Origin of the sequence: Pseudohongiella sp., from assembly GCF_040877505.1 — a bacterium.
Lineage (GTDB): Bacteria > Pseudomonadota > Gammaproteobacteria > Pseudomonadales > Pseudohongiellaceae > Pseudohongiella.
Genome location: NZ_JBBDNQ010000038.1, coordinates 115,343 through 173,013 on the forward strand (window position 1 = coordinate 115,343; position 57,671 = coordinate 173,013).

Sequence of the window (57,671 nt, forward strand, 5' to 3'; positions counted from 1 at the left end):
GCCGAGAAAATGACTGCCGCGATGGCACGAAAAAAAATGGGGGATCCGCTGGACAGGGAAACCGATGTTGGCCCGCAGGCACGTGAGGATTTGTGTAAAGATCTGGCAGCGCAAGTTACCGAGAGTATTCGTCTAGGTGCTGTTCTGATGTGCGGAGGTGAGCGCGACAAGGCGTTTTATTCACCCACGGTCCTGAGCGAGGTACGCCCGGGTATGCCGGCGTTCGACGAAGAACTGTTTGGCCCGGTTGCCGCGCTGATTCGCGCCCGCAGTGATGAAGATGCCATCACGCTGGCCAATCAGAGCATGTTTGGTCTGGGCGCGGCGGTGTTTACCCGCGATCACGAGCGCGGCAAACAGATTGCCTCCGAGCAATTGCAGGCCGGTGCCTGTGCGGTCAATGATTTTGTAAAGTCCGATCCCCGTATGCCTTTTGGGGGTATCAAGGCGTCTGGTTACGGGCGCGAGCTGGGCCGCTTTGGGATCCATGAGTTTACCAATATCAAAGCGGTCGTGGTCACCCGTGCTGCGGACGACAAAGGATGAGCCTGGCCGACTATCAGCAGCGCGTTAAAGTCCTCTCTGACCAACTGATCGAACTGCAGCGGCCCATACGGATACTGGACGCCATCAAGTGGCCGGCCTCGGCACAGACGCAGTTTCTGGCCAGCAATGGCAATAAGATGCCGGACATGGATCTGGCCTATTATCAGCGCATCAAACTCGATTTTGATCCGGATACCCTGCGTGATCGTTTTCTGGGCTTACGCCGTGACGTGCAGCGTAAACTCGGTCGTAAGGACGGGCTTGGTGGCATCTTGTGCGATACCATTGACCAGTACCTGCTGGTTATTGAGCTGTTACGGACACGTGGCACGGTTGACTTTGGTCGCTACAGCCGTGAGCTGTATGGGTCGGCCCGGGATCATCTGCGTGGCGACCGCAAGTCACTGCGGCAACTGGGAGAAAATCTGTGCGAGATATTTTCCCTGCCGGCAGCGGCGCACCTGTCGCGTCCCTATGACAGAAATATCCCGGCGGCGAGCGCAGTCGACATCCTGCAACAACGCCTGGGCAATTATTTTCAACCCGGCGATATCCGTGTCATTCTCAGTGATGGCATTGTCTCCGATGCGGCGGCTGGTGGTGACTACATCAAGATCAACCAGGATGCTGAATTCACCGAGTTCGATCTGCAGGTGCTGGAAGTCCACGAAGGCTGGGTGCATGTCGGCACCACGCTCAACGGGCGCAAGCAGCCCTGGGCGAGCTGGCTGAGTGTGGGGTCGCCGCGGGTGACGGCCTGTCAGGAAGGGCTGGCGGTGCTGATGGAAACGCTGACCTTCAGCTCGTATCCGCGCCGGGCGCTCAAGGTCAGTGACCGCGTGGTCGCTGTGGACATGGCGGAGCAGGGTGCAGACTTTATAGAGGTCTATCGCTTTTTCTGTGACCGGGATATGCCAGAGAAGGATGCCTATAAAATCACTCAGCGAGTGTTTCGTGGCGGCACCTTGCGCGGTGGTTCTGTCTTCACCAAGGACTTGTCTTACCTGCGTGGTTTCGTGGAAAATGTGAACTTTATCCGCAGCGCCATCCATTCCGGTGTACCGGAAATACTGCCCATGCTGTTTGTCGGCAAAGTGACGCTGGACGATATTCCGACCTTGTACCAGCACTACCTTGAAGGCACCATTGCCGGCCCCCATTATATGCCTGCGATGTTTCGTGATTTGAACGGTCTTTATGTATGGTTCGGGTTTGCCAGTGGTATCTCTGTTATCAACATGGCGCGGGTGCAAAAGCACTTTCACTCCCTGTTCAAGGATATGCCAAAGGTGGCCCCGCTATACGATAAAGTTATTGATACGGCAGTAGATTGAGGAATTTTATATGAAGCGAATCGCGCTGTTTCTGTTGACCAACCTCGCCATCGTGCTGGTGCTGAGTCTGGTTCTGCGTCTGTTGGGCGTTGAGCGCATTCTGGATGAAAGCGGCAGTGGGCTGGATCTGAATGCTTTGTTGGTGTTTTCTGCAGTAATCGGTTTTGGTGGTTCGTTCATTTCGTTGGCCTTGTCTAAATGGATGGCCAAAAGGTCAACCGGCGCGAAGATCATAACCCAGCCTGGCAATGCCACCGAACAATGGCTGCTGACCACCGTGGCGGATCAGGCCAAGCGTGCTGGCATTGCGATGCCGGAAGTAGCGATTTTCCCGTCCCCCGATGTCAATGCGTTTGCCACCGGGGCGACCAAAAACAGTTCCATGGTCGCCGTGAGCTCGGGTTTGTTGGGCAAGATGACCAAGCAGGAAGCAGAAGCGGTGCTGGCTCACGAGATCAGCCATGTGGCCAATGGCGATATGGTGACGCTGGCGCTGATACAGGGCGTGGTCAATACCTTCGTGATATTCCTGTCCCGGGTGATAGGCCATGTTGTTGATCGGGTGGTGTTCAAAACGGAGCAGGGCCATGGTCCGGCGTTCTGGATTACCTCGATTGTTGCCCAACTGGTGCTGGGTATCCTGGCCTCAACCATTGTCATGTGGTTCAGCCGTCAGCGGGAGTACCGCGCGGATGCGGGCGGCGCAGCGTTGGCTGGTCGGCAAAACATGATTGCGGCGCTGGAGCGTCTGCAGGCGGGGCAGCCTAACCATCTGCCGGATGAGCTGGTGGCATTTGGCATCAACAACAAGGCCCGCGATACCTTCTCCAAACTGTTCATGACGCACCCGCCCCTGAGTGAGCGCATCGCCCGTTTGAAACAGGCCCGTTAAGTAAAACAGATCTATGGAAACATGGGTCAACGCCTAGCGGCTCGTGGCTGCAGAGGGGGAGGTTCCTCGGCGGGTTGTTGCTCCTGCACAGCCCGCATTTCCGCCATCCATGGCGGTCAGCTACACCCTCGCTCACAACCCCCTCCACATCCACGGCCTGGATCAAATTCAGTGGCAGGCTTGCACAAGCGGGTCGGGGCTGGGTGGCAACTGAAGGGGCTTATGCGGCAGGGAAGCCGCATAAGAGCCCCCAAGGATGGGTTCACGGCGTCCCCTGAAGGTGCCACCCAGTCACGACCAGCGTGGCCAATCGATCACGAATAATCTTACGCTTTTGAGGAGATTTAATTAATCCAGGTCGTCGTTGAAGTTGACGGCGCGGCCGGGGTTTTTGTCCCAGGCGGCGGCCCAGGCGAAGGGCGGCATCTGGCGGAAGGCTTCTTTTAAGCGCTGATCCCAGCTGCGTTTGACTTCGCGCAGGAACTCACTGTCCTCATCAAAACGCAGCGGCGTGTCCAGCGTCAATGTATCGGTGCGGTAGACCAGCATTTCGATGGGTGGCCCCACACTCAGGTTGCTGCGCATGGTCGAATCCATGGATACCAGTGCACACAGAGCACACGTGTCCAGGTTCAGATCACGCGTGAGAATGCGATCAAGTATGGGTTTGCCGTACTTGCTTTCACCGACCTGCAGATAAGGTGTGTCGTGGGAGCTGGTAATGTGATTGCCTTCGGGATAGACCATCATGATGCGGTGTTTTTTGCCGGCAACCTGCCCGCCGATGATGAAACTGGCTTCAAAGCCGGCGCCGTGCGCATCATGCTTTTCCTGCACGGTGCGGCTGATGCTGCCGAGATAATCAGCTGCTTCACTGATGTTTTCCACGGTCAACAGGCTTTGAATGGCACGTTCTTTGATATCGCGTTTGACACGACTGATGGTGGCCTGGGTGGTGCCCAGGTTGCCCGAGGACAGGATCACGAACTGACGTTGGCCATCGACACCAAAACGAAACATTTTGCTGTACGTGCTGACCCGGTCAATACCGGCGTTTGTGCGTGAATCTGAACAGAACACAAGGCCTGCATCTACCGCAATGGCTACGCAATAAGTCATACATTCCCGGCTTTGTGAAAGCCCCTGAGTGAGAACGCCGGGTGGCGTTCTCCTTTCACTTGTTTTGGTACTTAATCGTCTATCAGGTCGTCCGTTTCGTCAACATAATCGGTGCTGAAACTGTCGCCCGAGAAGCGCAAGTCTTCCATTTCGTCGAACTGCAGATCGCCGTACATGCGTTTCCAGTCCAGGCGCTCTTCGGTCCGACGTCGCAGCTCGGTCAGACGACGGCGCTGGCCGTGTTTGTCCTGGGGCTCGTCATCAAAGTCGGCTTCCGGTAAAAATGCGCCGGCATCAAAAAAATCCTTTGCACTGTCGTTTAATTCGTCCCACGAATGACTTTTCATGTGAAACCTCTCTCGTAAATTCCGGTTGCGGAATCCTTATGAGCACGTGACCGCGATGGATTACAGCGTCAGTCACCATCCGGCAATCTGGTTATCGGCGGGATATCAGATTGCATGAAGCAGGTTTTACGCCTGCCAAAAGGCCCTTGTGGAGCGATTTGACCGGACCGGCCTTCACGAAGCGGATTATGGTTATAAAATCGCAGAATGCAATAGCTTTAAAAACTTTTTTTCAAGCCGTGTGGCGGGGGTCACACGCAGGTGAGAATGGGGTCTTTACCTGCGTGTGACAAACAGTGGCGACGCCGTGTCAGCCCCCGTGCAGGCGCTGGATAGCCTGTTCGCGCAGGATTTTCTTGGCAATTTTTCCCGACGCGATGCGTTCCAGCTGCTCGGTCTCAAACCAGATGTGGCTGGGCACCTTGTAGTGGGCAATATGTTCGCGCAGGAAGTCCTGCAGATCTGTCTGGCTCAATGCCGCGCCGGGTTTGATCATGACTGTAGCACCCACAATCTCGCCCAGGCGTTCGTCAGGCAGGCCATAGACAGCTGCTTCAAACACATCCGGGTGCTCGGACAGGGCATATTCAACTTCAGCGCAGGCGACATTTTCGCCGCCACGGATGACGATGTCCTTGGCACGGTCCTTGATGACCAGGAACCCGTGTTCATCCAACAGGCCGATATCACCGGTGTGGAACCAGCCGTCGATGATAACCTCGGCGGTCTCTTTGGGTCGCTGCCAGTACGCTTTCATGACAGTCGCACCCTTGATACAGATTTCACCGGTTTCACCATCGGGCAGAACGTTGCCGTCAGGGTCTTCAATACGAATCTGGGTGACCGGTTGTGTCGGACGTCCGGTGCTCTCGGGTTTAGCAAGGTAAAAGGCGCCGGTAATGGTGGCACCTATGGCATTGGTTTCGGTCAGTCCGTAACCCAGGCCTGGCTGTACAATGGTATCGAATTTTTTCTGCATCATGGTCAGATGACCTGGCGGGCGTGAGGCGCCGCCGCTTTGCACGGTGCGCAGACTGCGCAGGTCGGTTTTGTCGAACATGGGTGAGTGCATCACTTCCCAGGTCATGGTGGGCACGCCGTGCAGTACCGAGAGTCGTTCGCTTTCGATCAGTTCAAGCGCTTTTTCGGCATTCCACTTATACATCATGACAAATTTGCGCAGGTAGACGAAGCTGACCAGAAACTGGGCATGGCAACCGGTGACATGGAACAGGGGCACGTTGGAAAGAATGCCCGGGTCGAACTCGGGGTTGCTGTCCACCAGTTCGGGGCGCAGGGTGTCCGTTGCCTCTTTGCCGAAGATCCAGCTGTACAGGGCATTGACAATATTTCGATGGGTGGACAATACGCCTTTGGGAGTGCCGGTAGAGCCGGAGGTGTACATGATGGAGGCGTCGTCTTCCGGGGCCAGTTCGATGGCATTCAGATCGTGCTGTGGCCCGTTGGCTGCGGTATCGGCCAGGGCGTAAAACTCTGGAAATCCGGTTGTGCCGGCATCGGGTTTGATGGCAATAATGTTGACATCGACCGGGTCTCGCAGGGTCTGCAGCTGGTTGATGCGCTCCTGATCGGCAAACAGCACCTTGGCGCCACTGTCTTTAAGTCCGTACATGAGTTCGCTGCTTTGCCACCAGGAGTTCATCGGCACCACGATGCCACCAATCATGGTAACGGCCATGTAGGCCATGCACCATTCGGGGTAATTGCGGGAGCAGATGGCAACGCGGTCGCCTTTTTGAATGCCGTACTGGTTGATCAGAGCCTGGGCGATGTTTTCAGCGATGCTGAGGGTCTGGGCAAAGGTGTGGCGTTCGTTTTCGTAAACCAGGAAGTCTTTGTCGGCGGCGTTGAGACCCAGCCTGTAGATGTCGCGCAGATTCTGCGGGATGTTGGCAAAAACGGTCTGTTCGACTCCGTCGATAGTGACGGTTTTGATGCCCAGCGGTCCGGCGGGATCGCGCATTTTGATGACGATGTCTTTTAATTTGGCCAGATCTTGTTCGATTTGTTGTGCTGTAAGCATAATGATTTTGTCGCCGGAATGCTGAAAACGAAAGAGCAGCATTATACGGAGCCGGGAAGGGGAATCAAGAGCGGTTGTCTTTCAGATCTGTCGGCAGGCCGCATCAATGCTGAATTGGTGTGCAACCGTTCGGTTGAGGGGGTGTCGGTGTGGGCCTGTTCAGCTGCAAGCGGGACTCGTTTTTGGGTCGCCCTTTGGGTGGTGGGTGGCGGCTTTCGTAGACGCCCGTGAACCCATCCCTGGGGGGCTCGGATGCGACCGTCCAAGGGTCGCATACGCTACTCAAGCCGCCACCCACCACCCAAAGGGCTAGTGCAATCGACCTGGAGTCAGTTACTCCGAACGGATCTCGAAGGTGACTTTGCCCATGACCTTGCGCTCGCGGAACACGTTGAACGCGGCGATGTAGTCATCGAAGGCAAAGGACTTGGTCACGATGGGTTTGATTTTGCCCGCCGTATACATATCGAACAACTCCTGGAAGTTCTGCTCGTATGCCTCCGGCTCCTCCTTGCGGAAACGGCCCAGAAACACCCCCATCATCGCGCTGCCCTTGAGCAGTGCCAGGTTGGCTGGGTAGGACGGAATACGGCCACTGGTGAAACCTACCACCAGCAGGCGGCCGTTCCAGTTGATGCAGCGTGTGGCCTGGTCAAACAGGTCCCCGCCGACCGGATCGTAAATCACGTCCGCGCCCTTGCCATCGGTCAGGGCTTTGACTTTCTCCTTGAGCTCACCGTCCCCGTAGTTAAGCAGTTCATCTGGCCCCGCCTGATTCACAAACGCCAGCTTTTCATCGCTGCTGGCGGCTGCGATAACGCGCGCGCCCATCAGTTTGCCCAGCTCAACTGCCGCCATGCCAACACCACCGCTGGCGCCCAGGACCAGCAAGGTCTCGCCGGGTTTGATAGCGGCGCGTTGTTTCAGCGCATGGTACGAGGTGGTGTAGACCATGGCGAATCCCGCTGCCGTCTTGAAATCCATGCTGCCCGGAATTCTGCGCAGACCGGTCTGTGGTACCTTGACCTGTTCAGCCATGCCGCCGATAGAAGGCGTTGCCATGACGCGATCGCCTACTTTGAAGCTTTCCACGTCAGAACCGACCGCAGAGATGACACCGCCCACTTCAGAGCCAGGCGAAAATGGCATGGGCGGCTGAAACTGGTACTTACCCTGAATTTGCAGGGTATCAGGGAAATTCAGCGATGCCGCATACACATCGACAATCACTTCGCCTGGCAGAGGTTCCAGATCAGCGACCTCTTCCAGAACAAGATTCTCGGGAGGGCCGTAGGATTTGCATAACAACGCTTTCATAGGGTCATACCTTGCTCTTAAAAGACTAGATTCAAACATGTTTGCGGCGGCCGTACAATTGTTTGTCGGTGCCTGATTATGGCACTCTCGCAAGATAGCTTTGGTGCATACGGTCTGCTCTGCTTTATAATGCTGCACATATCCTGATGTGCAGGACCTAATTGAAAGACCTATCTGCAAGACATGGTGGAGCCCTTGATGGCGACGGAAAATCGCAGACAAACCTTGTTGCGGGAAATGGGCATACAGTGCTGGTTTCCGCGTGTAGGAATGCCTGGTGCGGGGCCGTCGCACGATGCTGACATATTCGCGGTTGAACCGGATGTGCAGCCGGATGTGCAGAATGTTGCTGCACAAGGCCAGCCCCGCGCCGATGGTGCCGTCGAGCCGGCAGCGCACCCATCTGTGGAGACAGACCGCTACCAGCCAGGTAGTCAGGCAGAAAGCCAGCCAGGAAATCAGGGGCGGGGCCAGCAGATCCCAGCAGAGTTAAAGGCGGCCCTGGCGCCCGGGTCTAAATCAACGTCAGCGTCGGTGAAAGCGCAGATTGCACCTGCAGATACTATTGTCAGGGCAGAACAAAATACCGGTGCCCAGGCCGACCCGGAGGCATCTGGTGCCAACGAGTCAGTGCCGGACTTTGCCTTTAGCTGGTTCAATGTCGACAAACGGCTGTCCGTGTTGGCCATGATGCCGTCAGGTGCAGATCGTTTGAACAGTGCCTGCGGACAAATGCTGAAACGGATACTGGCTGCGCTGAACCCGGACTTCAGAGATCTGCGATTGCAGGAGCATACTTTCCACTGGCCATTTCCGGGCGACCTGGGTCTGCCCACTGGCCGACTGGCAGCGCGTCAGGCCGTTGATGGTTTTGTGGCGCGCCGCCTGCGCGAGCAGCCATCGGCCATGCTGCTGATTCTGGCGGATGATACGCCGCCGTTCCTGTATGGCGACAAGGCTGCGGCCGACGAAGATCTCAACGGCGCTTTGTTTGTTCACCGGCAGTTCGGGTTTGCCATGCTGCGGACCCATTCACTGCATGCGATGGATGCCAATCAGGAACTGAAACGCTCTGCCTGGCAGGCCATGAAGTCATTGCGGGACCGCCTGAACCGCGGCGTCGAATAATATTTCGCACAGGACAATTTTGCAGATTCAATGTTTCAGACAATGACTGACCCAAGCCAGGTGATATGCCGTCGCATGCGGCCCAGCGATCTCGACTTCGTGGTGCACAATGAAGAAGTGTCCTATCCCAACCCCTGGAGCAAGCGCATTTTTCTGGATTGCCTGCGGGCAGGGTATGAGTGCTGGGTGTTGGCGACCCGTGATCGTATACTCGCCCACGGTGTGCTCAGTGCCGCCGTGGGCGAGAGTCATGTGCTGACTTTATGCGTGCATCCTGGCTCACGGCGCAATGCTTACGGGCGGCGCATACTGCAACATCTGTTGGCGGAAGCACGCAAGCTGGGAGCGGATACCTGCTTTCTGGAAGTTCGCCCCTCCAATGAATCTGCGCGCGCATTGTATTACTCAGTGGGGTTTGTGCAGGTGGGTGAACGCAGGCACTATTACCCTAGCGAGCCAGGCAGCTCGTTTCGGGAAGACGCTTTGATTCTTTCCTGCCGGCTCGATTGACCGGGTTACGCTTGACCAGACCACTTTACCATTGCCGGTGCCGGCCGGTGTGGCATGTGAAAGGCCGTTTTATGAGGTACAGAATGTACAAAAGTGCAGGCACTCTGCTGGCAGCCCTGGTGCTGCTGGTGATGTCCGCTCAGGTATGGGGTGATGAGCGCATACCGGCGCTGAGCGCGTCGCAGGCCGACTGGGTTGCCGACCAGATATTTCAGAATGAATGTAACCGTCAGCTGTCATGCCTGACCAGCTGGAATGTCGGAGAGGATTTTCCATCCCTGGGTATTGGGCACTTTATCTGGTACCGCCAGGGCCAACAAGAGCGGTTCGTGGAGAGTTTTCCGGATCTGCTGGGTTATTATGTGGCACGTGGCGTTGATCTGCCGGAGTGGATTGCCGGTTTGCCCGGTTGGGCGTCGCCGTGGCCCGATCGCGACGCATTTCTGGCCGATATTGACAGTCCCCGCATGCAAGCCTTGCGTGTGTTTCTCAACGAGACCCGGGGCATTCAGGCTGAATTTATCGTCCGTCGCATGGCGCGGAGCCTGTCGGCCCTGATGGCTGCCAGCGATCAGCCCGATGTCATAGCTGATAAATTCTATCGTGTCGCCAACAGTGAGGTGCCACATGGCATGTATGCGCTGATTGATTACGTCAATTTCAAAGGCGAGGGCACTGCCGTCAGCGAACGTTATCAGGGTCAGGGTTGGGGTTTGCTGCAGGTACTGGAAACCATGTCAGCCACCGTCGATGATGGCAAGGTGCTCGAGCAGTTTGCAGGAGCGGCGCAGCAGGTGTTGGCGCGTCGCATTGCCAACGCCCCCACGGAGCGTGGTGAAGAACGCTGGCGCCGGGGCTGGACCAACCGCACATTGACCTATGTGCCGTAAATGAACACAGGAACCAGATTCAGTCGATAACAGGCAGAGCCGAGTATGACTTACGAAAGACCGAACATCCGTGAAATGGCGGGATACACCTGGGGCGAGCAACCTGCTCAAAAGCAGGTGATCAAGCTCAATACCAATGAGAATCCGTATCCGGCGACTGCGTCGGTCGCTGAGGTTCTGAAGAATCTTCGCGTGGACGAGTTGCGCCGTTACCCACAACCCTTTGCCAATGGCTTCAGGGATGTCGCTGCGGCCGCCCATGGTGTGTCCCGCGATAACATCATGGCGACCAATGGTGGTGACGAATTGTTACGGTTGGCGATTACTACGTTTGTGGATGCGGGGCAGACTCTGGGGATGGCCGAGCCAAGCTACTCGCTCTACCCCGTGCTGGCGGCGGTGCAGGGCTGTAAGGTCAGTCGTGTTAATCTGGAAAAGGATTGGTCACTGCCCCGGGATTTTGCCGCACAGCTGAATGCGGCCGACACCAGACTGACATTCGTGGTCAATCCCCATGCGCCAACCGGACAATTGTTGCCGGTGTCCCGTTTGCGCGAAATCGCTGCGGAATTCAAGGGTGTATTGGTCATTGATGAAGCCTATGTCGATTTTATTGACCCGCTATGCAACTACAATGCGGTGCCACTGGTGCACGAATTCGACAATGTTATGTTTTTGCGTACCATGAGCAAGGGCTATTCGCTGGCGGGGCTGCGATTCGCTTATGGCATTGGTTCTGCGTCCCTGCTGGCGCCGATGCTCTATAAAACCCGGGACAGCTATAATACTGATGCCTTGTCCCAGCATCTGGCGACGGCGGCACTCGCTGCCCGTGACGAGGCAGCAGTGAACTGGCAGAAAGTTCGTGACGAACGTGGACGTCTGAGCGCAGAGCTTAACAGCATGGGTTTTGCCGTGATTCCCAGCGAGAGCAATTTTGTGCTGGCTACTGTACCCGACAGTGAGCCGACATCACCCACAAGTGGCGAAGAACTTGCGCAGCAGCTATACAAGGGGTTGAAGGATGATGGCATTCTGGTGCGATACTTTGATCAGCCACGCTTGCGTGACAAGTTGAGAATCACAGTGGGCACAGCGCAGGAAAATACGCAGCTGTTGCAAAGTCTGCAGTCGCGACTGCAACAGGCACAGCAACAATCTGACGACGCGACGCAGGTCTGAGCGGAAATCAGATCTGACATCGAGGCGAAACGCATGTGTGCAGATCTGTTTGACGGCATAGAACCGGACAAACCGGCATCAACAGAGGACGCCGGTGCAGCCATCACGCAGCGAGTGTACTATTGCCCGCGCTGTCGCAATCCTATGCGTCGCATCATCGGCAAGATGGGGCCGTTCTGGGGCTGCACCACCTACCCGGCGTGCGATAAAAAACTCTATGACCTGAATGGGCATCCGTCGGATACGCCTGATGAACGTTATCGCTGTCCGGTGTGTACGCGGCCACTGGTGCACGCACAGACCAAAGCAAAGCCTGATGCCACGACAGACGATGTCAGCGCACGATCGGCGCGTGACGATTATTGGTACTGCACCGGGTACAATAAGGGTTGCAAGGTGACATTGCCCGATGCCAACGGCAAGCCGGCGGCGGCCTGGCGCTGCCCCCGCTGCGGTCATCTGCTGAAACAACGGCGCGGTAAAAATGGTATGTTCTGGGGTTGTAGCCAGTATCCCCTGTGTACGGAAAGTTTTACGGACATCGGTGGCAAACCAAAAGGACCAGATTTTGAGTAAATCCAGATACAGAATTTCACGTCGTAACCGGGCCGTGATCGGCGGAGTGATCATTGCGCTGGGCTCGATTTACGCGCTGGCGGTTTCCTACAATATTCCCGGCGCGGAGCTGCTCTGGTTTCTGGTTGGCAGTGCGCTGGTGTTGCTGGCCGCGATGTTGGCAGCGATGATGTTGGTATTACTGATAAAAGGTCTTGGCCTGATGTGGCGTAAGTTGTTGCCGGGTTCAGCGCCATCGGCATCACGCGATAATGCCAGCAAAGATCATGATTCTTAGAACTGGCAATGGTAAGTGGCAATTGACAGGGCTTTGAAGCGAGGCATTACGCGGCTATGGCTGGTGGCTCGATATTGTAGTGGCTGATCAGCCAGCGATCACCTTGTCGGATCAGTTGAACGCTGACTGTCGCCACTTCGGATTCGAATCTCGCGAGCATGCTGTAAGAGGCTCTGGCTGGCGCCTCGCCTTGCCACCAGCCGGGAATGTCAACCTCGTACTTGATGTCGTAAATTTCCTGCAATGCGCCCAAACGTCGACTCATTGGCAGGTAACGTCGCTGTAACTGGTCTGCACTCTCTCTGCCAAGCAGTTCGGCACTGCCATGTTCTCTGACCGTTTCCGGATCCCAGTTGACCAGGAAGTCGGTGGTTACCATCATCACCAGTTCACTGCTTTGTTCCACCGCTGCATCCTGCTGATACAGGGAGCGGGAGAACAGGGCGGCAACGACCAGGCAGCCGATGACAGTGAGAATAATCAGAGTGCGTTTCATGGGGCGGATTGCATCCGTTTTGGCCAGTTGGTTGTTGCCCGGTATTATAGTCAAAAAAACCCTTGGAAAAACATAGAGAAAACGGCATCAATTGCAGTCGCCTGTGAGAAAGAACAGGTTTTATGCACATCGGTGTCAGGACTGTCAATCAATTGTGTCAAAGTTTGCGAATTTTAAAATTAACGCCTAAAAATATGCTAAAGCATTGAAAAATATCAATAAATAAGTTGGTTAAATTTTGATCAAATTAACTCAAGCTACCATTTTACCGGTGCTTTGGGCTTTTCTTTTCAAGTTATCACCAGACTTATCCACAGATTCTGTGGACAACATTGAACACAAAAACGACCATAGTCGTCGAGTGCCGTCAACAGTCATCTTCGGTTTTTTTGCTATCGTTCGGTGGCTGGTGTCATTGATGTCGCGAAATGAGAAGGGATGACCCATTTCGGGTCTTGAAATGTTACCCCCGTGCCCATATATAGTGCTTTGTCATCAAAGCGCGAGCCGGATTTCCACTGGTGCAATCCGGGCACAAGTGCTATCGTACCACTACCAGCTTTTTCGTGGGTCTTAAGCATCATGGTTGAACTCTCCGGCAATATTCCTTTTCTCTGGCGCCTGAGTGCAGAATCAAGTGAAGGCTTCTGCATGGTGTCCATGGTTGTGCCCTTCGAGTCAGAAGACGATCGCAACGACCTGACCATCGAGACCAGTGTGGTCAGCTTCTCTTCCGACAGTACCCGCTCCGAGCGTGAAGAAATGCTGGAGTGGAATCAGGATGACATGAGTCTGTTCCTGAAACTGGTTACCTGCCAGCAGCAGGGCGATGCGGCCCCGGTTGCGGAATCGGTACGTGTTGATCTGACTGATCCGGAAATCATCGAAATTATCCATGTGGTGGCAGCGGCCGGTTTTGGTACGGCCTACTCGTCTTATGGCATGCTGAATAATTCGGTGGGTCGTTATCCCCCGCAGGCCTGCGATATTGGCAGTTTCGCCTCGCTGAATACTGTTGATGGTTTCAAACGCTGCGTAGTGGTGGATATGGATGGCGAGGACGTGGTGTGTGTATTACTGGAAGAAGTTGACGTGGTATCAGTTGGTGAATACGACAAACTGGTGCGCCACGATTTGCTGATGGTAAAACAGACAGACCTTCTTCATCCCGATTTTGCTGGTGGCCTTGTCCGTCCACCGCACGCTACTTTGCACTGAGCGCAGCTGCGCGCGCTTCCCGCTTGTCACGGAAACCGTTTTACTGTTAAGTTTGGCTGCGATGCCCGGATAGCAAACTTGATAATAAGACGGGGAACTGTGTGCCAAATATCCTTAAACCTGCCTGGCTTCTGATTGTCATCACCACGTTGGCGGTGGCCTGCTCCCCAGGCAGCGACACCACCCTTGTGGGGGACAATACACCACCGGCTGATCCGGGTCCGCCAGTGTATGGTGGCCATCTGCGTGTCGCGCTGGAAGGGGAGACCAACAATTGGCTGCCCGGTCAAGGCAATCATGTCGCGCCAGCCGCGCTCACCGTTGCCATGGCGCTGTTTGACCCCCTGATAAAACTGGACCACGAGGGGCGTTTTCGTCCTTATCTTGCTGAATCAGTTACACCCAATGATGCTTTTGACGAGTGGACGCTGCGTCTGCGTCCCGGCGTGCTGTTTCACGACGGAACCCCGTTGAACGCCGATGCGATCAAGTGGAACTTCGACAACCTGCACAAACGACAGGGTTCAGTGACATATGGCTCTATTCGCGATGTAGAAAGTGTCGAGGTCATTGATGACCTGACGGTTGTTTATCATCTGAGTCAGGGCATTGTACCATTTCCGGACATGTTGACCCGTGCCGTCGGGTGGCCCGTGTCACCGACAGCCGTTGAGCGTCTGGGTGATGAGGCGGGGCTGTATCCGGTCGGCACCGGACCGTTTGAGCTGGTAGAGTGGCGTCGTGACGACCGTATGGAGCTGCAGCGAAACGATGACTACTGGCAGGAGGGCTTGCCCTATCTCGATGGCATCACCTTCCGGCCACTGCCGGATGAGGATGCTCGTCTGGCCAGCCTGATATCGGATGACATGGATGTGATTCAGACGCTGAGGCAGCATATCGTGGCAAGACTGCGCGGCCTGTCGGATATTCACCTTTATGAACAAGTGGGCAACAGCAGTGGCAGCGCCATTTTTAATGCGCAGATGCCGCCTGTGGATGATGCGCGGGTACGTCAGGCACTGGCCTGGGCGCTGGATCCCGAGGCCCTGATTGAAGTACTGGGTGGCAAGGGTATCACGCCGGTACAAACGCAATACTTCAATGAAAACAACGTCTGGTATTCACCCCGGGTTGCAGAAGCCTGGCCGCAGGCAGACCCGCAAAGAGCGCGCGAGCTGCTACAGGATTACATGAATGATCCGCAACGCTCGGATGGTCTGAATCCGGGAGACCCGGTGTCAGTGGAGATGATGTGCCTGCCGGAACAAAGCCTGATTGACCTGGCACAGATGTACCAGGCGTTCTGGACGGCAGTGGGAGTGGATGTCAGGTTGCGGCAAATTGAACAGGCGACCCAGATCCAGAGTGCTATCAGCGGCGACTACATGATCACCTGCTGGCGCTCAAGCAATGAACAGGACCCGTATACAATCATGACCAGCGATTTTGGCCCGCCCGACATCCAGCCGCTGAATTACACAAACTTTACCCACCCTCTGCTCGACGAGAAAATAGAAGTGCTGCGCCTGGAGCCTGAGTTCGACAAGCGCTACGCGGCAGTCGAAGATATCATGATGTTGTTTACGGAACAGGTTCCGAACACCTGGACCGGCTCAACACCGGCCGCAGTGGCGGTGCAGCCCCGGGTTCGCAATATAAAAGGATGGACCTTTCCGGATGGCACGCCCGGTGATGGCATGCCGGTGGCCCAGGTAAGCTGGGCGCAAGTATGGATGCTGGATGATGAGGCCTGGCAGGCCGAGCAGGCAGTGGGTGAATAAAGCGTGAGACTACTGACCAGAAAGCTACCGTGGTTGATAGGCACGCTGCTCGCGGTTTCCTTCTTCACGTTTATGCTGGTCTCTTTGCTGCCAGGTGATCCTGCGGTGATGATTCTGGGTGCCGGCGGCGTGTCACCTGAGGCGGTGGCACAACTGCGGCTTGAGCTGGGCCTGGACCGGCCGCTGGTCATTCGTTATTTCGACTGGCTGGGCAGTGCGCTGAGTGGCGACCTGGGCCGCTCGCCGATGACCGGCCAGGCAGTAACTGATGCCATTCTCAGTCGACTGCCGGTGACCATTCAGCTGGGCACGATGGCAATTGTCATCGCCCTGACGCTGGCCATACCGCTGGCCATGGTGTCTGCCTACTTTGCTGGCAGTCGCCTGGACCGCGGCATCAGTGGTCTCGGTTTTGCGCTGATGTCGGTGCCGGGTTTCATGATGGCGATATTCCTCATTCTTGTTTTCGCCGTTGGCCTGGGCTGGTTCCCTGCCACCGGCTGGGTGCCTCTGTCAGAGTCACCCGCGGGCAATCTTCAAAGCGCGATACTGCCGGCCATGTCACTGGCAATGATTGAACTGGCTTTGTACATGCGTCTGTTACGAACCGACCTGATTGACACCCTGCAGCAGGATTACATCACGCTGGCGCGCGCCAAGGGTTTGCCCAACTGGTTAATCCTGACCCGTCATGCCTTGCGGCCGTCTTCGTTCTCTTTGATGACGGTGGTGGGTCTGCAACTGGGGGGCGTCATCAGTGGTGCCATCATCGTGGAAGAAATTTTTGCTTTGCCCGGTGTTGGCCGGCTGCTGTATCAGTCGATTTTGCAGCGTGATCTGCTGATGGTGCAGGGCATTGTTCTCTTTATTGCGACCGCGTATGTGGTCGTCAATTTTCTTGTGGATTTATGCTATTCACTGCTGGACCCGAGGGTGCGTTATGCGGAGTAAGGTCGCTGACAGCAGTGTTGTGCGCAGCCGGGCGCAGGGTTTCTCCGCAGCTGCCAGGCAGGTATTCGGGCGGGGCTTCGGGCCCGGGTTCTGGATTGCTGCTGGCTGGTTGCTGCTGGTCGCATTATGCGCCGTGTTTGCCGATTGGCTGCCGGTCAGAGATCCGATAGATCCGGTCATTGCCAACCGCCTTAACGGACCGTTGACGACCAATATCCTGGGTGCCGACGGTCTGGGCCGTGACATTCTTGCCCGTCTGGTCCATGGCGCCCGGGTATCGGTGGTAATCGCATTGACCGCCGTGTCCATTGGCATGGTGATAGGTGGCACTCTGGGTATTCTGGCAGGCTATTTCAGAGGTCATTTTGAACGTGGCCTGATGGCGGTGCTGGATGTCATATTGGCCTTCCCCTGGCTGGTTCTGTTGCTGGCGCTGGTTGCTTTTATTGGTCAGAGCCTGGCCGCCATCTCAGTAGCCATTGGTTTTTTGTGGATTCCCGCTTATGCCCGGGTTGCCCGGGCCAACACCCTCTCAGTGGTGCAGCGCGAATATGTGCTGGCGGCGCGGGCCATGGGCGCGAGCACCTTGCGCATTCTGCTGCGCGAGGTATTGCCCAATGTGATTCTGCCGGTGCTTGCCTATGGTCTGGTTGCCATGGGGCTGGTCATTATTGTTGAGAGCGCGCTGGCGTTTCTGGGCTTGAGCGTTGAAGCGCCGCAGCCGACATGGGGCGGGATGATATCGGAAGGCAAGCGTCATCTGGCAACAGCAGTGCATGTTGCACTGGTGCCTTCAATAACCATGTTTTTCACTGTTCTTTCGCTTAATTATGTTGGCGATCGACTGCGCAGCCGGTTTGATGTCAGGGAGTCCAACCTATGATTGATGCCGGCAGTCACGGGGAAGTTTTGCTGCGGGTCAACGGCCTGACTGTGCGTTTGCACAGCGGCAATGGTCTGGTGCATGCGGTAGAGGATGTGAGCTTTTCTCTGGCGCGCGGGCAGACGCTGGGGGTCGTGGGTGAATCAGGTTCCGGCAAAAGCGTGATGGCTCGATCACTGATGGGGTTGTTGCCCAAACGTGCCCTGGCCGGTGGCAGTGGAGAAATTCTGTTTCAGACTGCTGGTGGCGCGCAACGGGATCTGGCATCGCTGCCGGAAAAACAGCTGCGTTTGTTGCGTGGCCCGGCCCTGGCGATGGTTTTCCAGGATCCGATGACCGCGCTGAATCCCGTTTTGCGCTTGAGCGTGCAGTTGACGGAACCACTGCGACTGCATTTGGGTCTGGATCGTCAACAGGCACGCAGTCGTGCCATCGAATTACTGGCATCCGTCGGTATTCCTGATGCGGCAGGGCGTATTGACCAGTTCCCTCATCAGTTGTCCGGTGGCATGCGGCAACGCGTTGTCATCGCTATTGCCCTGGCCTGCAGCCCGTCGTTGTTGATCGCTGATGAGCCCACAACGGCACTGGATGTGACGGTTCAAAAACAGATTCTTGATCTGCTGGCCCGACTGCAGCGAGAGCTGCACATGGCGATGATTCTGATTACCCACGATCTGGGCGTGGTGGCCAGCCGGGCCGATCACATTGCCGTGATGTATGCGGGCAGGGTGGTCGAGTATGCGCCCGCCAATACATTGTTCACCTCGATGAAGCATCCGTACACTGAGGCCCTGTTCAACTCCATTCCACGCATCAATGATCCCAGCCATACCCGCTTGCAGGCTATTCCGGGACGTCCGCCTCAACTGATTGATCCCGCACCCGGTTGTGCGTTTGCCCCGCGCTGTCAGTACGCTCAGCCGCGCTGTCGGGAGCAGACACCACCTGTGGTGACGGTGGCTGATGCCCCGGATCACCAGCACGCCTGTTTTTTCCCCGTCTCAACAATACCGGGAGGACGGCCCCATGGCAGATAGTAATCCCTGTCAATTGCGCGAACGCGACGACATTGTCCTGCGTGTCGAGCATCTGAGTGTCAATTTTGCCATGGGCAAAAAAACCGTGCAGGCAGTGACGGATGTCAGCTTTGATGTTGCCAGGGGCGAAACCCTGGGTCTGGTGGGTGAGTCGGGCTGCGGCAAATCCACAGTAGGCCGTGCGATCATGCAGTTGCCGCCGCCCACCTCGGGTGGTGTGTGGTTTCGCGGACAGGACATGACAAGTCTTGCCGGCGAGCCATTGCGGCAGACCCGCACCGGGCTGCAAATGATATTTCAGGACCCGATTTCATCGCTGAATCCGCGCCGTCGGGTACGAGATATCATTGCCGAGGGTTTGACCATCTGGGCACGTGACAACGCCCGGGAGCGTGTCGATGAGGTGATGGAGGCTGTAGGGCTGGATGCCGCCAGTGTGGGTGATCGCCGCCCGCACCAGTTCTCTGGTGGTCAGTGTCAGCGCATCTGCATTGCGCGTTCTTTGGCGCTGGACCCTGACGTACTGATCTGCGATGAGCCGGTCTCTGCGCTGGATGTATCGGTACAGGCACAGATCCTGAATCTGCTGGAGGACATGAAGGCGCGTTACCACCTGACCATGGTATTTGTCGCGCACAACCTGGCTGTGGTGAAGAATATCAGCGATCGGGTCGCTGTGATGTATCTGGGCAAGCTGTGCGAAATCGGCAATACCGAAGCCATCTACGCACAACCGGCACACCCGTACACGCGCGCGCTGCTGGCCTCGATTCCCGACACGGATCCGTTGGCCCGGGACGACGCTTCAATCGACGATGCACCGCTGCTGCAAGGTGATCTGCCATCTCCCGCCGATCCGCCGTCGGGCTGCCGCTTTCGGACCCGTTGTCCATACGCGCAGGCGCGCTGTGCCGAGGAAGTGCCGATGATGCAGCCGGTTGCCGACGATCATTATGTTGCCTGCCATTTCCCGCTGCGATGACGCGGATCCGGGTTATTGCCCCGGCCCAAGAAAACTTCCCGGTTCTATCAGTCGGTAGTCAGGCACCATGATGTGCTCTTCATCTTCCTCGGTGACCAGACTGCTGGGCAGCACGGCATCGGGGCCGGCGGAGAACAGGAACTGACCTGACATCAGCTTTTGTTCAGGGTCGATAACACCCCAGTCAACCACATAATAATCAGACCCGGGCAGATCCGGCAGGGGCCAGATAAACACCCGATTGGCCACGGGGTTGTATCTGAAGTTGAGGTTGATCACCTTGCCCTCAGCATCCTTCATGATGAGTTTGACCAGAGTAACCCCCGCGCTGAAACGCAAAATCAGGTTGTCAGGTGCCTGCGGCAGAATTTCGTCATGATCAGGGATATGATCTATTTCCACGTCACCGGTATAACGATAGGTGTGGGAGTAGTGCTGGGCAGAGGCGCTGCCGCACCAGAGCAGGGTCATGGCGCCTAGAAAAACAGCGGTTGCGAGGGCTTTCCGGTGTTTTGTCTTGTGTTGAATCTTCATTACTGCAGGTGTCCTGAATTGCGTCAATGCTTTGATTATTGTATCGATAAGGGCATAGTGATGACTTGATCACTTTATAACACGCCGGGCCAGGACTGCGTAGCTGGCGCCTGATGAAATTTGAACGAAATAGACGCAATTTCAGAAATCCGTCAGAGATTGTTATTAATCAGCAAGACGGCAACCGTATTTTCATGCTCCAATCAAACCGTCAATAGTAACAACAACAAAGGAGGTGTCCCGTGAGGATGCTGAAAATCTCCCATCGAAGTGCACCCGTCATGGGTTGGGCCATCAAGCTCGTTGCCGCTGCGGGTATTGCGTTGCCATTAAGCGTATCTGCACAGTCAGCGACAGAAGAAGTAACCTTTCACAAAGATATTACGCCTATTTTGCAGCGCAGCTGTCAGAGCTGTCACCGCCCTGAAGGCGTGGCACCGATGTCGCTGGTGTCCTACGACGAGGTTGTGCCTTACGCGGGTCTGATCGAATACCGTACCCACCTGCGTGATCGCGCTGGCGCCATGCCACCGTGGTACGCGGAAAAAGATGTGGGCATTCAGGAGTACAAGCAGGATCCCTCACTGACCGACGAAGAGCTGGCCAGGATTTCCTCCTGGGCGCGCAATGGCGTGCCGGAAGGTAGTGTTGCAGATGCGCCGGAGCCATTGGACTTTGATGACAGTACCCGTTGGACGGCCGGTACGCCGGACCTGATCGTGCGCACCGAGGACATCACAGTGGAAGGCACCGCGCCGGACTGGTGGGGTGATATTCCCAGCATCCCGACCGGCCTGAAAGAAGACCGATATGTCAAATCGGTGGAGATCCGCGAAGTGAATGACCTGGACATGGTTGCCGCAGGCGGCACTGTCGGTGGTCGGAATATCGTTCACCACATGATCTGGAGTACTCAGGTATTCAACGAAGACGGCACGGCTGAAGGCATTCAGGTACCGTGGCCGGTGCATGAGATTGCCCGTAACCCGGACATCTTTGACCAGGACGGTGGCCGTTTGCTGCGCGCCAACTCACACGTCGTGTCCAACTCAGTGCACCTGCATGCCACCGGGGTTGATACCACGGGACACCTGGAGATCGGATTCCGTTTCCACCCGGTAGGCTACGAGCCCAAGTATCGGCCGGTCAGCATTGGTCTGGGTAACGGTGTGGACATCAGCATCACCGGTAATCAGGACAATCAGCAGCTGCATGCCTATGCCGTGCTGGATCAGCCCACCAAAATTGTCACTTTCGAGCCGCATTTGCATGCCCCGGGCGAGCGCATGTGTCTGGAAGCAATCTGGGGTTATACCGTGGAAACGCTGTCCTGCGTTGGCTACGACCACAACTGGGTACGCGGTTACACCTATGATGAGAATTCGGCGCCATTGCTGCCCGAAGGCACTGTCCTGCACATCACCGGTTACATGAACAACACCGAGACCAACTCCAATGTGCCTGATTCGCGCAACTGGCAGGGCTCGGGCAATCGTTCGGTGACCAATATGTTCATTGACCTGGGTATGCGCGTTGGCATGACGGAAGATCAGTTCCTTGAGGAAATGACCAACCGCCGTAAAAACCTGGATCTGGGGCCCAATGACCATGTGATTGGTTGTCCGCTGTGTCTGGCACCGCTGGTGGCGCCGATCGAGCTGACAGAGGAAGACAAAGCAGAAATGTCCGAGGCAATGATCAACTACCTCACAGTGACTGACGATGAAAAAGAAAAAATGCCGGAAGCAATGATCAGCCGGGCGGAGGTAGAGTAATGCTGGTACGTTTTGGAAAAACCTGCTCTGTTGCCCTGGCAACTGTACTGAGTGTGACGATGTTGTGGTCTGCGGCTGCATCCGCGCAGACCTATCGCAAGGGACAACACATAGAAGTGGCCTATGAAGGCTGGGAACAGAACGACGATGGCACCTACAGTTTCCTGTTCGGTTACCACAACGAAAACTGGGAAGAGGAGCTGGATATCCCGGTGGGCGAGAACAATTTTTTCTCGCCAGGCGAGGCTGATCGTGGTCAGCCTACGCACTTTCTGCCACGCCGCAACCGTTTCACCTTCAAGGTGCAGGTACCGGCTGACTGGGGTGACAAAGAGCTGGCCTGGACAATCACGTCCAACGGTGAAACCCGCACCGCCTATGCCACGTTGGCAAAGGACTATGTGGTTGACAACGTGGTGATCGCGTCGGAAACCGGATCATTGGGTGCGGGCACCAGTACCCCCGAGTCACGTGCCAATACGCCGCCGCAATTGTCGGTGATCGGCGACACCATCCGTAATGTTCGTGTTGGTGAACCACTGACACTGCGTGCGCAGGTTGAAGACGACGGTTTGCCCACACCTGGCAACGTGGGTAATTTCCGTTACCCCCTGGCCAGTCGTACAGCGAGTTCGGAGATGCGACGTTTCATGGATGCGCCATCACGTATCACCGTGGGTAAAACCAATGGTCTGTTCATGTCCTGGAACGTCTACCGTGGTGAGGGCAAAGCCACGTTCTCTCCCCAGCAGGTCAAACCCTGGGAAGATACGCGCGCCAGCGCCAATTCGCCCTGGGGGGCTTACTGGACGCCACCACCCATCCCTGAAGATGGTGTGTATGAGGTCACGGTGACATTCGAGGAGCCGGGTCAGTACGTGTTGTGGGGCCGGGCTGACGACGGTGGCCTGTATCATGATCAGTACGTGACGGTGAACGTTAATCCGTAAGGCCTGATATGGCTTGCATGGTTCCGGCTTGACGGTCCTGCCATGCGATAATCAACCCCCGGGCAGCTTTTCTTGTGGAAAGTTGTCCGGGGGTTTTTTATGCCTGTTATACTTGTGGCGACGATAGACAAGAGCATGCCCCTACTATGCAATGGATCCATTCTGCGAGCAGTTACCTGGCGATCTCACAGCTGGTGTTTCTGGCCTGTCTGTATCTGGTGTATTTCCCCGGCAAGCTGCTGTCGCGCCTCATCGTTTTATTCAGTGCCTGCATAACGGCCTATATTCTGGCGCGTTCAATGGCGCCCATGCCGTCAGAATTGAGAATGGTGTTCTCCATGATGGCGACGCTGGCGCCGGCGGTATTATGGATAATTGCGCGGTACCTGTTCGAAGATCATCGGCGTATACATCCGGTCATGTGGGGGCTCATCTGCGCCTATATAGCGATCCGCATGGTCGGGTTGCTGATGTATGATGGTTCGGTGCCACGCAACAGCGCCTTCTTTCTGTTCTATTTCTACATACCACAACTGGTCATGCTGTTCCTGGCCTGCCACGTGGTGTATATGGCCTGTCGTGGCCGCGACGGTGATCTTATCGAGTCACGGCGCCAGGTCAGGGTACCTTTCGCGATCGGCATGGGCAGTATCGTCGGCCTGATTATTGGTACCGGCTTTTTCTGGCTGGGCAGCCCGCAGCTGGACAGCCTGTATTTTCTGGTGGTGTTCGTCTTGATATTGTCGGTAAATCTAGCCATGTTCAGGTTTCAGAACGAAGCACCGCATTTGATTCAGACCGCCGCAGACGCGCCAACGCCCAAGGCCCCGGTGCAGGATAACGGCGATATCGTTTCCCGTCAGGATCAGGTGCTCATCGACCGTATCCTGAAGGCGATGCAGGAGGAGCGGCTGTATGCCGAGTCCGGATTGACCATCGGTGATCTTGCTGCCAAAGTTTCTGTGCAGGAGTATCGTTTGCGGCGCCTGATAAATCAGTCGCTACACTACAGAAATTTTAATCAGTTTCTTAATCACTACCGTATAGAAGAAGCAGCACGGCGGTTACTGGATCCGGCAGAGGAGCATATACCCATTTCCAGCATTGCGCTGGATGTGGGTTACGCGTCCCTGTCATCGTTCAATAAGGCATTCAAGGATACCCATGGTGTCACGCCGTCGACCTGGCGCTCCGCAGACCAGACCGCTGTATCCGTTTTACCACCTACCGACGAAAGCAGATTATGACCAATTCAAGCCGCACAACTGATGATAGTGTTCGATTGCAGTCCTTTCGCCGTATCGCCTTGATTACCATTTGTGCCGTGTATTTTCTGATTCTGGTCGGCGCCTCGGTGCGGGCATCCGGCGCCGGCATGGGCTGTCCCGACTGGCCGACCTGTTTTGGAAGCTGGATACCGCCGGTAGGCGAGGCGCAATTGCCGGACAACTACCAGGAGATCTATGCGGACAGGGGTTATGCTGAAACCCGGTTTAACCCGGTGAAAACCTGGATCGAATATCTGAACCGTCTGACCGGCGTAGTGATTGGTTTGTTGATATTGACCACGGCCTGGAAATCTCTGGCCCTGCGCGACCACGACAGGTGGATTACGATCGCCTCGGTAGCCGCTTTGGTGATGGTCATCTACCAGGGCTGGCTGGGATCACGCGTCGTGGCATCGAATCTGCAGCCGGGCATGATTACCGTACACATGTTGATGGCGCTGGCCATTGTGGGTGTGCTGCTGTTTGCGCTGGCACGGGCGCGCCGGGATACGCTGGCGGCACAGACAGTAGCCGCGGTCAATCCACGCTTCCAGCGTTGGCTCTATATCGTGCTGGTGTTAACAGTTTTGCAGGTGGCCATGGGGACCCAGGTGCGAGAAATGGTCGATTTTTTAAATCATTCCCAGGGGGAGGAGCGTTCGGCCTGGGTGTCGGCCTTGCCCTGGTTCTTCTACGTACATCGCACCTTTTCAGCGGTGGTGTTATTTGCCAATCTCTGGCTGGTATGGATGCTGTATCAGTCGCTGGGACTGGGGCACAGCCTGACCCGTCTGGCTCTGGGCTTGCTGACTGTCATCGTGCTGGCCATTATCTCCGGCGCGACCTTGGGGCATTTGGGTATGCCTGCGGTGGTGCAGCCGACACACTTGCTTAGCGCTTCGCTGATCTTTGGTCTGCAGTTCCTGTTGTGGATGGACTACCGTCACGCGCGAGGGGTGTAATGAGGTCTGCAGCAGCGCTGTTGTTTGCCTTTGTCATGACAGCCTGTGCGTCCTATCCCGGCGACCTGACGCGTGACAGTCTGCCCCGGTCGCAACGTCTGGCCCTGAACAGCGAAGAGCCGGGACTGAGCTGGCGACAACACGAAGATCCGGCGGCAGTGGTGATGCTTGTTCACGGACTTAATCTTGATCCGGCCGCCATGCAGGATATACAGCAATTGCTGTTCAATGCTGACATGGACGTGCTGAGTCTGTCCCTGACCGGTCACGCCGAGGCCCTGAGTGACGATGCGCGCGTATTGCAGTTTCATGAAGCCAGCTTTGAGGATTGGCAGTTCGATATCAGTCGTGCGGTGCAGGCGGCCGCGCTTCGGGCAACAACGCTGGGGCGCCCGCTTTACCTGGTCGGGTTTTCTCTGGGTGGATTATTGAGTGCTGATTATCTGCTGCAGATGGCCTTGAGTGGCAATGATCAGGCCGCCATCAATGTCGACCGCATGGTGTTGCTGGCACCGGCCATCAGTTTAAAGTGGTCTTCCTATCTGCTGTACCCGCTGCAAATTTTCCCTGACATGTATCTGCCCAGTGTTGCCCCCACGATATATCGTGCCAATGACTATGCTCCGGTATCGGCATACCTGGCACTGTACGAAGGCGTGAACCGTTTTAATGAGCTTGCCGCTGAGCAGGCCGTCAACAGACAGGCGCTGAACATACCGGCCCTGGTTTTCATGCACCCGCGCGATGAACTGGTGTCGGCAAATGGCGTGCGTGACTTTATCTCTGAGCATCAGCTAAGCCAATGGCAGTTGGTTGAGGTTGAAAAAAGTGAGGGTGCCGGGGATGTGCTGGATCATCTGATTATCGGGCCGCATTCGTTGGGTAGTGATGCGTGGCAGTTGATGAGTGCGCAGATAGCTGAATTCTTGCGTGCAGATTAATTCTCGGTTATTCCTGGGACGCCCTTTGGCGGCTGGGTGGCGGCTTTCGCAGACGCCCGTGAACCCATCCCTGGGGGGCTCGGATGCGACCATCCTAGGGTCGCATACGCTGCTCAAGTCGCCACCCAACCCCCAAAGGGCTAGCGCAGAGTTCTGGCTGAAACTTAATGGGGACGGAGGGAATATTTTTTATTCCCTCCGTCCCCATTAAGGAGAATCAGTTCTTGATGAACTTCATGGTCATGCGGTCGCTTTCACCGATTGCCTGAAATTCAGCGCGTTGCTCGGCTGACACGCGCAGGTTGGGTGGCAGCATCCAGACACCGTCGGGGTGATTCTTGGGGTCGTTTGGATTGGCATTGATTTCCGAACTGCCGGCAAATGTAAATCCGTGTTCTGTCATCAGGTCGATCAGTTGTTGTTCGTGGATGTAGCCGTTGCCCGGAATCGCGGCTTCGTCGGCATCCCAGCGGTGATCAACAATACCGACCGTGCCGCCCGGTTTCAGTGCCTCGTGCCAGGCCATGATGACGTTCTCCGCCCCCATGCCAATCCAGTTGTGGGCGTTGCGGAAATCAAGAATGACATCAACCGTGCCCGGTTCGGCGATGCGCGACTGTGACTGAGTCAATTGCTCGGAAATCACCACGTCGCCATACATATCCGGGTTGCTGTCGAGCAGACGTTGGAAGGTAGCGTTGCTGCCGCTCATCCAGCCGGCCAGTGGTTCGGGGCTGCGATCGTAAGTGGCGCCGATCAGGGTGCCGTGATCCTTCAGATAAGGCGCCAGGATTTGTGTATACCAGCCGCCGCCGGGCCAGGCTTCGATGACCGTGTCATCGCGCTCTACACCAAAAAAGGTCAATGTTTCATAAGGGTTGCGGTAGACATCACGTGATCGGTTAAGATCAGAGCGGTGTTCACCATCAATGGCGGCACGCAGTGGGCCGTTGCCTTGGGCGGCAGCAGTGCTGATGCTCAGGGCACCCAGCAGCACAGTCAATAGCGAGGTTTTTACCAGGGTTTTCATTGTTCTGGACTCCGATCATGGTTGGATGTAGCCCTGAAGATTACCGCAGAATTTGTTGCGTTAATAGCTTGAGGTGACGCTCAGGCTCAAATACGCAATCAATGACCCCAGCAACATGCCCGCCAGTACATCGGAAATGAAATGTACCCTGAGCATGACGCGTGACAGGCCGATCAGGGCAGCCCACGTGTAGGCCACCAGGCTGACGCCCGGGAAACAGATACTGGTAATGCCGGCAATCATGAATGCAGCCGTGGTGTGGCCAGACGGGAAACTGAATTCGTCAGAGGGTTTTAATACCGGTGACATCGCCTGGACAACGTGGAAAGGGCGCCTGCGCTTGAAACTTTTCTTGAGTATGCAATAAATGGGCAGTTCGATGACAAAGGCCAGCAGACCCGCGAGCAGGAATGCAGTGCCTTGCTCAGGGAATAACAGGGGCAGGGACAGACCCATCAGCAGATAAAGATAACCATCACCGGTGAAGGAGATGAACCGTACCAGCGTTTCCAGTTGTCCGCGCTGGTGCAGGCGGTTGAGACCGAGAAACAGTCGGGCGTCCAGGTCTGCCAGCCATTGCCAGGCGAGTATGCTGCGCTCAATCATGATCGGGGTCTCCGATATCTGAATTGGCACAAGTCTGGCAGTGGATTGTGACACCGCTGCGTCCATGACATGACAATTGTGTGACAACAGGCGCATCACGTCTTCGCCCGCCGTAACTGGTCTGCGCTGCAGTTGCGTCTGCCATCAGCCTGCTGCTAATGTTCATGTCTTTGCCAATGTCGGCAACTAATCAGGTAAACAACGCTCATGACTGAATTCGCATCCGATGCTTTGATATCTGTGCACCAGGCCGCCAGGCGCATGGCCGACGACGATGTGCTGGTGTTTGATGTTCGCTTCAAGCTGGAGGACCCGGCTTATGGTGGGGAGGCCTATGCCGCATCACATGTGCCCGGTGCGGTGTATCTGGATCTGGACCAGGACCTGTCATCGCCCATCGTACCGGGTGTCACGGGACGCCATCCCTTGCCGGACCCCAATTTGTTCGAAGCGCGCATGCGCGAGGTTGGTTTAAGAAAATCGGATCAGGTCATCGTGTATGACGATGGCCCCAGTTTCTATGCCGCCAGACTCTGGTGGTTGCTGATCTGGCTGGGCCATACCCGGGTGAGTGTATTGGATGGTGGCCTGAATGCCTGGCGTGCGGCGAAAATGCCAATGACAGGTGAGCGGTCTGTGCGGCCCTGGCCCGGCGATTTTATCGCGCAACCAGATGATTCGTTATTGATTGACGCGGATTCTTTGTCAAGACAAACCAGGAGTCCGCAGAGTCAGGCAGGGTACCTGTTGCTGGATGCCCGGGCGCCGGAGCGTTTCCGTGGCGACATTGAGCCGATTGACCCGATCGCAGGTCATATCCCGGGTGCCATGTGTCTGCCTTGCAGTGGCAACCTCGACGCCAGTGGTCAATTTCTGCCGGCACAGGCTTTGAAAGCGCGTTTTCCCGAGGTTGAAGCAGGGCAGAATCTGGTGTGCTACTGCGGCTCCGGTGTCACCGCCTGCCACAATATACTGGCCGCCGTTGTTGCCGGTTTGCCGATGCCCCGTCTGTACGCCGGGTCATGGAGCGAGTGGATCACCGATCCGGAGCGCCCGGTCGCTGTCACTGAACCTGAGGCCGGCTGACCGGTCGTCTGAACCGTGAATTGACCCACAGGGACAGCGCAATGATGGTGCCGCCTATGATCAGTGGCAACAACGGTTCGTCATGTCCCCAGATGGCCAGATTGACGACCAGCCCTGCGGGCACCAGCGCGTTGTTCATCACGGCCAGGGTGCCGGCATCGACCTCGCAGCCACCCCGATTCCACAAGTACAGGCCCACGCCCGACGCAACCACGCCCAGCCAGAGCAGAATACCCCAGTGCAGGGCAGAAGCAGGCAGCATCTGGGTATTGCCGAAGATCAGGAACGAGGGTAGCGCGATGGCCAGCGCCCCGATAAAAAAGTGTCCGAATGTGCGCCACGGCGCGACAGCAACCGGATATCGCAGCATCAGGTGTTTGTAGCCGACCTGGCCGGCGGCAAAGGTGATGTTGGCAATCTGGAGAATGACAAAGCCAGTGAGATAATCCTGGCTGAGGCCGTCATAACGTATGACCGCTGCGCCAAGGGTGGCAATGGCTGCCGCCAGCAGCGCCATCGGAGAAAAGCGACGGTTCAGGGCATCGTCGATCAGGGTCACATACAACGGCGTGAAGATGGTGAACAGCAATACCTCGGGCACCGTCAGCATACCGAAAGAGCGGTACATCAAGGCGTAGGTAATGCCGAACTGCAATGCACCGCACAGCATGATGCCGGTCACCAGTGGCCGCGGGATGCCCCGCCAGACCGTAAAGGGCAGAAACATCAGTGCCGCCAGCAGCACGCGCGTCAGCACAGCAAAGTCACTGTCTACATTGCCGGAGAGGAATTCACCGATCAGGCTGAAAGAAAATGCCCACAATACGGTGACAATAACAAGCAGGCCCATGACCGTATCCTTGAAAGCGGTGTTGAAGGCGGCATCGGACGTAGCAGCAGAGGCCAACGCCAGCCCTGAGGTGTTCTGAGGCGCGCAAGGGTACCACAGCTCTGATCCTGTCGCTATTTACCGCTTTATCATTGTGTGTCTGCCTGACATCGGCGAAAATACCGTCTTTAAGTCCCAGGCAGCGATTTGCTGCTGCAACCATAAGATTCGTATTCAATGTCGACCCATCTACTAGCGCAGGAAGTTGCGACGCGTCGCACCTTTGCCATCATTTCGCACCCGGACGCCGGTAAAACCACGATCACGGAAAAGCTGCTGCTGTTTGGCAAGCTGATCCAGTCGGCAGGCTCGGTCAAAGGCAAACGCAACGAAAAACACGCGACCTCCGACTGGATGGCGATGGAGCAGCAGCGCGGTATCTCCGTCACCTCGTCGGTGATGCAGTTTCCCTACCATGATGCCATTGTGAATCTGCTGGATACCCCCGGTCACGAAGACTTCTCGGAAGATACCTATCGGGTCCTGACCGCAGTGGATTCGGCGCTGATGGTGGTCGATGCAGCCAAGGGTGTGGAGGATCGTACCATCAAGCTGATGGAAGTCTGCCGTTTGCGCGACACGCCAATTTTCACTTTCATCAACAAACTGGACCGCGATACCCGCGAACCCATCGAAGTGCTTGATGAAATTGAAACCGTGCTCAATATCCGCTGTGCGCCGATCTATTGGCCGCTGGGCAACGGTAAGGGGTTCAAGGGTGTCTACAATCTCTACACCGACACTGTGCATGTCTATCATCATGGTCAGGGCACTCGTATTCCGGATGATGTACAGATCAAAGGTTTGCGGAGCGAGGAGGCCAGGGCCCTGCTGGGCGCCTATGCTGACGACTTTGCCGACGAAATCGAGCTGGTGCGCGGCGCCAGCAACGAATTTGATCTGGATGAGTATCTGGCTGGCCGTATGACGCCGGTGTTTTTTGGAACTGCGCTGGGTAACTTTGGCGTGCGCGAGATGCTGAATGACTTTGTCAAATGGGCGCCGCCGCCCCGCCCACGTGATACTGAAAGCCGGGCGATTGATCCCAAAGAAGAGCCATTTTCAGCTTTTGTGTTCAAGATCCAGGCCAACATGGATCCCAATCACCGGGACCGCATCGCCTTTCTGCGTATCTGCTCGGGTGCCTACAGCAAGGGCATGAAACTGCATCATTGCCGACTGGGCAAGGAGATACGCATCAGCGATGCGGTGGCTTTCATGGCAGGTGAGCGCGAGCAGGCCGACAACGCGGTATCCGGTGACATCATCGGTTTCCACAACCATGGCACCATCCAGATTGGCGATACCTTCACTGAAGGCGAGGATTTGCAGTTCACGGGCATTCCGCACTTTGCCCCGGAGTTGTTCCGCCGTATCCGCCTGAAAGACCCGCTCAAGACCAAGCAGTTGCAAAAAGGCCTGAAGCAACTGTCGGAGGAAGGTTCGGTGCAGGTGTTCATGCCGCAGCGCAACAATGATCTGATTGTGGGCGCAGTGGGTGTGCTGCAGTTTGAGGTGGTGGCCTATCGCTTGAAAGATGAATACAAGGTGGATTGCATTTATGAGCCGGTGAACATCTACAGTGCGCGCTGGGTGGAGTGTGATGATCCGAAGAAGTTTGAGGAGTTCAAGAAAAAGGCTTACGAGAATCTGGCCGTTGACGGTGGTGACCACCTGACCTATCTGCCACCGACACGCGTGAACCTGGCGTTAATGCAGGAACGCTGGCCCGACGTCCGTTTCCGCGCCACCCGCGAACATAAAAAGTCGGATTAAGAGAGGGTTACTTATTCGTCCCGAGCCGCTGCAGAGGTATATGTCGCTGTCGGACACGCCCACAAGTACATCCATGTAGGGCTCTTCGTCAGCCATCCCTGGCTTCCGAAGGTCCGACATCGAATATACCCCCACCGCGTCTCTACCTTAGGTGCATTTATTCGACCCGAGTTTGCAGCAAGAGCCGCGGGGTGTGGGAGGCGAATTTCGGAGCGTATGCGACCCTTGGACGGTCGCATCCGAGCCCCCCAGGGATGGGTTCACGGGCGTCTCCGAAAGGCGCCTCCCACACCCCGTGGCTCGTAAACAAAACACTGATCCATTATTGATTGCTACAACGAAGCAGAAAACACATGAAATTTGAGTTGAAGACAACAGATGGTCTGGCCCGGCGTGGCACCTTGACGTTTCCGCGTGGTGAGGTGCAGACGCCCGCGTTTATGCCCGTGGGTACTTATGGCACCGTCAAAGGCCTCACGCCCGAACAGATCAAAGGCACCGGCGCCGAGATAATTCTCGGCAACACCTTCCACCTGATGCTGCGCCCCGGCACCGACATCATCAAACAACACGGCGACCTCCACGACTTCATGGGCTGGGACAAACCCATCCTCACCGACTCCGGCGGTTTCCAGGTGTTCAGCCTCGGCGACATGCGCAAGATCAGCGAAGAAGGCGTCAACTTCCGTTCTCCTGTCGACGGCGCCAAAGTGTTCCTGGGTCCCGAATCAGCGATTAAAGTGCAGCAGGACCTGGGCGCCGACATCATCATGATCTTTGACGAATGCACCCCATACCCCGCCACTGAAAAAGAAGCCCAGGACTCCATGCAGCTTTCCCTGCGCTGGGCCGTGCGCTGCAAAGAAGCCCATGGCGACCACCGCGCCGCCCTGTTTGGCATCATTCAGGGCGGCATGTACTCCCATCTGCGCCAGGAATCACTCGACGGCCTGGTAGCGCTGGATTTTCCGGGATACGCCATAGGCGGTCTGTCGGTCGGCGAAACCAAAGAAGAGATGATCAGCGTGCTCGACTACGTTGGTCACCGCATGCCTGCGCACAAACCCCGCTATCTGATGGGTGTCGGGACGCCTACTGATATCGTCGACGCCGTTGCCCGTGGTATCGACATGTTCGACTGTGTCATGCCCACCCGCAACGCTCGCAACGCCTATCTGTTTACCAGCCAGGGCCTGCTCAAATTGCGCAATGCCCGCTTCAGGGACGACACCCGGCCGCTGGATCCTGCCTGCAGCTGTTACACTTGCCGGCACTTCAGTCGCGCCTACCTTCACCACCTGGACAAGTGCAAGGAGATGCTGGGCGCGCAATTGAATACGATCCACAACCTGCACTACTACCAGGACCTGATGCAGGGTTTGCGTCAGGCTCTGGAACAGGGTAAATTTACCGCCTTTACGGAAACGTTTTACCAGAATCAGCGCGTGCTGGCATCGCAGCCCGACGCCTGACAGCTGACTATTTCGCCCCGACACCATAAAAACAACCATTGACCCGTCGGCCACACCGGGTAATTCCCGTCAGGCCCCATCGTTTGAGAGACTATTGTTATGGATTTTCTGATCAGCTCTGCCTATGCCCAGGATGCCGCGGCACCCGCGGGTGGCGCCATGTTCAACCTGTTGTTCATAGGCGGTATGTTCCTGTTGTTTTACCTGATTTTGTGGCGCCCGCAGGCCAAGCGTGCAAAAGAGCACCGTGAACTTGTTGGTGGTCTCAGTAAAGGCGATGAAGTGCTGACCAGCGGCGGTATTCTGGGTCGTATCACCAATGTGACAGACGACTATATTTCGATCGAGATTGCTGAAGGTGTTGAAATCAGCCTGCAGAAATCAGCTATTGCTGCCGCGCTTCCGAAAGGAACCATCAAGTCAATCTGACGGGCTTTACCAGACATGTTGAACAAGTTTCCCTTATGGAAAAACGTATTGGTGCTGCTGGTGATCTCGCTGGCAGTGCTGTTTGCGGTGCCCAATCTGTTCCCGGACGATCCGGCCATCCAGATTTCCCATGAAAACAATGTCATTACCGAGGTTGATCTGGGTATGGCAACGGATGCGCTGCGTGCCGCTGACATCGATTACTTTGATGAAGAAGTCACCGACATTGGCGCGTTAATCCGCTTTACTGATCTGGATCAGCAACTGCGCGGCAAAGCCGTCATCGAGCAGACTTTGCCGGATGGTTACATCATTGCCCTGAATCTGGCTGCCACTACCCCGCAATGGTTGCAGGGCATGGGTGCGACCAAGATGAACCTGGGTCTGGACCTACAGGGTGGTGTGCATTTCCTGATGGAAGTCGATATGGAAACGGCGCTGCGTCGGCGCATGGAAAATATTCTCAGCACCATCCGGCAGGAACTGCGTTCCGAACGCATCCGTTCGCGCTCGCTGGAGCTGGTCGGCGAAAGCGAGATCGAACTGCGTTTTACTGATGAAGAGGCACGTACGCAGGCGCGCAGCATCATCAGGGACGGGTTCAGTGATCTGCAGGTACAGGCCGGCGAGTCGGGCGATGAATATGTGCTGCTGTTGACGATGTTGCCGGCAAGCATTCAGCAGATGCAGGCGGACACCATTGCCGCTAACCAGACTACCATTCGTAACCGGGTCGACTCGCTTGGCGTTTCTGAACCCATCGTGCAGCAACAGGGTCCTGACCGCATTGTGGTGGAACTGCCCGGTGTGCAGGATACTGCACAGGCGAAACGCATTCTGCAGCGCATTGCGACCCTGCAGTTCCATCTTGAAGCCAATGTCGGCGCGCCGTCTACCAGCTACGCGGTTTACGACTACCAGGGGCAGTCGATCCGCGTTGATAATGATGTGATTCTGCAAGGCGATCGCGTCAGCAATGTGCGCTCGGCGCTGGACCAGTATGGTCAGCCCCAGGTCGTCATCAATCTGGACGCGCAGGGTGGCGAGCAATTCAATCGTGTCACCCGCGAGAACATCGGTCGGCCCATGGATATCCTGCTGATCGAGACGCGTACGCGGACCATCGTCGAACAAGACGCTGACGGCAATACGGTGGAACGACAGGAGACCTATGAGGAGCGCCGACTGATCAGCCACGCGGTCATCCGCGCAGCGCTGGGTCGCGAGTTTGTCATTACCGGCCTCAGCGGCCAGGAAGCCAATGACCTGTCCCTGCTGATTCGGTCCGGTGCCCTGGCGGCGCCCATGTACTTTATTGAAGAACGCACAGTTGGACCGAGCCTGGGCGCAGAGAATATTGCACAGGGCGCCGGCGCGGTGCTGCTGGGCTACCTGCTGGTGATGTCTTTCATGCTGTATTACTACCGCCTGTTTGGTCTGGCCGCTAATCTGGCCCTGATGATCAACATCGTGCTGCTGGTGGCCATCATGTCCATAATCGGAGCGACGCTAACGCTGCCAGGCATCTTTGGTATCGTGTTGACGATAGGTATGGCGGTAGACGCCAACGTGCTGATATTTACCCGGATACGGGAAGAGATGGTGGCAGGGCTGTCGCCACAGAACTCGATTTCTTCGGGCTTTGATCGGGCGTTTTCTACCATTGTTGATGCCAACCTGACCACCTTCCTGGTGGCAATGGTGCTGTTCACTGTGGGCACCGGGCCGGTCAAGGGGTTTGCTGTCACACTGATGGTGGGCATCATGACGTCCATGTTCTCCGCGATCATGGTGACACGTTTTATCGTCAACACAATTTATGGTGGCCGGACGATCAAGAAACTGTCGATTGGACCATTCATCAAGGCGGCCTGAGGCTGTTGAACCTGTATTTGCAAGGGCAGAGTAAACATGGCATTGATTAAAGGCGACATAGATTTCATGAGCCCGCGCAAGCGGCGCCTGACCGGGATCATATCCGCAGTGATGCTGGTGGTGGCAATACTGTCACTGGCCATCAATCGTTTCGAATTTGGCCTGGATTTCACCAGTGGCACGCTGATCGAAGTGGGTTATACCGAGTCAGTAAATCCTGAGGATGTTCGTCAGCAACTGATTGGGGCGGGTTACGAGGAAGCCGTGGTGGTGAGATTCGGCTCCGATCGCGACATTCTGGTGCGCCTGCCGGTGGAGGAAGGTGAAGACGAGGCCATGAACAACGAAGTTGCCTCGTTAGGGGATGAAGTGCTGACATTGCTGCAGGCGGAGAGCGACACGCCGCTTGAGATGCGGCGCTCGGAATTTGTCGGGCCCAAAGTTGGCGCCGAACTCGCAGAACGCGGCGGTCTGGCTTTGCTGGTGGCTCTGGGCATAGTCATGCTGTACGTGGCGGTGCGGTTTCAATACAAGTTTGGTATCGCCTCGGTAGCAGCGCTGGCACACGACATCATTGTGGTGCTGGGGGTTATCTCGCTGTTCCGCCTGACCTTCGACCTGACGGTGCTGGCTGCCCTGCTGGCGGTGATCGGTTACTCGCTCAATGACACCATTGTGGTGTTCGACCGGGCACGTGAGAATTTCCGCATCATGCGCTCCACAGATCCGGAGTACATTCTGAACACCACGTTGAATCAGGTGATTTCCCGTACCTTCGTAACGTCATTGACCACGTTGATGGCATTGGCTGCCATGTTGGTGATGGGTGGTGAAGCGATCCGCGGGTTTGCCGTGTCACTGATTGTGGGTGTCACCGTGGGTACCTACACCTCCTTGCACATCAGCTGTAATTTCCTGATGTATATGGGCATTACCAAGGAAGATCTGGCGGTACCGGTCAAGGAAGGCGAAGAAGTCGAGTCCATGCCCTGAAGCGCAAACGCCGGGCATCTGCTGACCGGCGTTTGCTGCAGGGCAGTTTCATGTTATTGCCAACAATACCCGCACTTCCTGCAATTGCGCCTGCATCGCCGGGCGACTGGCGATCTCACGCTGTTCGTCCAGCATGTCGCGCAAAATCTCAGTGGTGGTCAACGGGTTCGCCAGCACAGCGCGGAATACAACAATAGGGTCACGTTTGTAGTGCACCGGGTTTAAGCGGGTGCGAGAGACAAATGAGCGGCCCAGGCCACGCTGGGTTTTCTGTACACTCTTGGTTAACAGACTGATCAGTTGATTGGCTTCAAGCCGAACGTCATCGTTCGCCAACAACAATGCCTGCTGGATATCAGCAGGCAGGTAACGATAGGTCAGAATGTTAAGTTCCGGTTCGGTGACCAGTTCGAAATCATCTGCGGCCTTGATCATGTCGGCAAATGCCCGGGCCTTCTCGATCCCCTGATCAATCAGCAGCTCATAGCCCTGGCGACCAATGATCTGCAAGCCCGAGTGCACCAGAATGGCCATGCCGGGTCGGGAGCCTTCCACGGTGTGGCTGCCCAGATCCTTGGAGCCTTTGCGGATGATGTACTCGGCGTGGTGTTCGACACTGCTCAGGGTTTCCGGGTTGCGGAATACACAAATGCCAGCACCCATCGGCACATACAGCTGTTTGTGAGCATCCAGTGTCACTGAGTCCGCGCGCTCGATACCTTTCAACAATGAGCGGTATTTGTCAGAGAACAGTGTCGGACCACCCCAGGCGGAATCGACGTGAAAGTGAATGTTACGCTCGGCCGCAATGTCAGCCATGGCATCCAAGGGATCGACATTGCCGGTTTCCGACGTGCCGACGATACCCACTATCGCCATTACCTTGATGTTCTGTTTGGCCAGTTCGTCGCATTTGCGTGCCAGCAGATCCGTCCGGATCTTGTTGTTGGCATCGGTTTCGATACCGATCAATGAACGGCGCCCGATGCCGAGAATGTCGGCAGCTTTGCCCAGCGAGTAATGCCCTCGCTCTGACACCAGCACAGCCAGACCCTGGTAGCCATAATGCTGCATACCCGCCATCAAACCGTCCTGACCCAGGCCGGCGAAGTCACCGCGTGGGGCCAGCACATTATTGCGCGCTGCCCACAGCGCGGTGAGGTTGGCTATAGTGCCGCCTGAGCAGAAACTGCCCAGCGCGTGTCCGCGATCATGCATCCAGCGCTGATAAAAAGCGTCGGGTTGTTGATAAATCAGATGATGCACCATGCCGATGACCTGGCGCTCCATCGGGGTAAATGCCTTGGAGGTTTCCACCTTCACCAGATTCTGGTTCAGTGCCATCATGATGCGCGACAGTGGCAACATGAAATAGGGCAGGGCCGAGGTCATGTGGCCAACAAAGCTGGGCGCAGAGATATGCACGGACTGGGCGACAAGTTTATCCAGTACAAACTGGATCTGGTCGGAGACAAACGTCGGCTGCTCCGGAATATGCGGGTCGGCGAAATCACGTTCGATATCAGCCAGATCACGTTCGGCAGCAACAATATGTTCCTGCAGAAACCCGGCCAGGTTCTGGGAGATGGACTGATCGATTTGTCCGAGCGTTGAATCCGGTGCTTCCGGTACCGTGAATATACGGTACAGGGACTCCAGGCTGGCTTTGGCCAGTTTCTTGCTGGCCAGGTTATCGCTGGTCAGGCTCTCGTTGATCAGACTTTTGCTGTTACTGACAGACATCAAGGGCGCTCATCCAGACACGGGGTGCGCAGTATAGTGTATATGCGGCGGCTATGGAAATGGCAGCAGGCACTGACTGTGCGTTGGTGTGCAGGCGTTACTTCCCGGGCTGTGCCTTTATGATTATGGCTGTGTGACCACTGCTGGCATCCGCACAATAGCTGCCTGCGCCGCTATAACCAGCCCGGAATTCGTCGTTCAGGTCCGTCAGCAGTTTAAAGCGGAATTCGCCATTTGAGAGCGGCCCGGGTCGCCCGAGCAAAATTGCAGCCGCGTGAAAATCAAAGAATGTGTTGACCAGGGGAAACAGGCATTTGAAAAGGCTTTCCTTGGCTGAGAACACCAATGTCAGATAGTGTAGTGGCGAGTCAAACAGCAGTTGTTGCTCAGCGTGGCACTCCTGACGGGTCAGAATCTGTTGTTTGATATTTTCCGCGCGATCGGGCTCGATCCATTTCTCCGTATCCACGCCTACAGCGCGGACCTGGTCGCGCCGCGCGACTACCGCAGAGGCGTAACCATGAGAATGTGTGATTGAACCAACAACGCCGCCTGGCCACAAAGGCTCGCGATTTGCTCCGATCCCAACCCTGGCATCCCGTTGTATTGTTTCCGTGCCTGTTGCAAAGGGGCTGTTTGCCAGCAGCGCCAGGGCTTCGCGGGCACAATAGCGGCCGGCGATGAATTCCGCTTTGCGTTTGGGCACGGCACGACTCAGCTCTGTGGGTAGTGTCAGGCTCAATAGGTCTGGTAATGCGGCGTGGAAAGCATTTTCGTCGAAGTGACAACATACCTGTCGGCATTCTTCGTCGATCGGAAGCGGCGTGGGGATCCGACGAATCATGACGGCTGCTTTCTACGCCGAACCAGAAGAGGTACTGAGCGACAATATGTTGGCAGGGTGCGCTGGTGTGACACAGGTCTATTTCTCGTTGCGCGAACTGTAATTTTTGAACAAAACGGTTGCGCTGCACAATAACATGTCAGTAGAATCAACTCCCTAATAATGTAACAAATTCTTGAGTTTATTTCGCTGCATAAGTTCTGCTGTGATGACTCCACAGGATCGTTTCGAGTGATATTATGAGTCTGGGGCAAGATCCGGCAGATCAGGATGGACCATCATCAGTCGGTGATACCCTTCTTCGTTACCTCACTCGGTTTCCACAGCCTCGGTGGAAAAATCCTTTTAAATTTAAGCTGTTAAGCGTTTTTGGTGGCAGCGGCCCGTCAGTGCGGGGGTTGCTCGGTGTCGCTGTGCTCAGCGCGGCATTTGGCACGGCTGTGGTTTACTTTCTGAACGCTGAATCCAAGCTGGTGGGTGAGGAGCAGTATTCAGTGTTCGCGGCTGTTGCCTTCCTGGTCATGCTGGTGTGTTACCGTTTTTGTCAGCGCTTCCTGATTGCACAGTCCAGCAGATCCATTGAGGCGGCCATGCATCAATGGCGGCAGCGGATTGCAGCCAAAGTTACCAGGCTTTCGTTGAGGAATATTGAAGATTTCTCCGAGGAAGCTGTAACAGATGGTCTGATAAAAAATTACGGGCCGCTTTCCCAGGCGATTATCACGATAACAGCAGGCGTCGAGTGCCTCAGTTTGCTGGTCTTCATGTATGTCTACGTAATATTCCTGTCACCTCTTGCTGCTTTACTGACTGGCGTCGTGGGTGTACTGACGGTGCTGGGGTATCTGTCGGTTTCCGCGCGGCTGGCTGATACCCTGCGGGACTCTGCCGTCTCTAACGCCGGTCTCGACAGGTCCATGGAAGCAGGTATCAAAGGTGCAAAGGAGCTCAGGCTTAACACAGGCAAACGCGAAGCCTTCCTGCAGGATACCGGGGAATCGTCTGCGCAGCTGTATGAGAAACGCTCTGCCAGCGCAGCATTGTTTGCGGAAGTGCTGGCGTCCGGCACTACGGCATCCTACCTGATGGCCGGTGCAGTCATTTTTCTTCTGCCCATCCTCAATCCTCAGGAAAAAGACGAGATTGGCCGCATCGTCGTAGCCGTGCTTTTCCTGATCGGCCCGATCGGCGGGGTGATTGGCAGCATCCAGCAATTCAATATCGCCCGCTTCTCGGTGTTAGGCATCATGAAGTTCGAAGAGGAAGTGGATGCCTGTCTGGAAAAAAACGAAGATGCTGAAGACAAAGACGGGGCCAAAGATCTGGCAGATTTCGACATCATCCAGCTTGACCATGTTCAGTATAGCCATCGTTCTGCGCAGGCTGCCGATGCGGAGCACGCTTTCAGCGTGCGGGACCTGAATTTTTCGATCAGACAAGGCTCAATTACCTTTATCACTGGGGGCAACGGCTCGGGCAAAACCACCATACTGCGATTGCTGGCAGGGCTGTATCCACGCGAAAGAGGCGATATAAAGGTCGATGATACGCTGATCAACCGTTTTCCCACGCAGAACTATCGCGACCTTTTTGCCAGCGTCTTCGCCGATTTCCATCTCTTTGCCAAGCCGTATGCACTGGACGCGGATGGGCTGGCGAGGCTGGATAGCTGGTTAACCCGATTGCAGGTGCGGGACAAGTTCCCGGCGGATCTGAGCGCGGGATACGACGCGAATGCCCTGTCGACCGGTCAGAAGAAACGTCTGGCGCTGGCACTGGCGCTGGCGGAAGACCGGCCTGTGCTCATTCTGGACGAATGGGCGGCGGACCAGGATCCGCAGACACGCAAATTCTTCTATCGAACCTTGCTGCCGGAATTCAGGGCGTCCGGGAAAACGCTGGTAGTTGTTACGCATGACGATCGTTATTTCGATTGCGCTGATCATCATTACCATGTGGAAGAGGGCAGGATCACGCTCGCTTCCGGCAGCCAGGATGAGGGAGACATTAAACAGTGAAAAATTATTTGAATGCCGTGTTCAGGCGTTTTCGGTACGGGTTCATATTTACCGTCCTCATACTGGTATTCCTGCTGATCATACTGTGGGACAAGATCGTGTACAAAGTCCCCGACGGGCATGAGGCCGTGGTCTGGCACAGTTTCCGGTTTCCCTGGGCGCCCAACTATCACGCCGAGCTGGCCGGCGAGGGGTTGGTGTTCATCTGGCCCTGGGACAAGTTTTATCTTTACGACGTGCGTCTGAAAACACACAACGAGACCTATCAGGTCGTGTCACAGGAAGGTCTGCATTTCGACATTGAGATGACCTTCAGGTGGCGGGTGGTGGGGGAAAATCTCGTTGAGTTGAACCATGAGGTGGGGCTGGACTACCTTCAATCCATGTTGATCCCCGAAATCGGCTCGGTGCTCAGGCATGTTGTCGCGGACTACCGAGCCGAAGCTTTATACACCTTTGAACGCAATGCCGTGCAGGCGCGGATTTATGAGGAGGTCACCGGGGGTTCTTTGCCCAATCATATTGGCGCCCGGGCTAATCAGGAGCCGGGCATCACTATCGTCCTGCAGGATACGCTGATGACCAGAATAGAGTTACCGGAAACGTTGCAGACAGCCATCGAGAGCAAGCTGGCCGAATCCGAAATGGTGGCGCAATACCAGTTCAGAGTGGAGCGGGAGCGCCTCGAAAGTGAGCGTAAGCAGATAGAAGCCGAAGGCATCCGCAATTTCCAGGAAACCGTTGCCCCGGCGATTACCGACAGCTACCTGCAATGGCGCGGCATCGAGGCCACGCTGCAACTGGCCGAGTCCGACAACGCCAAGGTTGTGGTGATCGGCAACAGTGCCAATGGTCTGCCCTTGATTCTGGATACCGCCGAAGGCGTGCGCAGGCCGGATGCTGCCAGTATTTCGGCCAGCTTGACTGAACCGGACACTGCGGATGAGCCGGACAGTGCGAGCGATCCGGGTGGTACGAGACAGCCCGGTAGTGAGGTTGTACAGCAGTGAGATCAGCGAGCAGTGTAGCGGAAATTGGGTAAATGCAAGTCCGTCGCGTTGAGGAAAACTTAAATTTGGTATCTGGTAGATTTCTGTGGCAAACAAGATCGACAGTGAAGTGCAGGGATGCGAGCGCGAAAGAGTCAGCGTTCCCGAAAACCAGCTGGTGGCCCTGCTGCGCGCGCGCCGTTCTGAGTCGCGGACAGGCATCACCACGCTCGACAAACGCGGCGAAGCCAGTGCGCTGACTTACTCGGAATTCTATGACCGGGCGGAACAGCTTTGTGCCGGTTTGCAGAGTACCGGCCTGCGGCCCGGCGACCGGCTGGTACTGCAGCTCTCCGATGCGCTTGATGTCATGCTTGGATTCTGGGGCTGCATCCTCGCCGGTGTCGTACCGGTCCCGCTGAACACGGCGCCCTTCTATGATCGCCCCAACAGCCAGACTGACCGTCTGCTCTCGGCTGTGGCCCGTTTTCGCATCCGCGCGGTGCTCACCTCGCCGGATTTACACACGCCCGTCAAAGCGCTGCTCGACACGCTGGATACTGACGGTGCCACTAAAAACAATATCAGTGTCATCAACATCTCGGACTGCCGTCGAGTCAGCGCTGCGCCCGACATCCACACCCCTGCGCCCGATGATCCTGCTGCCATGTTTCTGACATCAGGCAGCACCGGCGCGGCAAAGGGCGTGGTGCAGACCCATGCCGCCATGCTGGCGATGGCGGATGCGACCATTCAGATGAATGGCTTTACGGCCGACGACATCACCCTCAACTGGATGTCACTGGATCATGCCGGCTCGCTGGTATTTCTGGGTGTGATGCCAATGGCACTGGGCGCGACTCAGGTTCACGTACCGATCGACTACGTGCTGAAAGAACCCACCCGCTGGCTTGATCTGATCGAAAACTGGCGTGCATCGATAACCTGGGCGCCCAATTTTGTTTTCTCATTGCTGTTGGACCGCCAGCAGCAACTGCAGTCTCGTCATTGGGATCTGTCCTGCATGCGTTTCATGGTCAACGCCGGTGAGGCAGTGGTCAGTGCCACTGCGCGCCGCTTTCTTGCTTTGTTGCAGCCCTTCGGCTTGCCGGAAGATGCGCTAAGACCTGCATTCGGTATGGTGGAGACCTGCTCCGGCATCACCTGGTCAACTGGCTTCAGGCTTCAGGACACCTCCGATTCGGACTCCTTTGTATCGCTGGGACCGGTCATTCCTGGTGCGGCAATGAAGATCGTTGATGAATCAGGCAAAACCGTGGATGAAGGTGTCGAAGGCAGGCTGTTGATGAAAGGCGCTTCGGTCTTTAAAGGTTATGACGGCGAAGACGCGCTGAATGCCAGCATGCTGGTCGGGGACTGGCTGATGACCGGTGATCTGGCGTATATCGATGCCGGTGAGCTTTATGTCACCGGGCGCGAAAAGGACATGGTGATTATTAACGGCAATAATCACTATTGCCATGAGATTGAAGGCGCTGTTGCCAAATTCCCCGGCGTCGCCGGTGACTGTGTTGCGGCAGTGGGTGTCCGTGCGCCGGGCGACAACACGGAAAGCCTGGTTATTTTTTATTCGCCGGCGCCTGGCGCCGACAACAGCGGTGATGAGCAGGCTCTGAAAAAGGCTGTACGATCAGAGGTGGCCCGTCTGACCGGCATCGCGCCAGGCGCTATTATCGCGTTACGCCCAGAGGAATTTCCACGCACTGAAATCGGCAAGATCAAGCGCAGTGTGCTGAAGCTTCGTTACCAGAAAAGCGAATTCCAGTCTTCTGCAGTGATAAGTTCACGTCGCACCGATCAACTGGAGCTTGACGATAACGGACCCTTCCGGGAGCTGCTTGTTGGTATTACCGGCATCTGGAAGCGGGCACTGGGCCTCGAGTCCGTGGGGCTCGACGAAAGCTTCTTTGAACTCGGCGGTTCGTCGCTGCTGGCGATTCAGGTGCAGCATGAACTTGAATTGCTGCTGGGACGCGAGGTGTCGATGGTGGAGCTGTTCGATACACCCACGATTCGCACCATGGCAATGCATTTTTCTGGCCGGGCGGCCGCAGCAGCGGAAGCCGCGCAAGCGGCACCGGCTGCTCATCCGGCGACCGGCAGTGATGGTGACAATCAGTCGGGTGATATTGCCGTGATTGGTATCGCCTGTCGCTTCCCGGGTGCGCATGGTCCCGAGGCTTTCTGGCGTGTGCTTGAGGAAGGCGTCGAAACACTGACCTTCTTTTCGCCAGCGGAAGCGATTGCCGCGGGCGTGCCAGCATCGCAGGCGCATGATCCGGCGCAGGTCAACGTGGCGCCCGTGCTGGACGACGTTGAAGGTTGCGATCTTGACTTCTGGCGGTACGCAAAGCGGGAAGCCGAATTGATGGATCCCCAGCAGCGGGTATTTCTGGAGACCGCCTGGGAGGCGTTTGAAGATGCCGGTTATGTGCCGGGATCAGCGCTGGGCAAGGTTGGTGTCTATGCATCCGCGGCGACCAATACCTATCTGCAGAACAATGTGTATGCCAACAGGGCCTGGGTCGAGGAGAACGGGGGCAGCGTGCTGACCGTCAACTCGGTGCCGGGCTTTAATGTGATGGTGGCAAATGACAAAGATTATCTGCCAACACGGGTGTCCTACAAACTGGATCTGACCGGTCCCAGCATGGGCATCCAGACGGCCTGCTCCAGCACGCTGGTCGCCGTGCACGAGGCAGCGCGTGCTCTGCGCGCAGGCGAATGTGACATGGCCGTTGCCGGTGGTTGTGCGCTGATGCTGCCGCAACATGCCGGTCACTACTACGAAGAGGGTATGATCAACTCTCCTGATGGTCACTGTCGTGCCTATGACCGTGATGCCAAGGGCACGATATTTGGCAGCGGATCGGGCGCAGTCCTGTTGAAACGTCTCGATCGTGCACAGGCGGACGGTGATGCCATTTATGCCGTCATCAAGGGCAGCGCCGTGGCCAATGACGGTGGCCAGAAAATGGGCTTTACCGCGCCCAGCATGCTGGGTGAATACCGGGCTATCTCAAAGGCCATCGAAAACGCCGGTATCGACGCCGACAGCATTGGTTTTGTTGAGGGGCACGGCACCGGGACACCGATCGGTGATCCCATTGAAGTGCAGGCGTTGACCAAAGCGTTCCGGCACAGTTCACAGCGCAGCGGGTTCTGCGCACTTGGGTCGGTCAAGACCAACATCGGTCATATGGGCATCGCGTCCGGCATCGCCGGATTCATCAAGACCGTACTGGCACTGCATCACAAGACCCTGCCGGCGACACTACATTTCCGGGAAGCCAACCCCGCCATCGGCTTCGATAGCACACCATTTTATGTCAGTAATCGCACCTGCGAGTGGCCGGCGGGCAAGACGCCGCGCCGTGCCGGCATCAATTCGCTGGGCATTGGCGGTACCAATGTGCACGTCATTCTGGAAGAGGCGCCGCAGCCGACGCCGGTTGACGCAAGGACTGGCGTATTTGTGTTGTCGGTTTCTGCCGGTAACGAGGCAGCGCTCAGCGATAAAGTCGCTGCACTTGCCGACTTTGTCACGCGACATCCCGACACGCCGCTTGCCGATATTGCCTTCACTCACCAACGCGGACGGCTGGCCATGGCGTGCCGACGCGCTTTTGTAGCCGCCGACCGCGATGAATTGTTATCCCGGTTGTCTTGGCAGGGCGAACCATCGCTGTCCCCTGGCGCGGCAGGCACAGGACCCGGTATCGTGTTCATGTTCACCGGGCAGGGCAGTCAGTACGCGGGTATGGGTCGGGAACTGTATGCAACCCATCAGGCATTTCGTGATGCCTTTGATGCCTGTGCCAGCCTCTTCACCCCGCATCGCGAGCACGCCGTCCGTGACCTGGTACTCGCCGCAGCGGACGACAAGGCCGTACAGGCGATACTTGATCAGACGCAATACACGCAGCCTGCACTGTTCTGTATTCAGGTAGCGTTAGTACAGCTGTATCGAAAACTCGGCGTGCGCCCCGACTGTATTGTCGGCCACAGCATTGGCGAGGTGGCAGGTGTGTGGGCCGCCGGCGGCCTCAGTCTCAGCGATGCAGCCGTGCTGGTGGAAGCGCGCAGCCGCCTGATGCAGACAGTGACCAAAAAAGGCGGCATGGCCTCGGTGAAAGCCGGTGTCGACACGGTGCGGGCACTGCTGCGTGAGGCAGGCACGGAATGTGAGATTGCCGGCTGCAATTCGCCATTTGATACCACCATTACGGGGGATGCCGAGGTCGTTGGCCACGCCTGCGATTACCTGCGTCAGAAGAAAGTCAGTGTGGTGCCACTGAACGTATCCCACGCCTTCCACTCGCAGCATATGGAAGCTGTGCAGCAGGAATTCGCCTCGGCTTTGGCGGGCCTTGAGTTCAAAAAAACGCTCATTCCGGTATTTTGTAATCTGGATGCGACGGCTCTTGAACATGACAAACGCGGCGCGGATTACTGGGTTGCTCAGCTGCGCGCGCCCGTGCAGTTCGTGCAGGGGCTGCAACAGGCAAAGGCCGTTGGTGGTGGCTGTTTTGTTGAAATAGGGCCGGCGGCGATTCTCTGTGGCCTGGGAAGGGCGTTGGACAGCGACAGTGGTCTTGATCAGGCGCAGTCTCTTGGTCAGGCGCAGCCGGGTCACTGGCTACCGAGTTTACGTAAAGGCCAGCCCGACGCAAGGGTGTTCGCCGGTGCGCTGGCAGAATTGTTCACGCTTGGCCACGAAATCGATTGGTCCGGAACAGCGGCGTTTGACGGACGCAGAGCTCATCTGCCGACTTACCCATGGCAGCGCCAGCGCTGCTGGATAGACCCCGACCCGGGTCAGATGAATTCGCCGTCAGCGGATCCGCTGCTGGCCAGGCCACTGGTTTTGCCGCGGCTCGGGCAGCAGCTGTATACACTCAATTACTCGCCCGAGGCCATTCCGGTGCTTGCCCAGCATCGCGTATTCGGCGTTGTGGTGCCGCCAGCGGCGCTGTATACATCGCAACTGCTGCGAACGGCCGCTGACGTTACCGGCAGCGGTTGCGTGGCACTGAGTGACATCAATTTTATCGCGCCAATGCACCTGCCCGGCGACAGGTCTGGCAATGACGGCAGGACGGTCCAGATTCTGTACGACGCCAGCGGCGCAGTGACCAGTATTGAACTCAGCAGTCAACCAGCGAATCTGCGATTGTCAGGTAGCTTTGCCGGGGGCAACACCCGGGCGAACAACCACGGCGTGCAGGTGCATGTGACGGCGGAGCTGTTGCCGGATGCGCCGGGCAGCGAAGTGGCAGTCGATATGGTGGCGCTGCGCCGCCGTTGCAGTGAGCCGCTTAATCCGCAGATCATTGAAACTCACATGGCGGCCATGCAGGTGGAGCTGGGCGAATCCTTCCTTTGTTTCCGGCACATTCATCGCGGCGATAACGAAGCGCTGGCATTGCTCGACGTACCGGCAACGCCAGCGTCGCGTATTGCGCAGGGGATTGCTGCCGGGCTGATCGATTGCCACTGGCAAACGATGCTGGCGGCATTGCCTGAGTTGCCGTCAGAAACGATCGTGCCCGCCCGCATCGATACGCTGGTCAGCTTCACGGACAGTCTGCCCGATCAGGTGTGGGCGCATGCCGAGATACATCGGCAGTCGCCGTCTCTGGTGATCGCCACAGTCCGGTTGCTGTCGGCTGATGGCAGGGTTCTTGTCGAGAGCCGTGGTATTGAGTTCCGCGTGGTGGCGGCAGAATCATTCCGGCATGCGAGCGCGGTGCGAAATTCGGACTCGCAACCTGCTCTGTTTACCCGGCACTGGGAAGATATTCGTGCGGCCGTATCGGGTAGCCACCCAGCGGATGATCTGGCTGGTGTGTGGCTGGCAGGCGATGCTGACGATGTGAAGGCACTTGCTGCGCAGTTGCACAATGCCGGTGTCAAAACGATGTTGTTTGCTGGCGCAACTGTCGCGCCCGAATCCGATCGCCGCTGGCCGCTGATCTATGTGGATCGCATCACACGCGCCGACCACAGTGCTGATGCCAGTGCCAGGCTCAATCAGTTCATGGCATCGCTCCAATCGGTATCCAGTGTTTTCAGCCAGCTCGTCATCGTCACTGCGATTGCAGAGCCATCAGCGACAGAGCGTTCTGCAGCGCTGACCATTGCGCAACGTTCAGCACTGGCGATGCAGGCGGTGGCGGCCGCGCATGAGTTGCAGGACTGGCCGATAGCCGCAGTGGAAATGGATCAGCATGACAGCAGTGTGCAAACGTTACTGGCGTTGCTGTCAACAGCCATGGATACCGGGTGCCGACTGCGAATAAAGGCCGGCGATGTGCAGTCTTTGAAGGCAGATCTGCTGACGCCCGGTTCGTCTGAGATCAGTTTTTCACCCGACAAGCTGCAGGTGATCACCGGCGGACTGGGTGGCCTTGGGCTGCTCACTGCCCAATGGATGATCCGGCGGGGTGCCCGCCACTTTGTGCTGGTCGGGCGTTCCGGCCCCTCTGAGGAGGCGGAAACAGCGCTGGCAACGTTGCGTGCGCAAGGTGCAAAGATTGATATTCATCGCTGCGATGTCAGCCAGCGCGGTCAGGTCATCGCGCTGGCAGAAAAAGCTGCACAACTGGCGCCGGTGGAAACAGTCATTCATGCCGCCGGGGCGCGTCGCGACGGGCTCATCGGCTCGCTGCAGAGCGATGATTTCTCCGCCCTGGCGCGGGCGAAAGCCGTGGCGGCAGACAATCTGCATCAGGCGTTTGCGTCCCTGAAGCCCCGCCACACGATTTATTATTCTTCGACTGCGGCCTGGCTGGGTGGCGCAGGCCAGAGCAACTATTGCGCAGCCAACGCGGCGCTCGATAGTCTGGCCAGTCAATACACCAGCGGTGCTGATTGTCACACCATCAGTGTTGCCTGGGGCCCCTGGCGTCAGGTCGGCATGACGGCAACGCTGAATGAGAGCCATCTGGCGCGAATAGAGAGCACCGGTTACGGATTCCTCGACGCTGACACCGGCTTTGATGTGCTGGGTCGTTACCTGGTTGCCCCGTCGGCAAGTGAGATCTGCATCATGGTCGCGGATACCAACAGCCTGTCGGCGCTGCCCGGCGCCGCAGGGTTTTTCCCGGTCTCAGCGCGCGGCACTGTGGCCAAGGTTGCCGTTGTGACACCCGTTGCACACGCTGCCCCGGCACGACATCCAGCGCTTACCGGCGAGCTGTTGGCGTTGAATCCTAAAGCTGCTGACGAGCGCCTGCAGGATTATCTGGCGCAGCTGGTCGCTGATATGACAAATCCGGGTAGCAAGGAGCACATCGACGTCAGCACGGGGTTCCTGGATATGGGAATCGATTCGCTGGCTGCACTGGAGTTGCGCAAAAAACTGGAGTCGGCACTGGGCCTGAAATTGAAATCCACGCTGATTCTGGACTATCCCAGCATCTCTGTGATGGCTCGGGAACTGGTGGCTCAGTTGCAGGCCTTGCATCCGTCATCAGCGCCAAAGAATCAGCAAGAGCATCGCGGCACCGGGAAACATGCTCTTGAGCCCGGCGCAAAGGCAAAACCGGACAGGTCGGAATTGCTCCGACAGCTCGCCAACGAAATCGATCTTCAGGAGTAGGCATGATCAGGACATTGGGCGTCGCAGGCGCCGGCGTAATGGGAAGAGGCGTGGCTCAGGCGGCTGCGCAAAAGGGCATGCGGGTGGTGCTGCTTGATATTGATGATGATGTTCTTGCCGCGGCCGACAATGAGATCCGCCAGGCCGTCCGTTTTGCGGCGATGCTGGACAAAAAATCTGCAGTGGAGTCTGCGGATGACGTTTGCCAGCGCATTGAATACACCACTGACATCGACAGACTCGCGCAGGCGGATTTTCTCGTCGAGAATGTCAGTGAGAAAGTGGCCATCAAGCAGGCACTGTATCCGCAACTGGACCGTGTCTGTAAAAGCGACTGCGTGATTGCGGTAAATACCTCGGCGATTTCGATTACCCGGGTTGGCAGTTGGACCGAGCGCGCGGACAGAATTGTTGGCATGCACTTCATGAATCCGGTGCCAATGAAGCCGCTGGTGGAAGTTATTCGCGCCCACCATACCAGCGAAGCAACCCTCACCGTAGCAAAGGAGTTCCTGGCGCAACTCGGTAAGGAAGCAGTCGTTGTTAATGACATGCCCGGCTTTGTTTCCAATCGCATTCTGATGCTCACGGTGAACGAAGCTGTTTTTGTGGTGCAGGATCAGGTGTCGTCACCGCGTGATGTGGATCGCATCTTTAAGGGCTGTTTTGGCCATAAAATGGGCCCGTTGGAAACCGCCGATCTGATCGGGCTGGATACCATACTGTTTTCGCTGGACGTGCTCTATGAAAGTTACAACGACCCCAAATTCCGGCCCGCACCGTTGCTGCGCAAGATGGTGGACGCGGGTCTGCACGGGCGCAAGTCAGGCGAAGGATTTTTCAAATACCCCAATTTGCATCATGCCAACAAAAAACAAGCCCTTTGATATGGAAATGGTAAAACAGTGACCGAGACAAACTATAAACAGGATATCCGCAGTTTTCTGGAGAATTTCATCAGCGAGGAAGACTTTGCCGATGACGATGATATTTTTGAACTTGGGCTGGTGAGCTCTCTGATGGCCATGCAGCTGGTGCTGTTTGTGGAAAAGACTCTGGATATTCGCGTCGAAAGCGAGGACCTGAATCTGGATAACTTCCGCAGCATCGACCGTATGGATGCTTTCATGCAAAAAGTATCGGCCGCGGTCAATGGATAAACACGACTCCACGCAGCGCGCACAGCACCGACAGGAAGTGGCCCGGGTGCTGGCCGGTTTTACACCGGCAGACATTGCTGCCTGGGATCAGGCTGAGAACCTGCCAACCGATGTGCCTGCAGCGCTGGCACAGGCCGGTTTGCTGGGCAGTTTTATTGATACCGGGCATGGTGGCAGAGGCTGGGATGCCTTGTCATTTGGTTTGCTGTGTGCCGAATTCGGTCAGGCCAGTCTGTCGTTGCTCAGCATTGTCACCGTGCACAGCATGGTCATGGAAGCCATCCGGCTGTCGGGTACCGGACAACAACGAGCCGACTGGTTGCCCGTGCTGGCCCGGGGCGAAAAGCTGGGTGCTTTTGCACTGACCGAGCCCGATTATGGCAGCGAGGCGACAGGCATACAGACCACGCTGGTAGAGTGCGAGGGTGGTTATCGCGTGAGCGGCAGAAAGAAATGGATCTCGTATGCCGCCCGGGCAGATGTATTGTTGGTATTCGGCAAGCTGGAAGACGGCCGCGCAGTGGCGTGTCTTATGCCTGCCGACGCTGAAGGATTGAGTATCACCCCCATGAAAGGCTTGCTGGGTTTTCGGGCGGCAATGCTCGGCGAAATCAACATGCAGGACTGCTTTATACCGTCTGCCAACCTGATAGGAGGAATCGGCGCCGGCATTAATTATGTCGCTGCGGGCGCGCTCGACCTGGGCCGACTGGCAATTGCGTTTGGCAGCCTGGGCGCGATGGAAGCCTGTGTGACGGATTCCGTGATCTATGCCAACAAGCGACAGCAGTTTGGTCAGGCATTATCGAAACATCAACTTATCCAGCAGATGCTGGCAGACATGATGACAGCCTACAAAGCGGCCGAGCGGCTGTGCTGGCATGCGGCGGAATTGCGCAGCGCCGGCAGTCCGATGGCGACCATGGAGACCGCCACCGCCAAGTATTTTACCTCGACACATGCGGTCACGGTGGCAAACCAGGCGGTACAGATCCACGGCGCGGCCGGTTGCAGTGCCGGTGAAAGTCGTACCGAGCGTTTTTACCGCGATCTGAAGATTACCGAGATTATCGAGGGCAGCAATCAGATGCAGCAGGTCATGATCGCGCAGAATGGCATGGGCGAGTTTGTCCAGTCGGCCCGTCGTCGCCAACGCCTGCTGGCGGAGAATTGAGTATGGGCGTCGGGGTGAGCAAAAACCGGATCAAATGTGTGGTCTGGGATCTGGACAACACCTTGTGGGACGGGGTGCTGCTGGAGAGCACCGAGGTGCCCGGCTTGCGTCCGCACGTTCGCGACGTCATCGAAGCGCTGGATCAGCGCGGCATTCTGCAGTCAGTGGCTTCAAAGAATGAGCCCGAACCTGCCATGGCGGCATTGGCGGCGCACGGGCTGGATCAGTATTTCCTGTATCCCCAGATCAGCTGGAATGCAAAGTCGCAAGCCATCGGCACCATCGCCGAACGCCTGAACATTGGTATCGATACCTTTGCTTTTATAGATGATCAGGTTTTTGAACGCGATGAAGTGTTGTCGGTGCATCCGTCAGTCAGAGCGTTCAGCGAAGCCGGACTGGAAAAGCTGCCGGAGCTGGAAGACTTTATGCCCCTGCATCTGACGGCAGATGCGCGCAACCGGCGGCAGATGTATCAGAAGGAAGCGCTGCGCGCCCAGGCGCAGGAAGACTTCAAGGGGCCAGAGGATGCATTTTTGCGCACACTGGACCTCAAGTTGCGACTGAAGCCCGCCAGCGAGGAAGATCTGTATCGGGCAGAGGAACTGACCTTGCGTACAAACCAGCTCAATACCACGGGCGTGACGTATTCGGCAGAACAATTGCGCGAACTGATCGCATCGCCGCAGCATCAGGTTATTGTTGCCGAGCTGGAAGACAAATACGGTGCCTACGGCGCGATAGGTCTGTTGCTGATATCGCAACAGCCCGGGCTGTGGTGCATTGATCTGTTCCTGATGTCGTGTCGTGTCATGTCGCGAGGGGTCGGCGGCGTCATTCTGACCGCTTTGCGCACCACCTGCCGCAACCGGCAGCTAAGGCTGGCGGCGCAGTTCCGGGAAACCGATCGCAACCGCATGATGTTCATCACTTACCGCTTTGCCGGTTTCCGGGAAGAGGGCGAGCTGTTGATGAACGAGCTTAGCAGTATTCCGGCGTTACCCGACTACATGCATTTGAACATTGACGCCGCACTGGATTGGAGACTGCCGTGAGCAACTCTGCAAACAACGACAACAACGATGACGATATTATCGTCAAGGCACTGGCTGAAATCCGGCGCCTGAAAGCGGAGAATGCGGAGCTGCGTGCCGGTCATGCCGTCGCAGTATCCGGGCAGCCAGAGTCAGGCGTAGCACCGATCGCGGTCATCGGTTTTGCCTGCCGTACGCCCGGTGCCGGCGACAACCCGGAGGCGTTCTGGCACATCCTCAAAGAGGGACTGTGCACGATTACCGAAGTGCCGCCGTATCGCTGGTCGGTGGACCAGTATTACGACGCCAATCCCGATGCGCCTGGCAAGATGCGTTGTCGCTATGGCTCCTTTCTGGGTCGGGTAGAAGATTTTGATTGCCGGCTGTTTGGCATATCGCCGGTTGAAGCCAGCTATATGGATCCGCAGCAGCGCCTGTTGCTGGAGCTGTCGTGGGAAGCGCTGGAAGATGCCAACATGAACATGGAGGCGCTCAAGGGCTCCTCGACGGGTGTGTTTGTTGGACAGAGCGGGTTTGATTTTGCCGCTCAGCACATGACCGAGGAAAGCCTGTGTGAAATTACGCCCTACGTTGGTACAGGTTGCGCATCCAGCCCGGCAGCCGGCCGCATTTCCTATACCTTTGATTTCAAGGGTCCTTCCTACGTTGTAGACACCGCCTGCTCCTCGTCGCTGGTCGCTTTGCACAATGCCTGCCAGAGCCTGCGCCAGGGCGAATCCACGCTTGCCCTGGTGGGTGCTGCCAACCTGATTCTGGCACCGGGTATGAGCATCAACTTCGACAAGGTCGGCATGTTGTGTGAGGACGGTGTGGTTAAAACCTTCGACAAGGATGCACATGGTGTGGTGCGTGCTGAAGGCGGTGGCATGGTGGTGCTCAAACGGCTGGACGCCGCGCTGCGCGACGGCGACCGTGTTGATGGTGTCATTCTTGGTTCCGCGATCAGTCAGGATGGCGCCAGTTCGAGTCTGATGGCCCCCAGTGGCACATCGCAAAAGGCGGTCATGCAGGCCGCGCTCAAGACGGCGGCAATCAGCCCCGATCATATTGATGTTGTGGAGGCGCATGGTACGGCAACGGCGCTGGGTGACCCCACCGAGCTCACCGCGCTGCTCGACGTCTATTGCCGAACGCCGCGCAGTCAGCCGCTGATTGTTGGATCAGTTAAAACCAATTTCGGACACATGGAAGCGTCCGCCGGCATCGTTGGTTTTATCAAACTGTTGCTGGCGCTGCGCAATGACTATTTGCCAAGGCATCTGAATTATACCGAAGGCCATCCGGACATCGACTGGGCCAACGAGGCCATCGAAGTCTGCGCGCAGGGCAAGCCCTGGCCCAGATCACAACGGCGACGCGTTGCCGGGCTCAGCGGTTTCGGTTTCTCTGGCACCAACGCTCACGTTATTCTTGCCGAAGCGCCCGAGCCAGCGTCGGCAATTGCAGATGGGAACTCGCCGCTGTCTCTGGAACAGACACCGCAGCTACTGATGTTGAGTGCTGCCACGCCGGTGTCACTGCAACGCACGGCGGGAGCGCTGGCAGACTGGATGGAAAACAATCCAGACATTGCGCTGGCACGTGTTTGTCATACCTGGGCGACCCGGCGAAAGCGTCAGGTTAATCGCCTGGCCATGGTTGCCACCGACCGAGAGCAGGCAATTGCCAGGCTGCGGCGCTTTGGTGAAGCAGGAAAAGCCAAAGGCTGTGCCAGTGGCACCGTGCAGTCGCGCACTGGACGGCTGGCTGTGGCGATGGTCTGTGGCGGTCACGGAGCCCAGTATCACGGCATGTCAGCATCACTGTACCAGGCTGAGCCGGTGTTCCGGGCGGCTTTTGATCGTGCCAGCGCCATCGCCAGTCAGTACTGCGACAGCGACCTGGCTGCGCTACTGCACACACAGCCTACGCAGGCCAGCAGCAAACTGTTTGCCGGCAACCGGGTAGAAGGCGAACTGGGCAAAACCCTGCAGGCGCAACTGGCGATTTTTTGTGTGCAATATGGCCTGGCGCAGCAATGGCAGGCCTGGGGCGTGTCGCCAAAAGTGTTGCTTGGGCACAGCCTGGGTGAATATACAGCGGCCTGCCTGGCAGAGGTGTTTTCGCTGGAAGACGCCATCATGCTGATCGCCGAACGCGCCCGCCTGATGGACGCGCATACGCCGCCGGGAGCGATGCTCACAGCATTCCACGACGAAACGGCCGTGCAGGCTATCCTTGCCAATTATGCAGACGCCGGAATCGCTGCCGTGAATGGCCCCGGCATCATCCTGGTGGCCGGTGCAGAAGATAGTATTGCTGACATTGCGCAGCGTATCGACGCTGACGGCGGGCGCACAACCAGCGTGCCCATTGACCGGGCGTTTCATTCGCCGCTGGTCGATGACGTGCTGCCGAACTTCCGGCGTGTGCTTGAGCGCGTACATTTTTCGCCGCCGAAAATTCCGCTTATTTCGAATTTGACCGGTACCGTGGCTGACCAGGCCATCACCACCGTTGATTACTGGCTGCGACATTCCCGTGCGCCGGTCCAGTTCATGAAGGGTATGCAGACCCTGCATGCCGCCCGATACGATGCCTTTATCGATCTGAGCCCGGAGCCGGTGATGATGGGGCTGGATTTGTGTTTTCAGGAAATTCGTGCCGAACTCGGTTCCAAAGGCGTGTGGGTACCCAGTCTGAGAAATGGTGTTGATGATCAGGCGCGGATGCTTGAATCATTCGGTAAATTGTATTGTCTGGGTTTTAATTCCGCTCCCACCCCTTCGGTGCAAACTCTGGCGCAAACGCCCGTGCGGCTGCCGACTTATCGTTTCGATAGACAGCGCTGCTGGTCGGCTGCGGCGGAGCGGGGCCAGCAGACTTCTGCCGGCAGAGCCGTTGCCGCGAGCAAGTCAGCTGTAAGCGACAGCGTGGTCGCGGGTGACAATATGCAGTCCGCAATACCCGCATCAGCACAATCGTCCGGCGCCGATGATATACATCGCGTCATGCTGGAGCATATGGCCGTGGTAGATCAGTATCTGGCGTTGACCGAAGGAAACAGGTAACCAACACTATGACGAACGAACATTCAACATTTGACGCTATCGCTGCGATAATCGAATCGATCAGCGGTGTCAGCGTCAGCGACCTGAACCGGGACACGGATCTGCTGGATCTGGGCCTGGATTCGCTGATGTTCGTGCGCATCGGTCGGGTGCTGGAGAGCACGTATCGCGTCGATATTTCGATGAAACGGTTCTACGACGAACTCTCCGGCCTGGGCACACTCGCTGACTTTCTTGCGGCCAACGGCACCGCACAGGAAACCGGTACCGTGGTGGCGTCAGATGGACCGACTGTCAGCGTCCATCAATCTCAATCTCAACCGCAACCGCAAGCGGCCGGCTCTGTGCCGCACGTCGGTGACATTCCGGGAGGCAGTGCTCTTCCATCGCAGTTCCGGACAGCGGCGCCCACCTCCGCTGGCCTCACAACAGCTGTCGACGTCAATACGGTGATGTCCGCGCACATGGCATTGATGCGACGTTATCTGGACGGCGCCGCCGGTAAACAGACAACGAAGCCGCTGGCGCAGAGCCTACCGGCAGCAGTCCCGCAAAATTCCGGTGATGCCGCCACGACGCGACAAAAATTCAGCGGCATCGATACACAGAAAGAGAAACTTGACGCCCGGCAACGCAGTTTTATTGAACAATTGTCAGCGCGGCTGTCAGCGCGGTGCCCACGCAGCAAACAAATGGCGGAAGAGGGCAAGACGTATCTGGCTGACTGGAAATACTCGTTGCAGTTCAAGCAGGATCTGAAAGAGTTGCGCTTCCCCATCGTTTGCCAGACCGCCTCAGGTTCGCGTTTTGTCGATATTGATGGCAATGAGTATGTTGATATCGCCATGGGCATGGGGGTGCATTACTTCGGCCATTCGCCGCGCTTTGTTGACGACGCGGTTCGGGCCCAGCTTGACGAAAACCTGGCGCTGGGCCCGCAGTCGCGGCTGGCGCCCGATGTAGCACGCAGAATATGCAAGCTCACCGGGCACCAGCGCGCTGCGTTTTTTGTGACCGGGTCGGATGCGGTCATGCTCGCCATGCGCCTGGTGCGAGCCGCACGTGGTCGCAACAAGGTGGTGATGTTTGCCGGTGCCTATCATGGCATCTGCAGTGATGTACTGGCAGGCCAGGGGGAAAACGGGGCCGTGCCGATGTCGCCGGGTTTGCCTGCCAGTATCGTCGATGATCTGGTTGTGCTGGACTACGACGCCCCCGAGTCTCTGAACAAAATCAGGGGGCTCGCTGATCAACTCGCCGGCGTGCTGGTAGAGCCGGTGCAGAGCCGTAACCCGGCTTTGCAGCCGCAGCGTTTTCTGCGTCAGTTGCGCGCGCTATGCACGGAACTGAACATTCCGCTGATTTTCGACGAGATGGTTAACGGTTTCCGTCAGGCTGCCGGTGGCATGCAGGAATGGTTCGGTGTGAAGGCCGACATGTCGACATACGGCAAAATCATCGGTGGCGGTTATCCGCTCAGCGTCATCGCCGGTAATGCTGATCTGATGCAATGGATTGATGGTGGCATATGGCATTTTGGTGATGACAGTGCGCCGTTGACGGACTCAATCTCAACGGGCGGCACCCACAACAAGCATCCGGTAGCGCTGGCTGCGGCCGCGGCGGTGCTTGATCATATTGACGATAATCCGCAGCTGTTCGATGCGGCCAGAATGCGTATGCACAAGCTGGCAGATCGCATCAATGTCTGGTTTGAGCGTCATGCGGTGCCACTTCGTCTGACCTATTTTGGTACGCAGTTCAAGTTCGAAAGTTTTGCCACAGCGCTGGAACAGGAGCTGTTTTTTTACCTGTTGCTGGAAAAGGGTGTGTATACATGGGAATTGCATGTCGCCAACCTGTCGACCGAACACACACAAGATGATGCCGATCACCTGTTCGCCGCGATCGT

Annotated in this window: 46 protein-coding genes (2 of these 46 running past the window's edge); 35 read left to right on the top strand and 11 right to left on the bottom strand. The window is 56.7% G+C overall.

Going from position 1 to position 57,671, the window contains the following annotated elements:
• The 3 genes in view from WD071_RS13955 to htpX are tightly spaced (at most 10 nt apart) and all read left to right on the top strand, a layout consistent with a single transcriptional unit that may run on beyond the window.
• A protein-coding gene (locus tag WD071_RS13955; RefSeq protein ID WP_368049002.1) for an NAD-dependent succinate-semialdehyde dehydrogenase crosses the window boundary here: on the top strand, positions 1–546 show its final stretch. 846 nt of this gene lie to the left of the window's left edge; 546 of the gene's 1,392 nt are visible here — the last part of the coding sequence; the start codon falls outside the window, past its left edge; it ends in the stop codon at positions 544–546.
• Positions 543–1,880 (top strand): flavohemoglobin expression-modulating QEGLA motif protein, encoded by a 1,338-nt coding sequence (locus tag WD071_RS13960; protein WP_368049003.1) that lies wholly within the window; start codon positions 543–545, stop codon positions 1,878–1,880. Before WD071_RS13955 ends, WD071_RS13960 begins: the two co-directional genes overlap by 4 nt.
• Before the next feature lie 10 nt (positions 1,881–1,890).
• Positions 1,891–2,772, top strand: a complete 882-nt coding sequence (htpX, locus tag WD071_RS13965) for a protease HtpX (protein ID WP_368049004.1) — start codon at positions 1,891–1,893, stop codon at positions 2,770–2,772.
• Positions 2,773–3,120: 348 nt separating this feature from the next.
• On the opposite strand, the gene WD071_RS13970 is transcribed toward htpX, so the two are convergent.
• The 4 genes from WD071_RS13970 to WD071_RS13985 form a co-directional block, all read right to left on the bottom strand.
• Positions 3,121–3,891, bottom strand: coding sequence for a peptidase (locus WD071_RS13970; RefSeq protein WP_368049005.1), 771 nt, complete (start codon positions 3,889–3,891; stop codon positions 3,121–3,123).
• Between the two features lie 71 nt (positions 3,892–3,962).
• Positions 3,963–4,238 (bottom strand): hypothetical protein, encoded by a 276-nt coding sequence (locus WD071_RS13975; RefSeq protein WP_368049006.1) that lies wholly within the window; start codon positions 4,236–4,238, stop codon positions 3,963–3,965.
• 310 nt (positions 4,239–4,548) lie between these two features.
• A complete protein-coding gene (locus WD071_RS13980; RefSeq protein ID WP_368049007.1) occupies positions 4,549–6,282 on the bottom strand; it encodes a class I adenylate-forming enzyme family protein in 1,734 nt (577 codons plus the stop codon).
• Between the two features lie 333 nt (positions 6,283–6,615).
• A complete protein-coding gene (locus WD071_RS13985) occupies positions 6,616–7,599 on the bottom strand; it encodes an NADPH:quinone oxidoreductase family protein (RefSeq protein WP_368049008.1) in 984 nt (327 codons plus the stop codon).
• Positions 7,600–7,797: 198 nt separating this feature from the next.
• Between WD071_RS13985 and WD071_RS13990 the strand changes: the two genes are divergently transcribed.
• The 6 genes from WD071_RS13990 (at position 7,798) to WD071_RS14015 (ending at position 12,162) form a co-directional block, all read left to right on the top strand.
• Positions 7,798–8,727, top strand: a complete 930-nt coding sequence (locus WD071_RS13990; protein WP_368049009.1) for a hypothetical protein — start codon at positions 7,798–7,800, stop codon at positions 8,725–8,727.
• A gap of 75 nt (positions 8,728–8,802) precedes the next feature.
• Positions 8,803–9,237 carry a ribosomal protein S18-alanine N-acetyltransferase gene (gene rimI / locus WD071_RS13995; protein WP_368049010.1) on the top strand — a complete coding sequence of 145 codons (435 nt, stop codon included), beginning with the start codon at positions 8,803–8,805 and terminating at the stop codon, positions 9,235–9,237.
• Between the two features lie 83 nt (positions 9,238–9,320).
• Complete coding sequence (locus WD071_RS14000) at positions 9,321–10,127, top strand: hypothetical protein (RefSeq protein ID WP_368049011.1); 807 nt, start codon at positions 9,321–9,323, stop codon at positions 10,125–10,127.
• A 45-nt stretch (positions 10,128–10,172) separates the two neighbouring features.
• A complete protein-coding gene (hisC, locus tag WD071_RS14005; protein ID WP_368049012.1) occupies positions 10,173–11,309 on the top strand; it encodes a histidinol-phosphate transaminase in 1,137 nt (378 codons plus the stop codon).
• A 33-nt stretch (positions 11,310–11,342) separates the two neighbouring features.
• Positions 11,343–11,885, top strand: a complete 543-nt coding sequence (locus WD071_RS14010; RefSeq protein ID WP_368049013.1) for a topoisomerase DNA-binding C4 zinc finger domain-containing protein — start codon at positions 11,343–11,345, stop codon at positions 11,883–11,885.
• Positions 11,878–12,162: a hypothetical protein gene (locus WD071_RS14015; protein WP_368049014.1), complete on the top strand. Its 285-nt coding sequence runs from the start codon at positions 11,878–11,880 to the stop codon at positions 12,160–12,162. Before WD071_RS14010 ends, WD071_RS14015 begins: the two co-directional genes overlap by 8 nt.
• Positions 12,163–12,208: 46 nt before the next feature.
• Here WD071_RS14015 and WD071_RS14020 read toward each other — a convergent pair whose 3' ends face one another.
• Positions 12,209–12,658: a hypothetical protein gene (locus WD071_RS14020; RefSeq protein ID WP_368049015.1), complete on the bottom strand. Its 450-nt coding sequence runs from the start codon at positions 12,656–12,658 to the stop codon at positions 12,209–12,211.
• Between the two features lie 582 nt (positions 12,659–13,240).
• Between WD071_RS14020 and WD071_RS14025 the strand changes: the two genes are divergently transcribed.
• The 6 genes from WD071_RS14025 (at position 13,241) to WD071_RS14050 (ending at position 19,516) form a co-directional block, all read left to right on the top strand.
• Positions 13,241–13,876, top strand: coding sequence for a hypothetical protein (locus WD071_RS14025; protein WP_368049016.1), 636 nt, complete (start codon positions 13,241–13,243; stop codon positions 13,874–13,876).
• Positions 13,877–13,977: 101 nt separating this feature from the next.
• A complete protein-coding gene (locus tag WD071_RS14030) occupies positions 13,978–15,660 on the top strand; it encodes an ABC transporter substrate-binding protein (protein WP_368049017.1) in 1,683 nt (560 codons plus the stop codon).
• A gap of 3 nt (positions 15,661–15,663) precedes the next feature.
• Positions 15,664–16,611, top strand: a complete 948-nt coding sequence (locus WD071_RS14035) for an ABC transporter permease (protein WP_368049019.1) — start codon at positions 15,664–15,666, stop codon at positions 16,609–16,611.
• A complete protein-coding gene (locus WD071_RS14040) occupies positions 16,601–17,494 on the top strand; it encodes an ABC transporter permease (RefSeq protein WP_368049021.1) in 894 nt (297 codons plus the stop codon). Before WD071_RS14035 ends, WD071_RS14040 begins: the two co-directional genes overlap by 11 nt.
• Positions 17,491–18,534 carry an ABC transporter ATP-binding protein gene (locus WD071_RS14045; RefSeq protein ID WP_368049022.1) on the top strand — a complete coding sequence of 348 codons (1,044 nt, stop codon included), beginning with the start codon at positions 17,491–17,493 and terminating at the stop codon, positions 18,532–18,534. Before WD071_RS14040 ends, WD071_RS14045 begins: the two co-directional genes overlap by 4 nt.
• On the top strand, positions 18,524–19,516 hold the full coding sequence (locus WD071_RS14050; RefSeq protein ID WP_368049023.1) for an ABC transporter ATP-binding protein: 993 nt from the start codon (positions 18,524–18,526) through the stop codon (positions 19,514–19,516). The genes WD071_RS14045 and WD071_RS14050 overlap by 11 nt, the downstream gene beginning before the upstream one ends.
• Positions 19,517–19,528: 12 nt before the next feature.
• On the opposite strand, the gene WD071_RS14055 is transcribed toward WD071_RS14050, so the two are convergent.
• Positions 19,529–20,050, bottom strand: coding sequence for a copper resistance protein CopC (locus WD071_RS14055; RefSeq protein WP_368049024.1), 522 nt, complete (start codon positions 20,048–20,050; stop codon positions 19,529–19,531).
• A 242-nt stretch (positions 20,051–20,292) separates the two neighbouring features.
• On the opposite strand from WD071_RS14055, the gene WD071_RS14060 reads away from it, so the two are divergent.
• The 5 genes from WD071_RS14060 to WD071_RS14080 all read left to right on the top strand — a co-directional run bounded on the left by WD071_RS14060 (position 20,293) and on the right by WD071_RS14080 (position 25,946).
• Positions 20,293–21,825 (top strand): cytochrome c, encoded by a 1,533-nt coding sequence (locus WD071_RS14060; protein WP_368049025.1) that lies wholly within the window; start codon positions 20,293–20,295, stop codon positions 21,823–21,825.
• Positions 21,825–22,775 (top strand): hypothetical protein, encoded by a 951-nt coding sequence (locus WD071_RS14065; protein ID WP_368049026.1) that lies wholly within the window; start codon positions 21,825–21,827, stop codon positions 22,773–22,775. The genes WD071_RS14060 and WD071_RS14065 overlap by 1 nt, the downstream gene beginning before the upstream one ends.
• Before the next feature lie 146 nt (positions 22,776–22,921).
• On the top strand, positions 22,922–24,022 hold the full coding sequence (locus WD071_RS14070) for a helix-turn-helix domain-containing protein (RefSeq protein ID WP_368049027.1): 1,101 nt from the start codon (positions 22,922–22,924) through the stop codon (positions 24,020–24,022).
• Positions 24,019–25,005 carry a heme A synthase gene (locus WD071_RS14075; RefSeq protein WP_368049028.1) on the top strand — a complete coding sequence of 329 codons (987 nt, stop codon included), beginning with the start codon at positions 24,019–24,021 and terminating at the stop codon, positions 25,003–25,005. The genes WD071_RS14070 and WD071_RS14075 overlap by 4 nt, the downstream gene beginning before the upstream one ends.
• Complete coding sequence (locus WD071_RS14080; protein ID WP_368049029.1) at positions 25,005–25,946, top strand: alpha/beta hydrolase; 942 nt, start codon at positions 25,005–25,007, stop codon at positions 25,944–25,946. Before WD071_RS14075 ends, WD071_RS14080 begins: the two co-directional genes overlap by 1 nt.
• Positions 25,947–26,163: 217 nt before the next feature.
• Here the strand turns inward: WD071_RS14080 and WD071_RS14085 are convergent, their stop codons facing one another.
• A complete protein-coding gene (locus WD071_RS14085) occupies positions 26,164–26,976 on the bottom strand; it encodes a class I SAM-dependent methyltransferase (protein ID WP_368049030.1) in 813 nt (270 codons plus the stop codon).
• 60 nt (positions 26,977–27,036) lie between these two features.
• The gene (locus WD071_RS14090; RefSeq protein WP_368049031.1) at positions 27,037–27,678 is read right to left on the bottom strand and encodes a phosphatase PAP2 family protein; all 642 of its coding nucleotides are present in this window, start codon (positions 27,676–27,678) and stop codon (positions 27,037–27,039) included.
• Positions 27,679–27,789: 111 nt separating this feature from the next.
• On the opposite strand from WD071_RS14090, the gene WD071_RS14095 reads away from it, so the two are divergent.
• Complete coding sequence (locus WD071_RS14095) at positions 27,790–28,668, top strand: sulfurtransferase (RefSeq protein WP_368049032.1); 879 nt, start codon at positions 27,790–27,792, stop codon at positions 28,666–28,668.
• Here WD071_RS14095 and WD071_RS14100 read toward each other — a convergent pair.
• Positions 28,646–29,518: an EamA family transporter gene (locus WD071_RS14100; RefSeq protein ID WP_368049033.1), complete on the bottom strand. Its 873-nt coding sequence runs from the start codon at positions 29,516–29,518 to the stop codon at positions 28,646–28,648. The two genes, WD071_RS14095 and WD071_RS14100, sit on opposite strands and share 23 nt — an antisense overlap.
• A gap of 216 nt (positions 29,519–29,734) precedes the next feature.
• Between WD071_RS14100 and WD071_RS14105 the strand changes: the two genes are divergently transcribed.
• The 5 genes from WD071_RS14105 (at position 29,735) to secF (ending at position 36,102) form a co-directional block, all read left to right on the top strand.
• Entirely contained in the window at positions 29,735–31,333 is a 1,599-nt protein-coding gene (locus tag WD071_RS14105) for a peptide chain release factor 3 (RefSeq protein WP_368049034.1), read from the top strand.
• 353 nt (positions 31,334–31,686) lie between these two features.
• Positions 31,687–32,805 carry a tRNA guanosine(34) transglycosylase Tgt gene (tgt, locus tag WD071_RS14110; RefSeq protein WP_368049035.1) on the top strand — a complete coding sequence of 373 codons (1,119 nt, stop codon included), beginning with the start codon at positions 31,687–31,689 and terminating at the stop codon, positions 32,803–32,805.
• 99 nt (positions 32,806–32,904) lie between these two features.
• The gene (gene yajC / locus WD071_RS14115) at positions 32,905–33,234 is read left to right on the top strand and encodes a preprotein translocase subunit YajC (protein ID WP_368049036.1); all 330 of its coding nucleotides are present in this window, start codon (positions 32,905–32,907) and stop codon (positions 33,232–33,234) included.
• A gap of 15 nt (positions 33,235–33,249) precedes the next feature.
• Positions 33,250–35,109, top strand: coding sequence for a protein translocase subunit SecD (secD, locus tag WD071_RS14120; RefSeq protein ID WP_368049037.1), 1,860 nt, complete (start codon positions 33,250–33,252; stop codon positions 35,107–35,109).
• A 36-nt stretch (positions 35,110–35,145) separates the two neighbouring features.
• Complete coding sequence (gene secF, locus WD071_RS14125; protein WP_368049038.1) at positions 35,146–36,102, top strand: protein translocase subunit SecF; 957 nt, start codon at positions 35,146–35,148, stop codon at positions 36,100–36,102.
• Between the two features lie 48 nt (positions 36,103–36,150).
• Here the strand turns inward: secF and panP are convergent, their stop codons facing one another.
• Together panP and WD071_RS14135 are read right to left on the bottom strand one after the other, a co-directional pair.
• Entirely contained in the window at positions 36,151–37,845 is a 1,695-nt protein-coding gene (panP, locus tag WD071_RS14130; RefSeq protein ID WP_368049039.1) for a pyridoxal-dependent aspartate 1-decarboxylase PanP, read from the bottom strand.
• A 97-nt stretch (positions 37,846–37,942) separates the two neighbouring features.
• Complete coding sequence (locus WD071_RS14135) at positions 37,943–38,689, bottom strand: 4'-phosphopantetheinyl transferase (protein WP_368049040.1); 747 nt, start codon at positions 38,687–38,689, stop codon at positions 37,943–37,945.
• Between the two features lie 389 nt (positions 38,690–39,078).
• Here WD071_RS14135 and WD071_RS14140 point away from each other — a divergent pair, with 389 nt between their 5' ends.
• The 9 genes from WD071_RS14140 to WD071_RS14180 all read left to right on the top strand — a co-directional run.
• Positions 39,079–40,707, top strand: a complete 1,629-nt coding sequence (locus tag WD071_RS14140; protein ID WP_368049041.1) for an ATP-binding cassette domain-containing protein — start codon at positions 39,079–39,081, stop codon at positions 40,705–40,707.
• Complete coding sequence (locus WD071_RS14145) at positions 40,704–41,717, top strand: prohibitin family protein (protein ID WP_368049042.1); 1,014 nt, start codon at positions 40,704–40,706, stop codon at positions 41,715–41,717. Before WD071_RS14140 ends, WD071_RS14145 begins: the two co-directional genes overlap by 4 nt.
• Positions 41,718–41,802: 85 nt before the next feature.
• The gene (locus WD071_RS14150) at positions 41,803–49,320 is read left to right on the top strand and encodes an SDR family NAD(P)-dependent oxidoreductase (RefSeq protein ID WP_368049043.1); all 7,518 of its coding nucleotides are present in this window, start codon (positions 41,803–41,805) and stop codon (positions 49,318–49,320) included.
• Between the two features lie 2 nt (positions 49,321–49,322).
• Entirely contained in the window at positions 49,323–50,207 is an 885-nt protein-coding gene (locus WD071_RS14155) for a 3-hydroxyacyl-CoA dehydrogenase family protein (RefSeq protein ID WP_368049044.1), read from the top strand.
• An 18-nt stretch (positions 50,208–50,225) separates the two neighbouring features.
• Positions 50,226–50,480, top strand: a complete 255-nt coding sequence (locus WD071_RS14160; protein WP_368049045.1) for a phosphopantetheine-binding protein — start codon at positions 50,226–50,228, stop codon at positions 50,478–50,480.
• Positions 50,473–51,654 carry an acyl-CoA dehydrogenase family protein gene (locus tag WD071_RS14165; protein WP_368049046.1) on the top strand — a complete coding sequence of 394 codons (1,182 nt, stop codon included), beginning with the start codon at positions 50,473–50,475 and terminating at the stop codon, positions 51,652–51,654. The genes WD071_RS14160 and WD071_RS14165 overlap by 8 nt, the downstream gene beginning before the upstream one ends.
• A gap of 2 nt (positions 51,655–51,656) precedes the next feature.
• Positions 51,657–52,709 (top strand): HAD-IIIC family phosphatase, encoded by a 1,053-nt coding sequence (locus tag WD071_RS14170; RefSeq protein WP_368049047.1) that lies wholly within the window; start codon positions 51,657–51,659, stop codon positions 52,707–52,709.
• On the top strand, positions 52,706–55,759 hold the full coding sequence (locus tag WD071_RS14175) for a type I polyketide synthase (RefSeq protein ID WP_368049048.1): 3,054 nt from the start codon (positions 52,706–52,708) through the stop codon (positions 55,757–55,759). Before WD071_RS14170 ends, WD071_RS14175 begins: the two co-directional genes overlap by 4 nt.
• Before the next feature lie 8 nt (positions 55,760–55,767).
• Positions 55,768–57,671: the start of an amino acid adenylation domain-containing protein gene (locus tag WD071_RS14180; protein ID WP_368049049.1), read on the top strand. 7,996 nt of this gene lie beyond the right edge of the window; the window shows 1,904 of its 9,900 coding nt (coding positions 1–1,904); it begins with the start codon at positions 55,768–55,770; the stop codon falls past the right edge of the window.

Excerpts from the sequence above, each read along its gene's own strand:
- htpX (WP_368049004.1), top strand. The coding sequence starts at position 1,891 with ATGAAGCGAATCGCGCTGTTTCTGTTGACCAACCTCGCCATCGTGCTG.
- WD071_RS13990 (WP_368049009.1), top strand. The coding sequence starts at position 7,798 with ATGGCGACGGAAAATCGCAGACAAACCTTGTTGCGGGAAATGGGCATA.
- WD071_RS13975 (WP_368049006.1), bottom strand. The coding sequence starts at position 4,238 with ATGAAAAGTCATTCGTGGGACGAATTAAACGACAGTGCAAAGGATTTT.
- WD071_RS14090 (WP_368049031.1), bottom strand. The coding sequence starts at position 27,678 with ATGCGCCTGTTGTCACACAATTGTCATGTCATGGACGCAGCGGTGTCA.
- WD071_RS14155 (WP_368049044.1), top strand. The coding sequence starts at position 49,323 with ATGATCAGGACATTGGGCGTCGCAGGCGCCGGCGTAATGGGAAGAGGC.
- WD071_RS14080 (WP_368049029.1), top strand. The coding sequence starts at position 25,005 with ATGAGGTCTGCAGCAGCGCTGTTGTTTGCCTTTGTCATGACAGCCTGT.
- panP (WP_368049039.1), bottom strand. The coding sequence starts at position 37,845 with ATGTCTGTCAGTAACAGCAAAAGTCTGATCAACGAGAGCCTGACCAGC.
- WD071_RS13970 (WP_368049005.1), bottom strand. The coding sequence starts at position 3,891 with ATGACTTATTGCGTAGCCATTGCGGTAGATGCAGGCCTTGTGTTCTGT.
- secF (WP_368049038.1), top strand. The coding sequence starts at position 35,146 with ATGGCATTGATTAAAGGCGACATAGATTTCATGAGCCCGCGCAAGCGG.
- WD071_RS14170 (WP_368049047.1), top strand. The coding sequence starts at position 51,657 with ATGGGCGTCGGGGTGAGCAAAAACCGGATCAAATGTGTGGTCTGGGAT.
- WD071_RS13960 (WP_368049003.1), top strand. The coding sequence starts at position 543 with ATGAGCCTGGCCGACTATCAGCAGCGCGTTAAAGTCCTCTCTGACCAA.
- tgt (WP_368049035.1), top strand. The coding sequence starts at position 31,687 with ATGAAATTTGAGTTGAAGACAACAGATGGTCTGGCCCGGCGTGGCACC.
- WD071_RS14095 (WP_368049032.1), top strand. The coding sequence starts at position 27,790 with ATGACTGAATTCGCATCCGATGCTTTGATATCTGTGCACCAGGCCGCC.
- hisC (WP_368049012.1), top strand. The coding sequence starts at position 10,173 with ATGACTTACGAAAGACCGAACATCCGTGAAATGGCGGGATACACCTGG.
- WD071_RS14065 (WP_368049026.1), top strand. The coding sequence starts at position 21,825 with ATGCTGGTACGTTTTGGAAAAACCTGCTCTGTTGCCCTGGCAACTGTA.
- WD071_RS14010 (WP_368049013.1), top strand. The coding sequence starts at position 11,343 with ATGTGTGCAGATCTGTTTGACGGCATAGAACCGGACAAACCGGCATCA.
- WD071_RS14020 (WP_368049015.1), bottom strand. The coding sequence starts at position 12,658 with ATGAAACGCACTCTGATTATTCTCACTGTCATCGGCTGCCTGGTCGTT.
- WD071_RS14000 (WP_368049011.1), top strand. The coding sequence starts at position 9,321 with ATGTACAAAAGTGCAGGCACTCTGCTGGCAGCCCTGGTGCTGCTGGTG.
- WD071_RS13985 (WP_368049008.1), bottom strand. The coding sequence starts at position 7,599 with ATGAAAGCGTTGTTATGCAAATCCTACGGCCCTCCCGAGAATCTTGTT.
- yajC (WP_368049036.1), top strand. The coding sequence starts at position 32,905 with ATGGATTTTCTGATCAGCTCTGCCTATGCCCAGGATGCCGCGGCACCC.
- WD071_RS14055 (WP_368049024.1), bottom strand. The coding sequence starts at position 20,050 with ATGAAGATTCAACACAAGACAAAACACCGGAAAGCCCTCGCAACCGCT.
- WD071_RS14050 (WP_368049023.1), top strand. The coding sequence starts at position 18,524 with ATGGCAGATAGTAATCCCTGTCAATTGCGCGAACGCGACGACATTGTC.
- WD071_RS14165 (WP_368049046.1), top strand. The coding sequence starts at position 50,473 with ATGGATAAACACGACTCCACGCAGCGCGCACAGCACCGACAGGAAGTG.
- WD071_RS14025 (WP_368049016.1), top strand. The coding sequence starts at position 13,241 with ATGGTTGAACTCTCCGGCAATATTCCTTTTCTCTGGCGCCTGAGTGCA.
- WD071_RS14075 (WP_368049028.1), top strand. The coding sequence starts at position 24,019 with ATGACCAATTCAAGCCGCACAACTGATGATAGTGTTCGATTGCAGTCC.
- WD071_RS14040 (WP_368049021.1), top strand. The coding sequence starts at position 16,601 with ATGCGGAGTAAGGTCGCTGACAGCAGTGTTGTGCGCAGCCGGGCGCAG.
- WD071_RS14085 (WP_368049030.1), bottom strand. The coding sequence starts at position 26,976 with ATGAAAACCCTGGTAAAAACCTCGCTATTGACTGTGCTGCTGGGTGCC.
- WD071_RS14100 (WP_368049033.1), bottom strand. The coding sequence starts at position 29,518 with ATGGGCCTGCTTGTTATTGTCACCGTATTGTGGGCATTTTCTTTCAGC.
- secD (WP_368049037.1), top strand. The coding sequence starts at position 33,250 with ATGTTGAACAAGTTTCCCTTATGGAAAAACGTATTGGTGCTGCTGGTG.
- WD071_RS14105 (WP_368049034.1), top strand. The coding sequence starts at position 29,735 with ATGTCGACCCATCTACTAGCGCAGGAAGTTGCGACGCGTCGCACCTTT.
- WD071_RS13980 (WP_368049007.1), bottom strand. The coding sequence starts at position 6,282 with ATGCTTACAGCACAACAAATCGAACAAGATCTGGCCAAATTAAAAGAC.
- WD071_RS14045 (WP_368049022.1), top strand. The coding sequence starts at position 17,491 with ATGATTGATGCCGGCAGTCACGGGGAAGTTTTGCTGCGGGTCAACGGC.
- WD071_RS14135 (WP_368049040.1), bottom strand. The coding sequence starts at position 38,689 with ATGATTCGTCGGATCCCCACGCCGCTTCCGATCGACGAAGAATGCCGA.
- rimI (WP_368049010.1), top strand. The coding sequence starts at position 8,803 with ATGCGGCCCAGCGATCTCGACTTCGTGGTGCACAATGAAGAAGTGTCC.
- WD071_RS14070 (WP_368049027.1), top strand. The coding sequence starts at position 22,922 with ATGCAATGGATCCATTCTGCGAGCAGTTACCTGGCGATCTCACAGCTG.